The organism is Lacimicrobium alkaliphilum, assembly GCF_002591895.1.
GTDB classification, from domain to species: Bacteria; Pseudomonadota; Gammaproteobacteria; order Enterobacterales; family Alteromonadaceae; genus Lacimicrobium; species Lacimicrobium alkaliphilum.
Genome location: NZ_NISX01000011.1, coordinates 115343 through 155729, shown reverse-complemented (window position 1 = coordinate 155729; position 40387 = coordinate 115343). Strand labels below are relative to the sequence as shown.

Annotated in this window: 37 protein-coding genes (1 of these 37 only partly in view); 14 read left to right on the top strand and 23 right to left on the bottom strand. The window is 48.4% G+C overall.

Features of this window, described 5'->3' with window-relative positions; genetic code table 11:
- Positions 1 to 339: 339 nt before the first annotated feature.
- The 7 genes from CDA54_RS12160 to CDA54_RS12130 all read right to left on the bottom strand — a co-directional run bounded on the left by CDA54_RS12160 (position 340) and on the right by CDA54_RS12130 (position 6806).
- On the bottom strand, positions 340 to 1149 hold the full coding sequence (locus CDA54_RS12160; RefSeq protein ID WP_099035286.1) for a hypothetical protein: 810 nt from the start codon (positions 1147 to 1149) through the stop codon (positions 340 to 342).
- A gap of 477 nt (positions 1150 to 1626) precedes the next feature.
- Positions 1627 to 2130 carry a hypothetical protein gene (locus CDA54_RS12155; RefSeq protein ID WP_099035285.1) on the bottom strand — a complete coding sequence of 168 codons (504 nt, stop codon included), beginning with the start codon at positions 2128 to 2130 and terminating at the stop codon, positions 1627 to 1629.
- A complete protein-coding gene (locus CDA54_RS12150) occupies positions 2127 to 3149 on the bottom strand; it encodes an ATP-binding protein (RefSeq protein WP_099035284.1) in 1023 nt (340 codons plus the stop codon). The genes CDA54_RS12155 and CDA54_RS12150 overlap by 4 nt, the downstream gene beginning before the upstream one ends.
- Positions 3150 to 3451: 302 nt before the next feature.
- Positions 3452 to 5296, bottom strand: a complete 1845-nt coding sequence (locus CDA54_RS12145) for a hypothetical protein (RefSeq protein WP_099035283.1) — start codon at positions 5294 to 5296, stop codon at positions 3452 to 3454.
- A gap of 198 nt (positions 5297 to 5494) precedes the next feature.
- A complete protein-coding gene (locus CDA54_RS12140) occupies positions 5495 to 6034 on the bottom strand; it encodes a hypothetical protein (RefSeq protein ID WP_099035282.1) in 540 nt (179 codons plus the stop codon).
- 209 nt (positions 6035 to 6243) lie between these two features.
- Positions 6244 to 6558 (bottom strand): type II toxin-antitoxin system RelE/ParE family toxin, encoded by a 315-nt coding sequence (locus tag CDA54_RS12135; RefSeq protein ID WP_099035281.1) that lies wholly within the window; start codon positions 6556 to 6558, stop codon positions 6244 to 6246.
- A complete protein-coding gene (locus tag CDA54_RS12130; protein ID WP_099035280.1) occupies positions 6558 to 6806 on the bottom strand; it encodes a type II toxin-antitoxin system ParD family antitoxin in 249 nt (82 codons plus the stop codon). The genes CDA54_RS12135 and CDA54_RS12130 overlap by 1 nt, the downstream gene beginning before the upstream one ends.
- A gap of 215 nt (positions 6807 to 7021) precedes the next feature.
- Between CDA54_RS12130 and CDA54_RS12125 the strand changes: the two genes are divergently transcribed.
- The 3 genes from CDA54_RS12125 to CDA54_RS12115 are packed head-to-tail and all read left to right on the top strand — an operon-like array spanning position 7022 to position 8617.
- On the top strand, positions 7022 to 7552 hold the full coding sequence (locus tag CDA54_RS12125; protein ID WP_099035279.1) for a helix-turn-helix domain-containing protein: 531 nt from the start codon (positions 7022 to 7024) through the stop codon (positions 7550 to 7552).
- Complete coding sequence (locus tag CDA54_RS12120) at positions 7549 to 8274, top strand: AzlC family ABC transporter permease (RefSeq protein WP_099035278.1); 726 nt, start codon at positions 7549 to 7551, stop codon at positions 8272 to 8274. Before CDA54_RS12125 ends, CDA54_RS12120 begins: the two co-directional genes overlap by 4 nt.
- Positions 8267 to 8617, top strand: a complete 351-nt coding sequence (locus CDA54_RS12115) for an AzlD domain-containing protein (protein ID WP_099035277.1) — start codon at positions 8267 to 8269, stop codon at positions 8615 to 8617. Before CDA54_RS12120 ends, CDA54_RS12115 begins: the two co-directional genes overlap by 8 nt.
- 151 nt (positions 8618 to 8768) lie before the next feature.
- On the opposite strand, the gene CDA54_RS12110 is transcribed toward CDA54_RS12115, so the two are convergent.
- The 10 genes from CDA54_RS12110 to CDA54_RS12070 form a co-directional block, all read right to left on the bottom strand.
- Positions 8769 to 9020, bottom strand: coding sequence for an alpha/beta hydrolase family protein (locus tag CDA54_RS12110; protein WP_180237204.1), 252 nt, complete (start codon positions 9018 to 9020; stop codon positions 8769 to 8771).
- Positions 9021 to 9098: 78 nt separating this feature from the next.
- Positions 9099 to 11438 carry a hypothetical protein gene (locus CDA54_RS19610; RefSeq protein WP_099035275.1) on the bottom strand — a complete coding sequence of 780 codons (2340 nt, stop codon included), beginning with the start codon at positions 11436 to 11438 and terminating at the stop codon, positions 9099 to 9101.
- 67 nt (positions 11439 to 11505) lie between these two features.
- Positions 11506 to 13008, bottom strand: a complete 1503-nt coding sequence (locus tag CDA54_RS12100) for a CoA-acylating methylmalonate-semialdehyde dehydrogenase (RefSeq protein WP_099035274.1) — start codon at positions 13006 to 13008, stop codon at positions 11506 to 11508.
- Positions 13009 to 13195: 187 nt separating this feature from the next.
- Positions 13196 to 14557, bottom strand: a complete 1362-nt coding sequence (locus CDA54_RS12095) for a phytase (protein ID WP_099035273.1) — start codon at positions 14555 to 14557, stop codon at positions 13196 to 13198.
- A 135-nt stretch (positions 14558 to 14692) separates the two neighbouring features.
- A complete protein-coding gene (gene iolE, locus CDA54_RS12090) occupies positions 14693 to 15592 on the bottom strand; it encodes a myo-inosose-2 dehydratase (RefSeq protein ID WP_099035272.1) in 900 nt (299 codons plus the stop codon).
- A gap of 42 nt (positions 15593 to 15634) precedes the next feature.
- On the bottom strand, positions 15635 to 17479 hold the full coding sequence (iolD, locus tag CDA54_RS12085) for a 3D-(3,5/4)-trihydroxycyclohexane-1,2-dione acylhydrolase (decyclizing) (RefSeq protein WP_099035271.1): 1845 nt from the start codon (positions 17477 to 17479) through the stop codon (positions 15635 to 15637).
- A complete protein-coding gene (locus CDA54_RS12080; RefSeq protein ID WP_099035270.1) occupies positions 17479 to 19404 on the bottom strand; it encodes a bifunctional 5-dehydro-2-deoxygluconokinase/5-dehydro-2-deoxyphosphogluconate aldolase in 1926 nt (641 codons plus the stop codon). The genes iolD and CDA54_RS12080 overlap by 1 nt, the downstream gene beginning before the upstream one ends.
- 197 nt (positions 19405 to 19601) lie before the next feature.
- A complete protein-coding gene (locus CDA54_RS19730; RefSeq protein ID WP_218962404.1) occupies positions 19602 to 20291 on the bottom strand; it encodes a Gfo/Idh/MocA family protein in 690 nt (229 codons plus the stop codon).
- Complete coding sequence (locus tag CDA54_RS19725; RefSeq protein WP_218962403.1) at positions 20270 to 20551, bottom strand: Gfo/Idh/MocA family oxidoreductase; 282 nt, start codon at positions 20549 to 20551, stop codon at positions 20270 to 20272. The genes CDA54_RS19730 and CDA54_RS19725 overlap by 22 nt, the downstream gene beginning before the upstream one ends.
- Positions 20552 to 20596: 45 nt before the next feature.
- Positions 20597 to 20845: a hypothetical protein gene (locus CDA54_RS12070; protein ID WP_099035269.1), complete on the bottom strand. Its 249-nt coding sequence runs from the start codon at positions 20843 to 20845 to the stop codon at positions 20597 to 20599.
- Positions 20846 to 21301: 456 nt separating this feature from the next.
- On the opposite strand from CDA54_RS12070, the gene CDA54_RS12065 reads away from it, so the two are divergent.
- From CDA54_RS12065 to CDA54_RS12030, 8 genes are all read left to right on the top strand, one after another.
- The gene (locus CDA54_RS12065) at positions 21302 to 21553 is read left to right on the top strand and encodes a type 1 periplasmic-binding domain-containing protein (protein ID WP_099035268.1); all 252 of its coding nucleotides are present in this window, start codon (positions 21302 to 21304) and stop codon (positions 21551 to 21553) included.
- A 131-nt stretch (positions 21554 to 21684) separates the two neighbouring features.
- The gene (locus CDA54_RS12060) at positions 21685 to 22503 is read left to right on the top strand and encodes a MurR/RpiR family transcriptional regulator (protein ID WP_099035267.1); all 819 of its coding nucleotides are present in this window, start codon (positions 21685 to 21687) and stop codon (positions 22501 to 22503) included.
- Between the two features lie 33 nt (positions 22504 to 22536).
- Positions 22537 to 23346 carry a 5-deoxy-glucuronate isomerase gene (gene iolB / locus CDA54_RS12055; RefSeq protein ID WP_099035266.1) on the top strand — a complete coding sequence of 270 codons (810 nt, stop codon included), beginning with the start codon at positions 22537 to 22539 and terminating at the stop codon, positions 23344 to 23346.
- A gap of 20 nt (positions 23347 to 23366) precedes the next feature.
- Positions 23367 to 23690, top strand: a complete 324-nt coding sequence (locus CDA54_RS12050) for a Gfo/Idh/MocA family oxidoreductase (protein WP_099035298.1) — start codon at positions 23367 to 23369, stop codon at positions 23688 to 23690.
- Positions 23635 to 23877: an inositol monophosphatase family protein gene (locus CDA54_RS12045; protein WP_099035265.1), complete on the top strand. Its 243-nt coding sequence runs from the start codon at positions 23635 to 23637 to the stop codon at positions 23875 to 23877. Before CDA54_RS12050 ends, CDA54_RS12045 begins: the two co-directional genes overlap by 56 nt.
- Before the next feature lie 87 nt (positions 23878 to 23964).
- Positions 23965 to 24513: a PepSY domain-containing protein gene (locus CDA54_RS12040; RefSeq protein WP_099035264.1), complete on the top strand. Its 549-nt coding sequence runs from the start codon at positions 23965 to 23967 to the stop codon at positions 24511 to 24513.
- Positions 24514 to 24520: 7 nt separating this feature from the next.
- A complete protein-coding gene (locus CDA54_RS12035; RefSeq protein WP_099035263.1) occupies positions 24521 to 25210 on the top strand; it encodes a response regulator transcription factor in 690 nt (229 codons plus the stop codon).
- Positions 25191 to 26588: a sensor histidine kinase gene (locus CDA54_RS12030; RefSeq protein WP_099035262.1), complete on the top strand. Its 1398-nt coding sequence runs from the start codon at positions 25191 to 25193 to the stop codon at positions 26586 to 26588. Before CDA54_RS12035 ends, CDA54_RS12030 begins: the two co-directional genes overlap by 20 nt.
- Positions 26589 to 26728: 140 nt before the next feature.
- Here CDA54_RS12030 and CDA54_RS12025 read toward each other — a convergent pair whose 3' ends face one another.
- The 5 genes from CDA54_RS12025 to CDA54_RS12000 all read right to left on the bottom strand — a co-directional run bounded on the left by CDA54_RS12025 (position 26729) and on the right by CDA54_RS12000 (position 32326).
- On the bottom strand, positions 26729 to 27139 hold the full coding sequence (locus CDA54_RS12025; RefSeq protein ID WP_099035261.1) for a methyl-accepting chemotaxis protein: 411 nt from the start codon (positions 27137 to 27139) through the stop codon (positions 26729 to 26731).
- The gene (locus CDA54_RS12020; RefSeq protein WP_143452288.1) at positions 27136 to 27636 is read right to left on the bottom strand and encodes a hypothetical protein; all 501 of its coding nucleotides are present in this window, start codon (positions 27634 to 27636) and stop codon (positions 27136 to 27138) included. Before CDA54_RS12020 ends, CDA54_RS12025 begins: the two co-directional genes overlap by 4 nt.
- 325 nt (positions 27637 to 27961) lie before the next feature.
- Positions 27962 to 28705, bottom strand: a complete 744-nt coding sequence (locus CDA54_RS12010) for a substrate-binding periplasmic protein (protein ID WP_229748146.1) — start codon at positions 28703 to 28705, stop codon at positions 27962 to 27964.
- 181 nt (positions 28706 to 28886) lie between these two features.
- The gene (locus tag CDA54_RS12005; protein ID WP_180237203.1) at positions 28887 to 30872 is read right to left on the bottom strand and encodes a M60 family metallopeptidase; all 1986 of its coding nucleotides are present in this window, start codon (positions 30870 to 30872) and stop codon (positions 28887 to 28889) included.
- A 113-nt stretch (positions 30873 to 30985) separates the two neighbouring features.
- Positions 30986 to 32326 carry a sugar MFS transporter gene (locus CDA54_RS12000; protein WP_099035257.1) on the bottom strand — a complete coding sequence of 447 codons (1341 nt, stop codon included), beginning with the start codon at positions 32324 to 32326 and terminating at the stop codon, positions 30986 to 30988.
- Between the two features lie 512 nt (positions 32327 to 32838).
- On the opposite strand from CDA54_RS12000, the gene CDA54_RS11995 reads away from it, so the two are divergent.
- The 3 genes from CDA54_RS11995 to CDA54_RS11985 all read left to right on the top strand — a co-directional run bounded on the left by CDA54_RS11995 (position 32839) and on the right by CDA54_RS11985 (position 40133).
- Entirely contained in the window at positions 32839 to 35706 is a 2868-nt protein-coding gene (locus CDA54_RS11995) for a TonB-dependent receptor (RefSeq protein WP_099035256.1), read from the top strand.
- Positions 35707 to 35792: 86 nt separating this feature from the next.
- Entirely contained in the window at positions 35793 to 38732 is a 2940-nt protein-coding gene (locus CDA54_RS11990; RefSeq protein WP_099035255.1) for a discoidin domain-containing protein, read from the top strand.
- Positions 38733 to 38822: 90 nt separating this feature from the next.
- Positions 38823 to 40133, top strand: coding sequence for a DUF3472 domain-containing protein (locus CDA54_RS11985; RefSeq protein WP_099035254.1), 1311 nt, complete (start codon positions 38823 to 38825; stop codon positions 40131 to 40133).
- Between the two features lie 100 nt (positions 40134 to 40233).
- Here CDA54_RS11985 and CDA54_RS11980 read toward each other — a convergent pair whose 3' ends face one another.
- A protein-coding gene (locus CDA54_RS11980; RefSeq protein ID WP_099035253.1) for a Gfo/Idh/MocA family oxidoreductase crosses the window boundary here: on the bottom strand, positions 40234 to 40387 show its end. 1304 nt of this gene lie beyond the right edge of the window; the window shows 154 of its 1458 coding nt (coding positions 1305-1458); its start codon lies off the right edge, out of view — the gene reads right to left on this strand; its stop codon occupies positions 40234 to 40236.

Here is a 40387-nt window from a genome sequence, read left to right as displayed (position 1 = left end):
TTGACACGGCTGATTAATGGGTGGCCCCTTGATCGGATCAACGTCTCTGCCCCCGTTGATTTTGATACCGGAAACATACTGGCAAACTCCTGTAATTCTCAGAAGATGCCAGTTTGGTTGTCCAGCTGATTGAAATGAAGGTGGGGTTGCCCGGATGCTTACGGTAAATGTCGTAATAATAAAAACCCGCTAGCTAAGGCTAGCGGGTTTTTATTAATAAAGTCTGGTTATTATATAGGGTTTTCGTATATCAACAACGCTGGCTTCTTTATCCGAATTAAGCTCATATACGAGATTGCATAATTAAACTTAACCAAATTGGCAGTTGGATGTGATTATTTAGGATAGGCGTCGGCGTATAGTGACAAAACCAAGGAGTGTGATTAAAGAAATAAATATCGAAGAGGGTTCGCTCACTTGCACAAGCGTCGAGTTTCCGTAGGAATTGCCCAAATAGTTTTGATCTAAAAATGGCTCCTGACATGATGTGTCACAGTACTGAAAATTGCTTACGCTCGCGCTCCAACGAATAAAGCTGCCATTAATATAACCCAACACTTCATTTAAACTTAGTTGACTATAAGTATCATATTCACCTTTATTTTCAATCTTGGTTAAGAAGAGTCTTCCACTCATCCAAAGAGATTCTCGATAATGTGTGCCTGTTAACGAGTCAAACGTCTCATAGTAGAGGTTTTGTCCAAACCTAATTGACGCATTACCGCCAAAATAATTGGGATCTATGGTCTCATTAAAAAATACTGAATAGTCTAAATAAGACGAGCTCGGGGTTAAAGCACCAACATCATCTGAAATATCGTCGCTAATAAATGGACTAAATACACTCAAGAAAGGAGAAAAAATATCAAATGAATAATTGTGATAATCTGTTCTGGTTGTGTGCTGTACATAAGGCCCAGCATCTATACTTTGTACAACTGGCCCTGTTGCTGAGCCTAAATCAATTTCCAAGTTACTTACAAAGTTTTCAGAAGTAACGTTGACGTATTCTTGGTTAATTATAGTAGAACTTTCATCTCTTTCAGTAAATTGGTAATAAGTATCCGAGTTTAAATCTAGTTCAATAATAATAGCATGTGAAAGTGTGGGTAGCATGCAGAAAAACATTGCGGTTAATCGGAGTAACATCTTTTTATCCTTATAATTAAAGGTACATTTCAAGCAATTGTTAAGCCAGTATGTAACTGATTGTTTTATTAGGATTTTAACGATAGCTTCTTAAGTTTTGTAAAGTAATCTGACACACAACCTTCGGGAAACCATTCGAATCAAAGAGGGCAGTGTTGAACTGAAGATAGTGAGCGCATAGCTGCAGCCGCAACACCGCCGCCTATCCGGTAGGCTTTGTGGGCAAGAGTAAATTCTGGCCCACGGTAAACCGCATCGATGATGTGTACGGCGACAGAAACCTGATCTGCTCCTGCCCTAGTGTGGAGAGTTATCGGTAGGCGAAGCAACTCTCCGGTTGCGGCTCCCAGGCAAATTGAGTAAAACTAAAAACCCGCTATCCACGGATAGCGGTTTTTTTTATCCTTGAGTTCACGCGGATAAGGTTGGTGGATGGATATTATATTTCAAGTATCCTGTGTATGAACTCAGTCATACTTAAGTTCTTAATAGCCCTTCCTTCGATGCTATTTCTCGATTAATCACTCTCAGATTAAGTGTAGAGATATTAAACGAAGACAAAAAATGTTTCATTTCTCTACGCAGAGCATCGGTAATTGGTCCCAACCACTCTTTTCTAAATTCTGGAACAACCAATCTGAAATGAATATCAATTCTGCTCCAGTCTATCTGATGAAATTTATCAGGAAGGTCTCTATGTAGGTCGGCATGTCGACCTATTTTTGAAGTGGACAATAAGATTAAGCTGTCTAGCATTTTTATATATACATTCTGTAAATTTTTTGAAAAATCGTTAACGTTACCGGGACTCGAAAAAGAGGATTTGGCTTCTACAAATAGCAATTTCTTATCTTCTGGAGTAATCCAAATGAATTCCACAGATTTAACATTTCTCGGAAGAAAGTCAGATTTTTCAACTTGATACAAGTCCTGGGGCTGGAAAGGACCAAAGGTCATGCCTGATTCTACTATTTCAATCATCTGAAACTACCCTCGAACTCTTCCTCGAAAAGCCGTATCGACTCATTAATAATTTCATTTTCAGGTAAGCCATCTTTCAATAAGCAACTCTGACTCCATTCTCCTTGATCGTTAGCAATAAATGTTGGAACTTCTAATGAGTTTTTATTTGCAATTAGTGCTAGCTTCTTTATTACATAATAGGAATGAGTTGCAAGAAAAAATTGAATTCCAGCTTGCGCCAGTACTGTAATTATATCCAACAGCTCAACAATTGCGATCGGATGTAGAGCTGACTCTGGCTCATCAATAAATACAATCGAGCCTTTATCAAGAAAGCGGTTGCCTAGGAGCGTATCCAAAATGGCAACCTTTTTCACACCTTCGGCAGTAATCATCATAGAGAACTTACTGTTGCCTTTTTTATAAATCCAACTATTACTCTTATTATCAAACTCTACCTTCCCAGAAAACATCTTCTCTAGTTTCTTTCGAGAATCAGCAAAAGCGTCTAAATTTCGTCCCTTTTGAGTTGGTATTTTAAGGGCTGTAACAAGGTCGACGTAAGTCGCGTCAAATCCAAATAGTTTGTCAACTACGGCTGACTTGTAAATAACATCAATTAAAGATAATACCTCTTTAGGTGGTAGGAAGATTGAGTTAGACTCACGCTTCTGTAGGTTATTGTGTGTAGGAGTAACTTTTTTTGTAGTATCTCTTCCGAAACTAAATACTAATGAGCTGTTGTCATCTAAAGAAATAGATGCATTAAGTTTGTTGCCTTCACCTCTAGTAACAATTTCGCCGATTTTCTCCGTCTGGAATGTCCAGTAGAGTTTGTCACTTAGTACTTCAGAAAAATCTTCATTGCTGTTACCTTTGTTAGCTTCCTCATGACTTCTTATTGCACTATATAGAGCCTTTAATAAAAATGTCTTTCCTGTGCTGTTAGCTCCTAGAATGAGATTTATCTTCCCTAAATTATTGCCGCAGGCATTAGTTATTGGACCGTAATTTTTAAAATTGAATTCTTTAATCATCTTCTCGCCTAATAATGATTTAAGGTGTAAAGTTCAGCGCATACCCTATAGGGTTTGATCGTTGTATAACTGCTGGTTGCACTATATAAATCTAGAAATTCTGGATGTTTCAATTCGGCTCATTGTCGGAACAATTAGATCGGCATCCGCATCTATCAAAATTCCCATACTCCATGATATTGATCCACGCCAAAGTAATTTGTTAGCAACCCAAAGTTCTAATTTTATACACCAAATTTATGTCAATTATTATACATAAACCTCACTAAGGCTACAGCCTGCCAATTAATGGGTGCGGCTTATCAAATATTCTTCGCAATCAGCTCTGCTTTCAGCAGTCCGCCCTTGGTAAATAATTTGGGTGAAAATTTGGGATTGCGTCTGGATTTATACGCATCCAATATCAGTTTCAGGCCTCTGGCTTCGAGCAGGGAAATATTCACTTCGGTGTCCATTTCTGCCGACTCAACAAAGTCTTTGGAGAAGGTGGGGGCGACGATCAGTACCTGGGCCACACGCTTGCCCTGGTTTTCACAGCGGGTGGCGTAGGCTTTAACCTGCCTTGAAGTGGTCGAGTACTTGGCGAAGTCGCCGTTTTTGCAGGTTTTGGCTTCACCGATAATCACATCATCTTCACTGATAGAAATAATGATGTCGGCCTGATCCTTGGTGGTATTGATACTTTTACGCAGTTCTTCGTCTACCAGCAGGTCCAGTTGTTCGAAAATGGCTTTGGTGACTTCTTCGAACCTGATACCGACTTCCGATTCCTGGATCTCTACGCCTGCTTCTTTAAGCGCGGCGAGATCGCGGCGGGCCAGTGCATCGTAATTTTCAATCAGTTTGTCATTGGCGCTGGCGAAGCTTTCGAGGATCACAAAACGGGGATTGCCACGCTTTGACAGGCCAAGTTTGTCTCTGACGGCCCTGATATCATCATTGGGTAACAGAAACAGGATATCCAACGGTGTGATACTTAAAGCTCTGAGTTTGTCGGTATCGATTTCGTCCCGCTCTTCCAGTTCGTATTCCCTTTTCAGCTGTTTATCCAGTGAGGGAATATGTTGCAGCAAAGTGGTACACATATCCTTGAAGCCACTGGCACTGAGGGTATTAAATTCCTGCTCGGTGGCACCTTTGAGTGATTGAATAATGACATCGATACGTTCATCCAGAGTCGTGCCGATTTTATCGACGTTGATACCGAGATCGGTGATCAGTGTTTTGAGCCTTTCTTTACGTTCATTCTGGTTTTGTTCGGCGGCGAAGATATCTCTGGATAAGATATGACGAATGCCGATGCCGGAGTGAATAATTTGGCTGATCTTATCGGCCCGGTCTACTCCTCTGATCTTTTTCCCATAGCGTTTAAGAATATTCGACAGTTCTGCATCTGAGAGGGTTCGTAAGATCCGCAGTACATGTTTGTCAGACAGCTCTTTGTGCTGAATATCATTGAGAATATTCACCACCTCATCGGCAACCAGCACTTCTGAGCGTTTGCGATTGATAAACAGCACGCCCATTTCCCGCAGGGTATTAAGCCCGTCTATGACTTTGGTTTTAGGTATGGGATTGGAGAGATGTTCGATGGCCGCCGCTTCATCTATGGAAATCTCCAGCCGGTCAGCCAGCACGTTGAGGATGCTGCGCTCATCATCAGTGATCTTTGCTTCACGATTGGCCTTTTCATCGTTGAAATAGGCAGTATCCAGGCAATCGCGGTAAATCCTCAGCCTATTTGCCCGACTGAACGGCTCGGTTTCTTCGGCGTTTTTTATTTCCTGCAACAGCTCTTTTGCCAGGGCCGACAGGGCATTCCATTCTTTAGTGTAGAGGGTTTCAATCCAGGATGTTCTGGCAATGCTGTTGCCGTCCCGGGAGAGAATATTAATCAGCAGCGCTATTTGCGCGTCAGCCATGGCCAGTTGTTCTTTCACCGAAGCTTTGAAATGTTGGGAAACAGCGTTAAAAAGTTGGGTAATCTCACTGCCTGAGGCGTTCTTAATCTGGCCGTCGATACGTTCAATGCTTTTGGCCAGTACCTTGTCTGTTTCGGCTGCTGTAGTACAGAGCTTATCAAGACAGCTAATAAACTCAGATTTTTCAATCTGGTTGATGCTGGAGAGCACCTGGCTGAGTTTCATAAAACGTCCTAGTCTGCTGTGGCAGACACTTTGGCCAAGAAGTAACCACCATACAAAATAAATTTATTTATATCAAAGTTTTAGTGAGTGTGGTCGGTGGGGAGCTTTCAACGACTTCGCCGTTGCGGTGAAAATCAGTGGAATGTCAGGCGGACTGGAGTGCCGCCTGCCTTGATCTTCTAACCTTTTATATCCGGATTATAAACTGCTGTAGCAACGGTAGGGTTCAGGGGCTTTGTCGGGTGAAATGATCTGAATATTGTCGTGTTCGACGCCTTCGGTTAACGGCTTCATCTGCTGTTCGAATTCATTCGCCACGGCGGATATTTTTTCACCCTGTTGTTCCAGTGCATCAAAATCCGCCTGATGTTGCGCTACCAGTTGTTCAATTTGGTGAGCAATTTGTTCCTGTTGTCTGAGATGCTTTTTGTTGATGTGTATGGTTTCGTCTGTTTCCTGGATCGCCAGTTCAGAAACTTTCTCAATCTGATCGGTCAGTTTCTCCATTTGGGGCTCGATGGCTTTTATTGGATTTTTAAGTTTGTGCATGGCCTGCTCATGCTGCATCAGGCGCTGGTACACCGCTATTTGCTGTGCCGTCATCTTGTGTTCGCTCACCAGCTGACAATGGTTATAGATTCTGACTTTGTATTCGTCATGCCTTTCTTTGGCGGGTGCTGCCTGGGCAACAGTGGCAGACAATAAGATAAGGGCAGAGATTTTAATGAGTTGGTGCATGTTTACTTTTCCTGATTTCGCTTTGGTTTTTTATTCAGTCGAACCTCAGGGCTAAAAAGTTTAAACACACGTCTATTTTTTATGAGCAGGGGGATCCACAGGAGCAAGGCCTTGCACTATGCACAGTCTCAGCAATTCACGTCAAAAACGTACGTTGGGTTAATTAAATCGTCAGAAAAATTTTAGTGTTGAAGCTTTCTGCTTTGGACTCAGATATGCGGGAAGTAACTGATGATGTCCATTTCTTTGTGGGGAACACCGATGATATCAATAGAGTGCGGGCCAATCAGGTAGAACACCACGTGCAGGCCTTCGGGAAAGCTGTAGTAGCCTTGGCAAATATCTGCCCGGTATTTTCCTGCTAACGGGTTTTGGGCAAGCCAATGAAAGCGCGCTTCAATACGCTTTAAGTAATGGTTTCGTTGAGTTTTGCTCCATATTTGCTGTGTGTATCGGCCGATATTCTTTAAGTCTTCCCTGGCGCGAGGGGTCACTCTGACCTTCTTAGCCGGGCTTTTCGCCATCAGGATTCTGCATCCAAATCGTTGATTAATGAGTCCATAGAAAAGTTATCAATAGCCTCTCCGTTTTTAGCCTGGGTAGCACCTTCAGACAGGTGTGAACGCAAGGCTTCCAGTTTGCTCTTACGTTCTTCCATCGCGCGCAGGGCATCACGCACGACTTCGCTTGCGGAGCCGTAACGACCGCTGGCTATTTCATTTTTGATGAACACCTCCCAGTGCTCACCCAGGCTTAAGCTGGTAGTGGCCATAGTTCGCCTCAACTATTCATATTTGTTAAATATGAATATATCTCAAGGGGGTGGGCAAGACAATATCCGAACAACCGGTTAAAGGGGCAGGGTTGTAAGTCTCTATCCGCAAGTTGTACAAAGCCGATCAAGGCAGCTAATAAACTCAGGCTATGGTTGACAACCGGCTGTTCCTTATATAGAACGTTCCATATAAGGAACAGCCGGAGTCTTTGGTGGATAAGCACACACTCGCTACGTTAGGCAGGCATTTGCAAAGTTTGCGCCTTGCCAGCGGTTTGTCGTTATCGCAGCTGGCCGCAGATGCCGGCATTGCCAAGTCTAACCTGTCTCGCCTGGAGCAGGGGCAGGGGAATCCGACGCTGGACACCATCTGGCGGCTTGCCGTAAGGTTAAATGTGCCTTTTGGTAATCTGGTGTCCCCCATCAGTGTGCCCCTGGGGGACGAAAACGTTCAGGTGCGTCTGATTGACCAGGGCAAAGATAATCCTCAGGTTGATGCCTACTGGATGTCTTTGGCTCCCCATACGTTGCGACACTCAGAAGCCCATTCAGCCGGTACCTCGGAGTTTATCACCGTGATCAGCGGCCAGCTCAGTGTGGGCACACCTGACAATACCAAACTGCTTACTGCCGGGAAGAGCTATCACTTTGCGGCCGATCAGCCGCACAGTTACCAGACTACCGACACCCGGGCCACGGCGCAGTTAACCATTGTTTATGCCACCACAGAGGCGCAGCTATGAGCCTGGTAACTGACAAAGGGGCTGCCTGGCTTAGCGGGGTACGTGAAGCCTTACCCTTACTGGGTGGTTACATACCGGTGGCGATTTCTTTTGGTATGGTGGCGGTACAGGCGGGCTTCAGTGTCTGGCAAACCGTTCTTATCTCAATTTTTATCTATGCCGGTGCCTCGCAGTTTTTGTTTGTGGCTATGGTCGCTTCGGGGGCGCCCTGGTGGCTGGTGGTGCTGATGACCCTGCTGATTAATGCCCGTCATGTGGTCTACGGGCCAAGCCTGGCCCCTTTTTTGCCAAAAAGCCGCTGGTCGCCTTTACTCTGCCACGGTTTAACCGATCAGATTTTTGCATTGGCATTGATGCGGCTGCCGAAGTTAGCGGTTTCTGAACGTATTGGCTGGTACAGCGGCGCCATGCTGCTGGCCTGGTTTAGCTGGATTGCCGGCACCGCCTTAGGGGCGGTGGCAGGTGAAGAGCTCACCCGGCTTTGGCCTTTACTGGGGGAGATTATGCCTTTTGCGTTGCCGGCGCTGTTTCTGGTGCTGTTAGCCCCACGTTTCAGCTCCGTGATCTGGTGCATCGCACTGGGCTGCACCATCATGGTCGCCATGCTGCTTACCCTTTACGGCTTTACCAATACCGCGATCCCCCTGGCGGCTGTATCCGGTGCCTTATGTTTTTATCTGGTCAGAGCCAGCACAAGAGCAGGAGGTAACCAAAGTGGATAATAACTGGTGGTTAACCCTGTTGCTGGCAAGTACAGGAACCTTACTGATGCGTTTATTGCCACTTTTGTGGATGCAGCGCCATTTGCTGAAGCAGCAGAGCAAAGAAGGGCTCGCGGCGATCCCTGACTGGCAGAGCGTGCTTGGCCCGTTAATGATTGCCGCCATGCTGGGGGTGTCTCTGGTGCCGGGTACGCCCGGTATCGCGGAATGGCTGGCCACAGCGCTGGGCGCTATGGCGGCACTGATGGCCTGGCTGTGGACTAAATCCTTAGGCTGGCCAGTGGTGGCAGGCGTGACGTTGTACGGCCTGGTGATTGTTGTGGCAAGAATGGCCTTGGTTTAGTGATGTCACTTTATTTGATACGGCCATAAGACTAGTCACCACAGGTAACACGTTGAGACTTTTTGCTGTTTGACGCAGTAGTGCAGTTGGGTGAGTTTTATATAGTGTGCCTGCTTAAGCAGGCACATTAAGGCCAGCTCTGACTCAGGTTTTATACGCCAATATGCTCGCCTAAAAATGCCAGCAGGCCCTCGTAAAGCTCGGACCGGCTGGTTTCGTCATAAACGCCATGGCCACTTTGACGAAAACGCAGATAAACAGGGGCATTACCCGCTTGTTTGAGTTTATCCTGGAGTTTCTGCGCACTCACTTCAGGGGTGCGTTTATCCTGAGCACCATGAATTAACATCACTCTGGCTTTGATTTTATCCACATGGTTAATCGGAGAGTATTGTTTAAGCACGTCGGTGTCTTCACCCAGCACCTTTTTCAGGATCAGGATGAAGGTGCAGAAGCTCGTCCCTGAGCATTCTTAATGCAACTAATCTGAGGCAGGTAAGACGACTTCGCTGTACTTGTTCATACCCGAACCACCATAAGAACCAGCGTCGTAAACGTAACCGTAGACGGCGCCACTGTTGGTACGTTTAATGATTTGTCCGCGAACCCACAATGCATTGACACCTTCTACTTGAAGCTCAGGCTGGTGCCAGTTACCGCTATCGTCCCGATAGGTGTAATAGATGCGGCCGCTTGCCTGTTCGATATAAAGTACATGCACATCTGAACCGAAGCCAACCGCATCGGCGCCCACCTGTTCTGAGTCGGCCGCGTTAGTGACAACGGCATGTGACGTTACCTGTCTGGCGTCCGACAATTCCCCCGCACTGTTGGCTGTGCGCTCCCACAGCTCACCATTTGACAGGCGATAAACCATGGTTACGGTGTCTGATTGCGGCAGGTATACCAGTGGCAGTATTGCACCATTGGTTTCTACGTCGGTGCCGGTATCGGAGGCAACCTTCTGACGTTGGCTGAGCGTTCCGTCAGGCAGAATCCGGCGATACCACGCCGTTCCGTCAGTGCCGGTGTAGGCGAAGTGAACCACATCGTCTTTGCCCAGAACCACCATCGGTCCTGAGAGTGCCGGGTTAAGATCCGCATCTACAATGCTTTGTTTACCCCAGGTGCCGTCCGGCGTACGGATTTTATACAGCAGCTTTTCCAGTGTAGCGTATACACCCACTACGCTGCCGTCTGAACGAACCGCCAGATCAGACATTTGCGTCGGCGGTTCTACGGGTGACGCAAGCTGTTCATCGGTTATCGCCCAGGTGTCTGGTTTTTCAGGGTGGTCCGAGGTACGGAACAAGTGGTAAAAAACATGCTCTGAAGTCTGATGAAGTGTATGGATACGGTTGCCCGATTTTGTCTGCGCAACCCCTTCCAGATCACCGGTTTGTGGACGATTGTCACCATCGGCTTCAAACCAGGACTTGCCGCCATCTTCAGATTTAACCATCATCATCATATTGTCGGTTTCCGACGGCTCCATCAGTACATAAAGATCGCCGTTGCTGGCCTCCCATGGCCCTATCCGAACAGGTGTCTCAACAAATGTGCCACCAATATGCCCATCGGGAACGTTAGCCGTAATGGTGGGGGTTGCAGCGCCAGTAAGTGGCTCGCCCGAAGCATCCGTTAACCGGAAAGCGAACGTATCGCCTGTCAGGTTGCGATTGGCACCGTCTGAAAAGTAGCGGATCACAATGGGAAATTCCCACTCTCCGTGTTCTTTTGATGCCGACCAGCCGGGTGTGGTATCACCATAGCTGATACCACTTCCTTCACGGAAAGGTAATGCAGAGTTGTCGATCAGATCCTCAGTCGGGTCGCCATAATCAAAGTGCTGGCTGGCGATAATACTTACTCTGGGTGAGGCCGTTTGCCCTTCGACCTCAAACGTCTCAATGTCAGCGCTATTTCCCGCAGGCAAATACAGCCCCATTCTGGAGTCGGGAATTTGCTCAGCAGTATCTGTGCTGAATGAAAGGCCCTGAACAATATCATCCCATTCATACTCCACTTCAACATTGCTGCCCTGGCGAGCAATTTTTATCTGGATCCATTGACCAGTCTTAACCGCGAAGGGTTGTGACGATATGACTGACTCGGCACCGCCGGCAACTTTAACCAGATTAATGTCACCGCCGGCGCTGGCGTCTACGCGCAGGTAATTCTGCGCGTCGTGATAACCAAACACGACACCGGCTGTGTTGCCTTCAGAAAGGCGTAACAGCGCACCGTACTCTACCGCTTCCCAGCGTGTATCGTAGCGGCCTAATGCCAGCAACGGCTGGTCTGCGGCTTTGACCTTCAGATAATGGCTGTTGTCTTCGGAATCAGGGATGAAGTCTGCGTTATCGCCGTTGATGATGTTAAATCTGTTGCGGGCGTCAGCAGCATTACTGTCTGAGAATTCCAGTGCATAATCTTTGATGGGGTAGGGAAAGTCCTCAGCAAGCAAAGGTTGCCATAAACCATCGTTATATTTGTATTCCAGGCTAAACGCGTGTTGCTGTTGGGCTTCAGATACAGACTCCACTTCGAAACGAACCCGGAACGGGCTGTCTACGTCAATTGTGGCATTCTGGTTTGTGGCGGCAGCCCACCCAGAGTCGGAATTGAGCGCTGCATCAGCATCGGCGCGTATGCGAAAGGCTGTTTGCCTGACTTCGGTGCCAATACTGGTCGAATCCGCGTTGCTTTGCTCATTGCGCGAACAACCACTGCTTATGGTCGCGATAGCGGCGAGGGCCAGCGCTAAGCGAACAGAGGGCTGTGAGAGGCCACTAATGGGTTTGATATTCTTTTTAATCATCGTTTTATTCTCTCGATTTTCGGTATGATCCAGGACAAAAACCAGCAGATTTTTTTGATCTGCTTCGCTATTTCATCGTGGGCATGGAGAAGCTGCTGCTAACCAGGCCACCTTTGGGCCATCTGGCTGTAACAGTCTTCATCTTGGTATAAAACCTGACACCATCGTTTCCGTGCATGTTCAGGGGGCCAAAAACAGATCTTTTCCAGCCGCCAAAGCTGTGAAACGCCATCGGTACCGGTATTGGGATATTGACCCCAACCATTCCCACCTGAATGTGTTCGCAAAACTGTCTGGCACTTTCACCGTTTTGAGTGAATATCGAGGTGCCGTTGCCATATTCATGGGCATTGATTAAATCAACGGCTTCCTGATAGGTCTCAACCCTGACCACTGAAAGTACCGGGCCAAATATTTCTTCCTGGTAAATACGCATGCCCGGTTTCACATCATCAAACAGGGTAGGGCCCACGAAGTAACCTTTTTCATGTTGCTCTACGGTAAAGGTTCTGCCATCAACCAACAGGCTGGCGCCCTCTTCAACACCGCTATCAATGTAGGCACGTACCTTCTGCGCATGTTCTTTACTGATCAGCGGTCCCATATCGGGTTCTTCATCAGCGCCCAGGCCGGGCCCTACGCGCATCGACGCGATTTCTGACTTTATCGCTTTGATTAAAGCGTCTGCTGTCTGGTCGCCCACACATACCGCCACCGATATGGCCATACATCGCTCACCTGCTGAGCCATAGGCTGCCCCCATCAAGGCCGACACCGCTTGCTCGGGCTGTGCATCGGGCATCACCAGCATATGGTTCTTCGCTCCGCCCAGCGCCTGAACCCGTTTGCCGTTTGCGCAACCCGTTTTATAAATGTATTCAGCAATGGGCGTGGAGCCCACAAAGCTGACGGCCTGCACTCTGGGATCATGCAACAGGGTATCGACAGATTCTTTGTTGCCGTTTATCACATTAAACACACCATCTGGCAGGCCCGCTTCACTCAGCAACCGGGCGATCTCCATCAATACACTGGGATCTTTTTCTGAGGGTTTCATTACGAAGGTGTTGCCACATGCCAGGGCAATGGGAAACATCCACAATGGCACCATTGCAGGGAAGTTAAAAGGAGATATTCCGGCACACACTCCCACTGGCTGCATCAGAGAAAAACTGTCCACACCGCGGCCAACATTTAGAGAGTGCTCGCCTTTCAGTAAGTGTGGAATACCACAGGCAAACTCAACAACTTCAATGCCGCGGGTCAGCTCGCCCCTGGCATCAGAGAGAACTTTTCCGTGCTCCTGAGTAATGAGCCTGGCTAAATGATCCAGGTTTTGTTCCAACAAGGCTTTAAAGCGAAACATAATACGGGCCCTGTTTAGCGGTGTTGTTGCACTCCACGCCGGAAGCGCTTGTTCCGCAGCAGTGATGGCCGTTTCGGTTTCTTCAGCCGTCGATAAAACGACTTCAAGGCTCGGTTCACCGGTTGCAGGGTCGAAAACCTGACCGACATTCCTGCTTTCGCTTGTTACCTGTTTTCCATTGATGTAGTTGCCTAGTCTTTTCATGCATTACCTCTGTGTATAGTCAGATTTGTCTGGGTTCTGATTCATTGTTCCTGAGGCAATATCAGCCTCAATATTGGAAAATATATTCTACAATATACAAAAATAGAAAAAATAAATCAATTCGTAACATGAAGGCGCCATAGACAGACATCTATGGCGCCTGAATGGTTATCTGGCAGTGGGAGGTTTAGTGGCGCGTCATATCTTTGGTACTGACGTTCAGATTCAGCTTTTCTGCCACATCTTTCCAGGATACATACTTAAAGTTGGAGCTTTCGCGCTCAGCGCCTTTCTGAGCCTGGTTGTAGATGTTTTGCCCGTCCTGCATCACCAGCAAGCCCTGAGGGTATTTTGCGCCCAGATTAACATTCACCACCATCAGCCCGTCAGTCTCCTCAACTGCGTCGATATCGCCACCCGCCACGGTAAATGAATCAACGAAGTCGTTCTGGTCCTCTCTGTCGTAAAGCGCGAAGGTGTTGTTGCCCTGACTGGATGCCAGAATATAACCTTTGCCGTCTCCGGCGTTATACAGGGTCAGACCTTCTACATCCTCCCAGAGATTGTGACGCTGTTGCTCCTTACCTTTGCTGAAGTTAAAGTCGCATGCGTATTCTTCTTCCCCGGGTAGCCAGGTCCGGGAGTAGGGAACGCCGAACTTTCTTACCCGGGCAAACAGATTCCAGCTGGATTGTTGTGTGGGGTTATCCAGCTTAACCCGCCAAATGCCCACGTCTTCCTGAGCCAGGTAGAGCGCATTGTGTTCAGGGTCTGCGACCATGCCCTCAAAATGAGGACGTTCACCATCATCGTCCGAGCACGGTGTCCACTCACTGCCGTCATCCATCGGGAAAGTGTGTGGGAAGGTCATGGTGGCCATTTTCCGGTAGCCAATGTGGCCGTTGTCGGTATCAAACAGCTCCACTTGCTCTACGCGGGTCGTTGCGTTTTGCGTGACAAATGCCATAGGTTTGTCAGTCTGTATGGCGGTCAGCCCGTAGGCGGTACTGCCCTCGTTAACCTCTTTCTGATTGCGGGTAAACAATAAGGGAACGTCAGTGTCGGTGACATCGTTTAATACCGCCTGGCCATCGGCGCTGATATCAATTGTATAGATTGCCAGTTTATCCAGCCCTCTGTCGGATGCGATGGCAATATCCGTTTTTTTACCATTCAGATCAAAGTCATAGATGATATCGACATTGTTGAATCGTCCGCCTTTGTTGTTACAGTCAAATGATCCTGGTTCGCAGCCCGGGGCCGGGGCGGGTTTGATAAATTGCATCAGGTTGCCATCCAGATCGTATATATCTAATCCACCTTGTTTCAGCGTGGTGATCACCAGACTATTCGCTTTTGTAGTGGGGTGGATCCAGATAGCAGGATCGTCAACGTCGGTATATTTACCTTTGAGGTCATCGAAGTGGTCGCGGGTTTCAACAACCGGGGTGACTTCGGCTATTTCATTGCGGGTATCGGCGTAAACCGTGGCGGGTAATAGGCAGCTGATGGCTAAAATGGAATGTGATACGGATTTTAATGTAAACATAATGGCTCTCTTTTTTGATGTAGTGCGCTTAGCTTACCCCGGTGCTGGTAAACTCCCCGTTGACAGAAAATTAAACAAAGTTAATCTTTGATGGGGCACGGATAAAAAAGAAATAACTCCACTTTAAACAGTGCCTTAGAATTCAATCGAGAGGCCAGTCTGGCGCGCGGTGTTAACCAGGTTTTTGAAACCGAGCGTTGCATAAGTAAGAGGATGAGCAATGGACGGATCCTGTTCGGCTTCAACGACAATCCAGCCCTGATACTCACATTCTTTGAGTGCGTTAAAAATCGCCGTGTAATCGATACAACCATCGCCTGGTACAGTAAACACGCCGTTTAACACGGCATCAAGGAAACTCAGCTGACGGTTTCTGGCATCGTCCAATATGTTCTTTCTGATATCTTTAGCATGAACATGATTGATTCTGTTAGCGTATTTTTTTATCAGATTCACCGGATTGCCGCCCGCATAGGTAATGTGGCCGCTGTCCAGTAACAACCCCAGAGCAGGGCCGGTATGCTTCATCAGCAGATCAACATCTGACTCGCTTTGGACCACTGTTCCCATATGATGATGGTAAGCCAGCTGCACACCCTGCGACAGACAGTAATCAGCGACTTGTGTCAGCCGCTGTCCAAAAGACGACCACTGTTCTGGCTTTAGTTTTGGCCTGCGGCTGACTGGGATATCCTGGCGACCATGAATACAGTCGGTTACTTCACAGTAAACCATAACGTTGGCGCCGCCCTGCCTGAGTAACTGTAAATGTGCTTCGATATCGGCTAATTCCTGCTCAACCGATTGTGAAAGCAGTTTGCCGCTGTACCAGCCAGACACAAGCTGTAACTCATGTTCTGCTAATACCGCATTGAGGGCTTCGCTTTCTCTGGGAAATTTGTTTCCCAGCTCGAATCCGGCGTAGCCCGCCTGTTTTCCTTCTCGCAGACAGGTGGACAAGGGCGTTTCGGCACCCAGAGAAGGTAAGTCATCGTTTGTCCAGGTAAGAGGGTTTATTCCAATTTTTATCGTCATCAGGCGTTTTCCGTTAAATTATATTCAGGGCCATATCGGGTATTAGTACGGTTGCTTGCTTTTAGCTTGCAGGTACATTTTCTGCGCACTCTTCACTTCGTTAACGTCGGACACCTGCGGAATCGCGACATCCCACCAGGCGTCGCCATTTGGTGTGGAGATGTCCGGGTCGGTGTCGATGGCAATCAAATAGCTGTTAGTGGCTTTTCTGGCCCGGACTATTGCCTGTTCCAGCTCGTCGATGGTGGAGACTTTTTCAGAATCGGCACCCATTGATCTGGCATGGGCAGCGAAATCGATAGCGGGTGCGCCCTGTTGTGAAAGACAGTCGTTAAACAGGTTATTAAAGGGCTTGTTACCGGTGGCTTTCTGGAGACGGTTGATACAACCAAACCCGCGATTGTCCAACAAAATAACAATGACTTTTGCGCCCAGCATGACAGAGGTTGCCAGTTCAGAATTCATCATCATGTACGAACCGTCTCCTACAACGACGAAGACTTCTCTGTGTCTGTCGGCCAGTTTGACCCCGAGGCCTCCGGCAACTTCATAGCCCATACAGGAAAACCCGTACTCCACGTGATAGCTGCTGATGTCATCACAACGCCACAACTTATGCAGCTCGCCAGGGAGACCACCGGCAGCACAGACGATAACATCGGTGGGTTCTGTTCGACGTTTAAGTGCGCCCAGCACCTGTGCATCACTCGGCAGACCTTTTTCGGGCGGGCGGGTAACCTCATCATATGTCCCATGCCATTGCTGGTTTAAAGTGGCGATCCTGTCTGTCCAGCCAGAGTTAACGTCCCTTTTGCTGCACAGCGCAGCATGCAAAGATTCAATCGCCGTCTTCGCATCTCCGTGAAAAGGGTGGGCGCCGTGCTTAACCGCGTCGCTGTGCCCCACATTTATCTGGATAATCGGCTTGGTTGCGTCAATGAACGTTCGTGACTGTGTGGTGAAGTCCTGCAGCCGGGAGCCAATGGCCAGAATAAGATCCGCTTCTCTGGCCAACTGATTTGCCGCTGTCGTGCCTGTAACACCAATTGCCCCTACTGACATGGGGTGGTTCCAGGGTAGGCTACCTTTACCCGCCTGGGTTTCCGCCACCGGAATGCCAAAGGATTCGGCGAATTCACTGAGTACGTCTGTGGCGCGGGAATACTGTACACCTCCACCTGCAATGATCAGCGGGCGTTGTGATTTACTCAGCAATTCAAGCGTATGAGCTAACTCTGCTGCCTCTATTCCGGGCCGGCGAATCTTATGTACGGTTTCAGCAAACAGGCTGACAGGAAAGTCATAGGCCTCTGCCTGTACATCCTGTGGAAACGCCAGTGTAACCGGGCCACAGTTTGCAGGATCCAACAGGGTCTGAATGGCCATCGGTAAGCTGGTTATTAGCTGTTCAGGGCGGACAAAACGATCGAAGTAGCGGCTTACAGGCTTGAAGCAGTCGTTTACCGATATAGTGGGATCGCCGAAGCACTCGATTTGCTGCAGGACCGGATCCGGTGTTCTGTTGGCAAAGGTATCTCCAACCACAAACAGAACCGGCAACCGGTTGGCGTGAGCAAGACCGGCCGCGGTTACCATATTGAGCGCACCGGGACCAATAGACGTGGTACACATCATCATGCGCTGGCGTTTCTGTTGTTTGGCAAATGCTATTGCGCTATGAGCCATGCCCTGTTCATTATGAGCCCTGTAAGTGGGGAATTCGTCTTTGTGCTTATACAACGCCTCGCCAACACCGGCGACATTGCCATGACCAAAGATGGCAAATGCACCGCCGAAAAGCGGAGTCTGCTGACCATCGATGTCGATAAATTGCTGCGCCAGATAGCGGATAAGTGCCTGAGAAGCGGTTAAACGTATTGTTTCCATTAGGCTACCTCTGTAGATTTTCTGTTGTGCCAGGATCTGACAAGCTGCAGATAATTTTCCTCGACGCGCTGCACCAGCTCGCTGTCGCTGATTTCGTTTCTGAACCAGGCACGGCTGGGCTCACTGAAGATACTCCTTCCCACTGCAAAACCTTTACACAGGTCGAAACCTGCGCTGGCCCGAAAGGCCGCTTCAAGATCGCGTAATGGCGCGTCTAAGCCAAGTAGAATAACACCCCGGCAATGAGGGGCCCGGTTTTTGACAAGTGCGGATATTTTTTCCCAGGCAGTTTTACCTGGCGCGGGAAGTTTCCACCAGTCCGGGCGGATCCCCAGGTTATACAGCCGCTCTATAACGCGAACCAGATTGTCTTCGTTGGTCGCCATATCAGCAGGAGGAATGATTTCAAGCAGAAATTCATGGCCACTGGCGCAGCAGGAGTGGTACAGGGCACGGATGGTTTTTTCCTGTTCCAGTCTTAATCCGGCTTCATCTTCGGGATGAAAGAACACCAGACACTTAACGATATGCTCTGTGGGCCAGCTGACAAGCCTGGAACCAATTGATGCGTCTCCTTCCAGAGTCAGCGGTCTGGAGGAAGGCAGTTCAACCGGTCGTCCAATCCACCAACCTTTGCCTGTAATGTGGTTAAGCGCATCCTGACCGTATGTGTCATCTATCAGAACGCCCGGTTGATAGGTGAAACAGGGGTTATTTGCGGCACTCTCGGCCGCCTTTAATAACAACAGTTTCAGCTCGGGAATACGGGTCGGGTCGGCGCCATTCTCTGTAGCCATATCATAAAGTTGTTTGCGGTGATCGAAGGCAAAAATGCACAGTTCATCCCAGTTCTGCACAGAGCGTGTGGTTACCCTGTGCAGATGTGTTATTTCCTCATCCAGATCAGGGCGCAGTACCTCATTTCTGCGGCAAAGATAGTTGTTCAGTTCTTCAACAGTAGGTACCGCCGGAGCGCATGACAGCCTCGATACCACCAGAGCGCCACAGGCATTGGCATAGTCACAACAGTTCGCGTAGCTTTCATCGCGCAGCCAGCCTTTTAAGAATCCGCTGATAAAGGCGTCACCCGCGCCCAGAACATTTAAAACCTCTATCTCTACGCCATACCGGGTAAAGCCCAGATCAAGATTATCGGGGATCTCGCCGTCAAATACCGAGCAGCCCAGTGCCCCTCTTTTTACGACGATCTCGGCGTTGGTTATCTGCCGGATGGTTCTGAGTGATGCAATGGTATCTGTGCTGCCACCGGCAATGTGAATCTCTTCTTCGGTACCGACAATCAGGTCGAACAGGGGCAGAATCTCAAGCAGATGCTGGGTCACATTGTCATCAGAAACAAACCGGTTCTCACCTGCGTCTAATCCAGTCAGCCCCCACAATACCGGGCGATAATCGATGTCCAGTACTACCTTTGTGCCGGCGCTTCTTGCGTATTCGATGGCTTTCAGGCTGGTTGCTTTGGTGTGTTCCGTTGAAAAATGCGTACCTGTGATGAGCAATGCTTTGCCCGATGCAATGTAGTCATAATCAAAGTCTGACGAGTCCAGTGCCATGTCGGCACAGTCCTGACGGTAAAAAAGCAGCGGAAAGCTTTGTTTGTCTTTTATAGACAGAAGTACCAGCCCTGTGAGTCTGTTGGGATCTGATTTTACGTGGCTGACATCGCAACCGACTTTTTCCAGCTCCTCGGTGAGAAAGCGGCCCATATGGTCATCGCCGACACGCGTAAGCATAGAGGACTTTAAACCTAAACGAGCGGTGCCGTACGCAATATTGCAGGAAGAGCCGCCGAGTGACTTTTTAAAAGAAGAAACATCTTCTAATCTGCTACCAATTTGCTCCCCATATAAATCTACGCCGGCGCGTCCTAAACAAATTACATCAAATTTATGCGTCGTGCTCATGTTAGTTTTTCTCCTTTCCATGCTCCAGATGGAGTAATCGGGACCGCGTTTGTGCATCCACTTCTGATATGTGAACCCACTGTCCCAGACGATATGATTCTTCGATTGCATCAATAATCAAGGCGACTTCGTATCCCGCGCGGAAATCGGGCCAGGTAGCCTGACCGCGGGAGATACCTTCTATAAGATCTCTTACTTCAATAATTTTTTGGTCGTTGTAGCCCACGCCGTGGCCTGCGGATGCGCAAAAAATGCTGATAATCCGGATGTTCCGGGCCAATCAGAATACGTTTAAACCCCTGGCGGGATGTTTGTTGGTCAGACGTGTAGAGTTGCAATTCGGCGAGGCGTTCCTGGTCGAAAACAATGCTGCCTTTTGTGCCGGTCACTTCATAGGTGAGCCCCATCTTTCGTCCCCATGCCACACGACTGGCTTCAATGGTGCCGATAGCACCGCTGTCAAAGCGGAGCATCGAATGGGCCTGGTCGTCATTTTCTACGGGTTCTTTATCAGTGACTGAAGCGGCTGTGCTGCGTTCTTTTGTCACCGTGCTCAGATCTCCGTTTACTGCCAAAATCGGGCCCACCAGAAATTGCGAGATATTGATAATATGTGCGCCGAGATCCGCCAGAGCCCCGGCTCCTGCGGTGGCGCGTTTCAACCGCCAGTTTATGGGAACACCGGTGTCAGCCAGATAATCTTCATTGTGGGTTCCGCGAAAGTGGACAATATCGCCAATTTCTCCGCTATCGATAATCTGCTTTGCCAGTTGCGTCGCCGGGTTTTTAATATAGTTAAACCCCACCATTGTTTTTACCCCTGCCTGTTCAGCAGACTGCACCATTTGTAAAGAATCTAAGGCGTTTAATGCCAGGGTTTTTCGCAATAAACATGTTTGCCAGACGCAATTGCGGCAAGCGCAATGTCTTTATGCAGACCGTTAGGGGCGCATATATCAACAACATCAATATCCACGTCATTGACTAATTCATGCCAGTTTCCTGTAGCACGGCTAAACCCCATTTCTTTTGCCTTCGCCGCGGCCTGTTGCGCAGTAATATCTGCCAGCATCTCACATTTAACCAGGGCGCTGAGTGGAAAAACGGCAGAAACAGAATGCAATGCGATTGCATGAGATTTGCCCATGTACCCTGTTCCTATTAAGCCAAACTTTAGTGTTCGCATGTGTTTTCAGTACCTTGTTTCATTGTGCAGGCAGACTGCATTATGCTGCGTCGGTGCCCGACAGTTCAGCTTCCAGTTCAGCACTCCATCGATCGCAAACATGCCGGTATCAGAGGCGACAAAAGAGAACAGGATAAACACGAATACAACACCGGCCAGTGCAGCAAAATCAGGACGCGCAAACAGCGCCTGCAATTTTGATACGCTATGGCTCTGCGCTGGCACGTTATTGGTGGCGTTTTCCATCTTTGTCATTCTCAACTTCCCATACCGGGTTGCGGTTTAGCTTCGTGACGACCCGGAATGTTCAAAATATAATTTCTAATGCGACATAATTTAGAATAAAAATTCCAAATAGACAATAACTGAAACAGGAATTTTTTGGAATGGCCGTTGGAAAACCGTTAGTGAAGCATTGATGACAAGGAATTACGTGCGCTTCTGATGTCACAACAGAGCCTTCGTAAGGTACAGCTGAGGTTACTTTTAGCGTTAATGGGCAACCGGATCCCGGGAATGGTTCAGGCGGTGATAAGGAAGGTCAGTACGCAGTTTTCATCAGGCCGCTAACACAGGCAAAAAAATATCATTGCAAAATGCAAACTTCCCGATTACATTGAAAATAGAAATTATATTCCATAATAGTGAAATTCGAATGAAATTTTCATTAACCGCATATCGGCGTCGCCTACGATCAGAGTGGTTGAGAAGATGAGACTGGGGGGAAAAGTTCACTTTTCCACCTTTGATGTGAGCGACGATATTGCGCAGAACATCAACACCGGTGTCATTGCATTTGCGCTTGATCAGCAACCTTATTTGCAGGGCTTTATGGCTGTCACCAGTATGACGCTGTACGTGAGATATGGATTGTCACCGAGGAATAATATGCACACCGGCCCTGCGTTTATCACCAGAGATAACTTAGAAACGATTAAGCAATTGTCGGGAACGGTGCGCTAGATGTGCTTTTGTCGGGAACGGTGCGCTAGATGTGCTTTTGTCGGGTTGCTGCGGGTTAGCTGTAGAATGTTTGTTTTATTCACTCTAGTATTGTTCCAATTTATTTTATCGAGTGTTAGAGATTATCTGTTATGAGCATTAAAGCGGCGAAGGATCTGGAACAGTTAAATGCGGCAATTACGCGTCAATTCGGTGACCTGAGTAAAAGACTGCAACAGGTTGCGAAGTATGTATTGGAAAAACCCAACGGCATTGCTTTTGGAACGGTAGTCATGGTCGCCAATGAGGCCAAAGTACACCCTTCTACGCTGATCCGGTTTGCCAATGCTTTTGGATTCAGCGGCTTCAGCGATATGCAGAAGTTGTTTCAGCACAAATTGCTCAAGGAGTCTTCTAATTATGAAGACAGAATAAAACTACTCCAGGATGATAATTCTCTGGACACAGATTTTGTTGGTCTGCAGGTGTTGAAGCAGTTTAGCCAGGCCAATGGCAAGGCACTTGAGTATCTGACGCAGAATATCAATGCAAGTGAGCTCGAAAAAGCCCGGGAAATTCTCAAAGGTGCTGACACGGTTCATGTGAAGGCTGTAAGGCGGTCTTTCCCTATTGCCAGTTACCTGGCATACCTGCTGAATCACATTAACTTACGTTGCTATCTTCATGATGGGGTAGGAGGATTGCATAAAGAGCAGGAACACCTTATTCGTTCAAACGACGCAATTATTGTTATCAGCTTCCATCCATACGCGAATGAAACACAATCCGCTGCTGAGGCCGCCGTTGCATCCGGTACTCCTCTTATTCTGTTTACTGACAGCCCGCTGAGTCCGTTAAAGGAGCTGGCAACGGTGTGTTTTACGGTGAAAGAAGCCGAAGTGCATTCATTCCGATCACTGACATCTACCATGTGTCTGGTGCAATCACTGGCGATTAGCCTGGCACACTGATTTAATTTTTATACGTTAAAGCCAAGGAGATACATGTCTTATTTACACAGCAAGCCAACTAAACGAGGTGAATCAGGTTGTATTCAGAACATCACCCCAGAAACCGCAAACTGGCAGTATGTATCCTTTGCAGTCTATGACATGTTACCCGGCGAGATGAACCGGTTTTACAGTGATGATCAGGAAACCTGTCTGGTTATCATCAGCGGTCTGGCATCCGCCAGTGCCGGAGAACAAAGCTGGGAAAACATTGGCGATCGCATGTCCGTTTTTGAAAAGAAAGCGCCTTACAGTGTCTATGCACCACCGGGCGAGGCCATCGAGATTACTGCAAACTCAGCGTTGCAAGTAGCCATATGCCGTGCGCCTGCAAAGGGAAAATTTCCGGTGAGATTAATCCGCCCGGAAAATTGTACCTATGAACAGCGCGGTTCCGGAACAAACACCCGTCATGTTTGCAACATATTGTTCGCCAACATAGAGGCAGAAAAGCTATTGGTCGTAGAAGTGATCACGCCGAATGGGCACTGGTCCAGCTATCCTCCCCATAAACATGACAGTGATAACATCCCACAGGAAAGTGCACTGGAAGAGACCTACTTTCATAAGATTGATCCTCCTCAGGGATTCGCATTCCAGCGGGTTTACACCGACGATCGCAGTATCGATGAAACGATTACCTGTGAAGATAACAGCGTTGTAATGGTGCCCAGGGGATATCACCCGGTGGGAGCGGCCCATGGTTATGATCTCTACTACCTGAATGTGATGGCCGGTCCATCCAGAGAGTGGGTGTTTAAAAATGACCCTGATCATGAATGGATGATCAACAAAGCCAACTGATTTTGTATTCGGAGTTCACCATGATTAATATCGCACTGTTCGGGGCCGGAAGAATCGGTAAGATGCATGCCGGTCTGATAGCCGGTTCTGCTGATGCCAGGCTTCGCTATGTTTATGATACGCACCGTCCTTCAGCTGAAGCCATGGCAAATCAGTTCGAATGTGGAATTGCCGATACAGTTGAAGTTGTTTTAGACGACGATCAGGTTGACGCAGTTCTTATCGCAACCTCAACCGACACACATGTTGATCTGATAGCAAAAAGCGCGCCTTTTGGCTGCAAATGGCATGTTTCACCGAAGCGGAAGCGGGGCGCTAAGCCTGGCTTATGTGGCAGCCGGTAGATTGATTGGGTATTTTGAACCCCATATGAACGTATGGGATTGTGCGGCCGGTATGTTGTTGATTGAAGAAGCCGGAGGTCGCGCAATTAACTTTTTTGCTAATCAGGATTATCTGCGAAACGGGGGGCTGGTTGTCGGAGCGACGAAGGGCGTATACCCTGCTTTGATGGCAATCATTGAAGGTTAAGATAAATTATCGTTAATCTTCCGCTAACCGTACTTTTAATTTAGCTGCGATAGACTGCCATCACCAATTCAAATAAGGCTAAATTATATGAGAAATTTACTGTTACTCCTCATCACTACGGTTGGCGTAAGTCAGTTTTGCTGGGCGGATTATGATAAGTCTGAGGTCGACGCTATTGTGGAAATTGTAAACGCAAGCGGAATGCCGGCGACTCAGGCGATGAGAAAGGTGATGTCTGACTATCAGGGGCACCTGGTTGAATACGAGCTCGAAGACGAAGACGGTGTGCTGTTCCACGAACTCAAGCTGATTGACCTGGATGAAGACGTAGAGCGCAAGGTTGTTATCTCAGTACATGATGGCAATGTTGTTTCTGAAAAAAAGGAAAAGCTGTGGTCATGGTTTACAGAGGATGATGACGTCAAAGCGGTGAAAAAGCTTGTTGCTAACCAGTACTCCATGCTTGATGCGATCGACAAGCTCGAACTGGCCAGGGAAGATTTACTGTTGGATATTGAGTTAGAAGATAAACAAGGTGTGGTTTATTTTGAAATCGAAGTGTTTTCCGATGATGAAGAACGCGAGCTTTTGGTGGATAGTAAAACTAAATCTATTATTCCTGTATTTAAGCGGTAGTTGACCAATGAAAATACTTGTTGTTGAGGATGACACATCAACACGAGAGTATATCCAGAAAGGCTTTCAGGAAGCCGGTGCAATTGTAGACACCGCCCAGGATGGACCTGACGGCCTGTTTATGGCAACCACTAACGAGTATGACGTTATTGTGCTGGACAGGATGTTGCCCAAAATGCAGGGGCTGGCAGTGCTGTCTGCACTGCGTGCCGCATCGATAACAACGCCGGTGATCATTCTCAGTGCACTGGGGCATGTAGATGAACGTATTAAAGGGCTTAAGTCAGGCGGAGACGATTACCTGGCCAAACCCTTCTCTTTTCAGGAATTGCAGGTCAGGGCCGTGATTCTCGCAGAAAGGCGAAAACAGACAGCAACCCCCGGGGCAGGGCCAGTCACGAAATTAGCACTGGGTGACTTAAGCATGGATTTGATCGGCCACAAAGTGACCCGTAATGGCAGTGAAATCAAGTTGCAACCGAAAGAGTTTCAACTGCTGAAGTATTTGCTGGAGCATCCCGGCCAGGTGATTTCCCGTACACTTCTGTTCGAGCAGGTCTGGGATTATCATTTTGATCCAAAAACCAATGTTATTGATGTGCACATCGCGAAGCTGCGTAAGAAGCTGGAAGCGAACGACCAGTCTCAATTGATCCATACCATCAGAGGTGCTGGTTATGTCCTTGGGCCAGCCTAATCAAAAACTGCGTACCTCTGTCTGGCGCTTTACTCTGTTGTTTACCCTGTTGGTGCTTTTAATTACCAGCAGTCTGCTGGTGTTGGTGTACCACTTTACGATAGGAGAACAGGAACGCCAGAAAGCACGGCAAGTGGAAATGACAATGCAGTCTTTGATTGATCTTGCCCAAACGCCGCAGATGAATGAAAACGGATTTATCGGCGTTATTGAAAGCCGGATCGATAAAAGCGCGTCAGCGGTTCTTGCGCTGGAGGTCGATGGTGAGTATGTCGGTAACCTGGGCAGAGTACCGGATAATCTCAGCACTTTTCCGGATTTAAGCTACTTTCCCATTGCCGTGGTTGACCCTGGCGGACAAACCTCTGTTGCGATGGTTTTGGGAGCAGAGCTATCGAGCCCCTTTGGTAACCTGGTGGTTGGGGTGATTGATGAAAACTATATGACACGTGATATCGCATTTTTTACAGTCAGCGGTGTTGGCCTGTTAGCCTGTTTACTGATCACAACCGTCACCGGTTTTTTGTTTAATCGCTCAGTGTTGTCCAGGGTCAGGCAAATTGCACAGCTCAGCATGGATGTTCAGGCGGGGCACCGTGAGGCCAGGCTACCGCTAAGTAAAAGAAACGATGAATTCAATGCTATTGCCTATCAAATCAATAGCATGCTGGATGAAATTGATGATTTGATTGATTCAGTGGCGCAGGTTACTGACAATATCGCACATGATCTTCGCACCCCGCTAACCCGGATTCGTATTTCACTGGAAGATAACCTGAAAGATACCGAAAACGATACAGCCCAGCGGAAATGCAAAGATGAATTAATCGACAGCCTGGACGATGTTATCGCGACATTTAATGCGATGCTGGAGCTATCCCGTTTAGAAAAAGGCGTGGAGCAGGGGCAATTTAAGCCGACGGATATGACACAAATCTGTGCCGATGCGATTGAGCTGGCCAGCGCTTTAGCTGAGGATAAAAATCAGCAATTGACCTGTCATTTTTGTGAAAATGAAGACCGCCCGATAGTTCAGGGTGAGCGCAGTCTGCTTTTCCGGGCAGTGTTTAACGTGTTGGAGAATGCGATAAAATATTCACCACAACACAGCACTATCACCCTGCGTATTGAAAAGCATGAAAAAGCCTGTGAAATTGTTATTGAAGATAATGGCCCGGGGATCCCTGCAGAGCTTCATGAGCAGGTGTTTCAACGCTTATATCGGGTAGATAACAGCCGACACTACAAAGGGTACGGACTTGGCCTGTCAATAGTCAAAGCAGTACTCGAACTGCACAAAGGCCATGTCAGCCTGGATTCTGGAGAGCAGGGGCAGGGATTGACGGTAAGGCTGTTCCTCCCCAGATCAGACGCATAAGATGATATATTTGCGCGCCTGGATTGTTCCAGCCATTTACCGGCTCGCTTTCGCAGCCTGTTCACAGTTTGTGTCCGGGCCGGTCAGTGTTTGCTGTTCGACTACAGACCTTCTTCAGCCAGGTGGGCATAACCTCCGGGCTATGCCCGTACCTGGCTAATCTTAAATTGTTGCACAACACTTTGTAGTTCAGTTGAATCATGGCTTCTCGACGCCAGCGTGCGCACTTCATCAGCCACCACCGCAAATCCACGCCCCTGCTCACCGGCTCTGGCCGCTTCAATAGCAGCATTTAACGCCAACAGGTTGGTTTGCTCGGCGATTTCGCTGATAACCTGCAGCACGGTTGATATATTTGCCGCTTCTTCCTGAAGCACGTTGATTTCCTGCTCCGTTTTTACCACCTGCTGCGCCAGTTCACGGATACCCTCCACCGCGTCATTGACCAGTTGCCGGCCTTTTGCTGATTCGTTATCTGCTTGTTTCGATGCATTGGCCGCTTCTGAGGCCGAGTGGGATACTTCCTGAACCGTGGTTGTCATCTGATTCATCGCTGCCGCCACAGACTCGGTTTCATGTTGCTGCCGGTTAACCCCGTCTCTGGTACTGGCGGTGATTGAATTGAGCTCATCAGCATATCTGCTTTGAGGGCGTCATTCTCAGCCGTGTCTACCTGTTCTTCAACGTTATGCACGGCGCTCCTTAGCGCTCCATAATAACCAGACTCTGGTGTCAGCCCCACTTCCACACTCTGTTGTATCAGTGCGTCAAACTTGTCTTTGTATTCTCTTAAAATCTCAATAAGCCTTTGTGCTTTTTGCTCAGGAAGCCCTGCTGCAGCTAATTCAGACCTGAGTAAACTTGTCGTGGCCTGCAATGTGTTGTAGTTGGTATTGAATTTGTCCTGGTAGCTGATATCTCCCCTTAGTAAAAAGTCCTTTTCGTTGCGTCGTAAGGTGAGCATGCCGCTGTTCACCTGGTTCGTCGCGACTTCGATTCTGCTGAGCCTGTCCATGTTGCTGCTGGTTATACTTTGCAGTAACGACATTCCAGCCATACCTGCTAAGACCAGGATACTGATCAATATGAGCTTATTTCGGATACTGGATAAACTGAACATAAGACCTCTCAGGGTAGGGGCTAGGCTGCATGACCCGCGCACAAAGGCTTTCCAGTCTCTGGTATAAAGGAAAGCGCGCGCTCACTTAGCTGAAAGTGAAAAAACATCCGATTGATCATCGTGTTAAATGTACTTTGATTCATGCTCACTACAGTGTAGGCGCCATTTTTGAGCTGTGCGACCTTGCGCTGGCTAACGTCCAACGTGCGCGGGAGAGCCATGGCGGAATCCGGCTTGCAATAAAAAAGACTATTCATCGGGAGTAGATGGTCGTGCCTTGCTCAATCACCTGTTTCTCAGCCGCGGCAATCATTTTTTCCAGCTCGCCACTGGCCAGACTCTGAGCGATAACAGCGTCGATACGGGGCACTAAATCCTTGTGGTCCTGATGGATATAATGAAAAAGATCCAGCCTGTCTAAAGCTTTGCCAGAAGGGACGACCGTCTCGATCTGAAATCCTTCAATCACCAGTAAGCCGCCCAGTGTATTGGTCAAAGCCACGTCAACAAAGCCCTGTGCTACCATTCTCATGATCTCGGCAGGAGAATCGAAGTTATGCACGTTGGTCATTCCGGCCGTTATATTATTGGTGTGTTTTACCCCTCTGACTTTTGCAATACTCAGAGGTCGCAAATCGTCTCTGTCCAGAATGCGCAGATTACGGCTTTTGAGTACAAAGGGCATGGTTTCAAGATAGTAGTACGCAGTGGGGACCCGAATCATGGCAGGGTTTTCTTCACCATAGGAATAAATGCGCATGATCTCGCCATCGAGTTGGCCACTCACGGCCGTGTATTCTGCGCGTTTGCCGGGGAAAGGGCTTATGCTAATGTTGATGTTGAGCTTCTTATAAAGCTCAGGCAGGACAATTCTGCCCACTTCCTGCTCTGCGAGCAGATTAATCGAGGCAAAATGATACGACTCGGCGGCCGCAACTCCCGTACTAAGACTTAACCCAATCAATAACCACTTTGTCAGCATTAAGTAAATCTGCATATGCGACAGCGCATACTCCTGCGTCTGCCGCTTCTTAGTCTTTAAATGTTCTGTGCCCGGCCATGGTGTGACAGCTCAGTGCGTTTATTATAGTCACAGAGTTGACGCAAGCTGTAACAATGAGCGCAAAGATGTTTATTGCGCTCATATGAGTTTCATTATATTGCCCGGGTCTGTGACATCAGTTGGCGGGGTTAACGCTTGATATATCAATCGGCGGCTGCGGTAACGCCATGTCTGCAACCTTCTTATAGCTCTGTTCAGACACATCTACACCCCATGTTTGAAAGTGCTGAGTCAGGTCGTAGCCGGTAATTTCGCTGAGTAATTCAAAGGTTTTGTCGAAGCTTGCTTGATCCGTTGCACAGATCGCTTGTTGTTGCTGCGTGTCCAGCTCTCTGAAACGCCGGTTCAACTGACGAAACATATCCCAGCCTGTATCCGTAAGGGCATGTTTAATCTGCATAAGAAAGACCAGTTTGTCCCAGACATTTGCATCGGTGGCGAAAGAGAAGTTGTCATTTAACCTGCTGATCGCGCTCGCATATCGGTTTTCTTCGATGATACGAGAGGTCTGCCCGATGGTTTCCTGAACGTAAAGAGAAAACAAATTGACTGACGACTCTGTGCCAAAAGGACGACTCCACAGGCAAAACTGCTGGTAATTATGCCCGGTTTCATGCCAGTTACCCCAGCCATTGTTTTTGGCCGTGTCTACGGAAAACAGATTCCAGCCAGGTCCTGTCATAACAGGGTAACCGGCGTGGGCAAAGCCTGCGGTAATCTGTACATCAGAGACGAAACGCTCTTTTAATGTGGGCATTTTGTGCACTCCGGTAGCGCCTTCCTCAAAGCCCGCCAGGTCACGTACCAGTTCAACAGTGTGATCGAAGGTTTTTAACAGTTCCTCCGGATCTTCAATTTTCTGTAGTTCCTCTTTCGATAAATCGAGATAAACGTGCTCGCCTTCCAGCACGCCCCAGGGCGCACTCTTTTCGCGCATGGCAAGCCAGTCAACGTATTTGTCACGCCCCAGCTTAAAGTGTGTTGTTTCAACAGCGTTAGCAATGCTTAGTGTGACATCAACATCTTCTGAGCGCTCGGAAGCAATAACAATCTGCCCTCCATATTGGCTGCGCAGTTTATTGTTACCGTTTTGCAGGCGTACCTTCTTAGAAACGCCGGGGTAGCGCTTAACGAGCTCAGAGCTTGTCACATTAGCAGAGCTCAGCGCCAGAACATCAGTGTGTACATTAATAATGGCAAATAGCTCTTCTACATCATGCTCAGCGGTAACATCGATTTCGATGATTTCTCCCGCCGGTGCATAGGTTCCGGTACTAATCCAGTGTTTGCGCTTGAGGGTGTCGAGCGTTGGATCTTCATGGAAGTAACGGTTGAACGTTATTTGTTTCGACACTCTGGCTTGGGAATCCCCGACCTCGCCCGGAAATTCACTGACGTCACGTGGAAAAGGAAGATCCTCTTCAATCGGCGTTCTGCGGTTGATAACGTCCATGGCCTGTTCTGTTTCATAGGTATTGGTATCCCAGCTTGGAAATGGGAATTCACTTACATAGTCTTCACTGATGCTTTCCCTGGCCAGAGAGGGCACTATCCATTGCTGATTTGCACCGCCATGGGTCTGGTAGACGATCAAGGTCATCTGGGACACGTTTATGTCAAACGACGCACCGTTCTGAGAAAAAATATTATCGCTGAAACTCCAGGCCTGAGGCGCGCTGTCATCACATTCCTGCAGTACCAACTGGCTGTTTGACCGGGCAATACATTTATCGGATTGCACATGACTAAGCGCGCTGGCGGATTTGTTGTAGCTCCATCGTTGTGAGCTGTCACTATTGTTACAATCGACCAACGCAACGTCTTCATTATTGGCGCTGCCGATGCAAAGGTTAGGGTCAACGGCGCTGACCAGCAGCTGGTTTTCGAAAACCAGCTCGGGCGACGTTGGGGTTTCCGTGTCAGTACCTGTATCATCGCCAGTATCAGTCCCTGTGCCAGTACCGGTCCCATCATCACCTTCGGTGTCAGTCACCGCCTGGGGTTCAGTGTCCTTGCCGTCGCTGCCGCCGCCGCAACCGTACAAACTGCTCAGAAGTGTAAGTACGCCAATAATGCACACTTTTTGTGTTTTTGTTTTCATTTTACTCTCCATTGCTTTCAGATGATTTTTAAAGTGTTGTAAAGCCAATAACTGAACAAATTCCTTTGACGTTGCCCGGGCAGTGATTCGTTTCAGACCCCGGATAATACGGATTACCAGCTGGCCTTTTTGTGGCCCCAGCGCGCGTAGTAGAGGATGAAGCCATAACATGGCAACAACATCAGATAAGATATCTGCGGGTTATGCGTTGCTTCTACCAGAGCTCCGTAAGCTACCGGAAGTAGCGCGCCTCCTGAAATGCCCATAATTAACAGCGCGGAACCTTCGGCTGTGCGGCTACCCAGACCTTTTAAGGCCATGGGCCAGACTGCCGGCCAGACCAGGGCATTGGAGAACCCCAGCAATGCAACAAACAGAACCGTATTGGGAATGGCAGTAACCCCGGTCCAGCTGAAGAAGGTAACCCAAAGGTAGGCGTTCTCTTGAGAGCTGATAACGATAGCGAAAACGAAAGTCAGGCCCAGCACTGCCGAGATCTCCAGCGCTCTTTCCTGAGACAGCCATCTGGGAATAACAGCCATACCGAGGATGTATGCCAGGACCATAAATGCCATGGTGTAAGAAGTCAGGTGAGCAAAATTACTCAGACCGAGGTCTTTGCCGTATACACCAATGGTGTCACCCGCTATGACCTCCACGCCTATGTAGAAAAACAGGGTGAAAACGCCGAGTACGAGCTGGGGAAATGCCAGCAGACTCTTTTTGTCACAAGCCTGAGTTTCTTTCGCCGCCGTATCGTCAGCCAGATCAATATCAGGCAGGGGTGAGCAATACATGAAAAGTGATAAAGCAGCCAGCATCAGAGCCATGATCAGGTAGGGAGTAATCAGCCTTTCTGATAGCGTCCTCAATGCGGCCTGATATTCAATGTCACTCAGACTTGCCAGGTACTCATCGCTGTACTGGGACATATCTGAGAAGACCAGCGCGGTGAATATAAGTGGCGCCAGCACGCCGGCACTTTTATTCAGAATTCCCATAAGGCTTATCCGCACAGCGGCAGATTCACGAGGGCCTATGGCGACAATATAAGGGTTTGCTGCCGTCTGCAGGATGGTAAGCCCTGTTCCCAGCATAAACAGGGCGACCAGAAATACTGAAAATAAACCACTCATTGCCGCGGGGATAAAACACAAAGCGCCCAGGGTCATCACCCCCAGGCCCGCCACCATTCCGTTCTTATAACCGATTCTGACCAATACCCTGGCGGACGGCAGCGCCATTACCGTGTACGCAATATAGAACACCAACGTCACAAAATAGGCTTGCATGTGATTGAGTTCACAAGTGATCTGCAAAAAAGGAATCAGCGAGCCGTTGAGCCAGGTAACAAAACCGAACATGAAGAACAGCCCACCGATAATGGCGATAGACGTGAGACTTCCTGATGCCGTTGGTCTCTTTATATTCAATGTATCTGATTGTGCCGTCATTTCTATCTGCCCTTTTTTGATTTGTGAAATCCAACGGTTGATTTCACAGTGTTTCGATAAATGTGTTTTTAACACAGCAAGAAAACAAAATGAAAGCTTTTGTTTGGTTTGAGTATCATATTGCTATCCCGGCTGAACGGGTTAAATGTTCATTCAGCTGATCCACCAATGACTCAGGAAAAAACCCGGAGCCCCCGATTTAACTGTTTCCTGCACTAGTGAAAAGTGCTGTCCAGGGGTTGTCTGATTGACAGAGTGGCTGAAATTGGTCGGAGCAGACCTGTGTATTGCTCAAAAGGTGTTTGCTATGTCTTTGTATTATCGGGGATTTTGACTTTTTTTTGGTCTGTTTTTATGAGCCTTAATGCAGCCCATTTGTCACTGGTATGAAAATGAAGTGAAAGTTTTTTTAAGTTTTTGTTGATTTTAGCCTTTCGTATGGTTTACGTTTATCGATATTGGCTATTGAATAAACTTTCACTTGATAACAATAAAAGCGAGGGAAACACAGTATGGCGGGTTTTAATAAGAGTTACCTTGGTCTTTTGATCAGCTCATTGTTGGTCGTATCGTCCCAGACGGCCGTCGCACAGGATGCTGATGCAGATACAGAAAGCGAGGCTGAGACGGCCTCTGAAAATGTGGAGAAGATTGAAGTTCGCGGGATGAGAAGCAGTATCAAAGAATCACTGCATATTAAACAAAACTCAGTGCAAGTGGTTGATGCGATTGTTGCTGAGGATATTGGCAAGTTTCCGGATCAGAACGTTGCCGAGGCGCTGCAGCGTATTACCGGTATCACCATTACGCGTAATGCCGGTGAAGGTCAGAACGTGACTGTCAGGGGATTGGGTGGCGATTACAACGTGACAACAATCAACGGACGTCGAATGGCGTCAGAACACAGTAGCCGTGACTTTAACTTTGACCTGATTGCCTCTGAGCTGCTTGGTGGCGTTGAAGTATACAAATCACCGGTGGCGAAAACACAAGAAGGCGGGATTGGATCTGTTATCAATATCAAAACCCGTCGTCCTCTAGATTTTGACGGATTGACGTTCTCTGCCTCTGCGGAAGGAATTTATGAAGATCGTACTAAAGAAGTGACGCCACAAGCGTCATTCCTCGTTAGTAATACATTTCTGGATGGCACTGTCGGCGCTTTATTTACCGCTGTATATTCAGAGAGAACGCTCAGAATTGACAGCTACGAAGGGCAGGGGTTCTACAATGCGAATACGGAAGATGCCGACTTAACCATCCGTCAGGATGTCGATGGTAATGGCGAATTTGATCCCTACGTTGACAATGAATGGGGCTCTATCATTCCGGGCTATGTGAGATACGGAAACAAACAAGACACCCGTGAGCGTATCGGCGGAAGTCTGGCACTCCAATGGCTTCCTGGCAACGACCTGGAAGTTAACTTCGACAGCATCTTCTCATCGTACGAAACCAATGGGACGGAGTCTCAGATTTCGTTTGTAACCTATGACGAGAGTTGGACACCGGGTATACCTGGTGTCAAAGATGTCGGGTTTGCCGAGGAAGGCATTGTTGACAGCATTGTGCTTTACGATGGCGGAGCCATGGCTGAGCTATTGAATGTATCGAGACCCCGTATAACCGAAACGTATCAGGTTGGGATCAATGCCAACTGGTACGCCACTGATGAGTTATCACTGAGTTTCGATGTATCCCATTCCAGTGCCAAGAATGAAAACAATGGTCACAATCGCTATATTGTTGCGCGAGGCTTTGTGGATGAAATTTCTATCGATGCATCCACGGATAACTTACTGCCCGATGTATCAGTTACACCAACACTTGGCCGCGAAACACCTTTCGGTGCGCATTACAGCTACAACAGCGGAACCGGGATTAAAGATGAGGTCAATGAATTTCGTATCGATGGTCGCTGGCAACCCCTGGCATCGGACTGGATAAGCTCAGTCGAGTTCGGCGTTAACATCGGTGAGCAGACCAAAACCACCTCGGCCAATGCCTCAAGAAATCCCAGTGCGTTCAGCAATGCGGGTTCTCAGTTGTCGTCTGATGAATACAGTGACTTTTCTGTAGACTATTCGGCGGCCGAGGAAATTAACGGGTTTGATTTATTCCGCTTGCCCGGCTCGGTCATCGTCGACAGTGATTTTTCTAACTTTCTGGATGGCGAGCCCGGCCAGCATCCCTCACCCTGGCCCCGATTTGATTACGACCAGTTATTTTCCTTTTACCAATCTATCAGTCCTGAAGCCGCGAATCAGCTGATTAAGGCGACCCCTCGCCCGAGGGATTCGTATGATGTATCTGAGCAAACCAGCGCTGTTTATGCTTCCGTCAATATTGAGAATCAAATTATGGATTTCCCCTTTGTTCTCAATATCGGCGTGCGGGCAATTGAAACCGATGTGGGCAGTCGCGGCTTTTCACTTAATCCTGATTTAGTGCGCTTTGTTGCCGCCGACCCTGAAGAGCCTGAGATCATCCAGTTCCTCGAAGAAGTTGAAAACTATCAGGAACAAGTGGAGTTTGAAGACTCTTATACCGACGTGTTACCGAGCATCAACTTTAAACTGAACCTTACCGATGAACTCTTGTTCCGGGCTACTGCATCTAAAGTTATCACCCGCCCAGGCATTGGTAATTTACGAGCCTGGAGCTATCTGAACATTGCGGAGCGGGAATATCATGCATCTAACCCGGGGCTTGAGCCATTAAGAGCGAATCAGGGCGATCTCACCCTGGAGTGGTATTTCTCTGACTATGGCGCGTTAACCGCAGCGCTGTACTTTAAGGATATTGAAACCTTCTCTACCCAGGGACGCAACGGAACCACCACTATTGATGGTGAGGAGTTTGAGATTCAGTCTTATATCAACAGTGATGCCGGAGGTGAGATCAGAGGTATTGAGGTTGCCTATCAACAGTCGTTCAACGACATCCTGCCGGAACCCTTTGATGGTCTTGGCGTGCAGCTGAATTATACCTATGTGGACTCTGGTTATGACGAAGTCGATGAATCGCACGAGGAGTATGATTTCCGTGTTCGCGACCTGCCATTCAGAGGCATGTCCAAACGTTCTTACAACGCGGTGCTGTATTACGAGAAAGACAGAATACAAGCGCGTCTGGCCTACAACTGGAGAGATAAATACCTGACTAATGAAGACGATTGGGGCGGAGTTCGCTGGCAAGCGGCTTATGGCCAGTTGGATTTCAGTGCCAGCTATGACGTCACAGAGCAGGTGAATGTGAGCCTGTCGGCTACAAACCTCACCAATGAACGCGGTTATGCGTATATCGAAAATGAAGATCAGATTACCTATTTGTATCGGGCAGGACGGCTGATCAATTTAGGGGCGAGCTATCGATTCTGAGCCGGAATAACAATATCGGCGTGCTCAGGCAATGAACTGGTCGTTGCCTGAGCTTTCAAAAGATTACAGTTAAAAGTGAGTAGATTATGAACTCAAAATACAAACTAAAAATACTTATTTCTCTTATTCTGTCTGGCGCTTTAGCCGCCTGTGGTGGTAGCGATGACGAGCTGTCCAATGATAACAACACATCAACGCCAACCCCGCCGGTCTCTATTGAGCCAGGGGAAACGGACAGGGCGGCATCAACATGGCTGAGATTTGGTGATAGCTTTAATGGTGACATCATCATGCAGGATGTGTTTGTTCCCGAGCGTGGCCTCACACCCTATACCTATTACTCCGTATTGAACTGGAATGCGGGAATGGATGGTGGTGGCTACGCTGGTATTCAGGACCACCCCGATGGACGTAATTTCATATTTTCGTTGTGGGATCCATCTAATGGTGAAGAGATTACTGCCGAATTTCAGGGGGAAGGGACCCAGGTTGAAACATTTGGTGGAGAGGGAACCGGTCTCAAATCAATGAATTTTGACTTAGGCTGGGAAGCCAATAAGTGGTACACCCTCGCCGCCCGCGTGTGGCATACCCGCGAGGACGGTCATTCGCATTTTGCATTCTGGTCTCAGGATAAGGCGACTGGCGAATGGACCCACCTTGTGACCATGAATTACCCCATGCCCTATATCGTTTTTAGCAGTGAGACAGGTTCTTTCGTTGAAGACTGGCTGGGTACCGGGAATCACGAGCGTACTGCGATATTTAATAATGGGCGCAAGCGACATATGGATGGCACCTGGGAAGCGTTTACCAGTGCTGATTACGAAGTCGTGCAGGAAGAGGCGACCACTGAATATAATGAGAATTACAGCTTCGAATCAAATTACGATTACTATCGTATGACTACCGGAGGTACATCTGGTGTTGAAAATGGCGATGATCCCCAAGAACCAACAGGGGAACTTGCACGGCCGTATTCAAAGGTTTCACCGGTATATCCGTCAAGCTCTGTCAGTCTGTCGTTTGCAACATCCTCAAGCCTGGAATGGACAGTCGATGACAGTGAGGTCCCACAATTCTCATATAAGGTTGTATCCGGCGGCAAGGTACTGGCCGAGGGCGTCGATCCACAAACCCACAGTGTGACCTTTGATGCTATCGATGCTGAAGCAGAAATTGAGCTTCATATTGAAAATATACTGGGTAAAACCAGCGTATATAAAGTGCTGCCGGGAGCAGAACAGTTCACCCAGGAAGATTCGGTTAATGTGGCTACTGAAGCGGAGCTGCTTGAGCGGAATGAAGCGGTGACCATTGAGTCTATCGCTGCCGGTGAATCTAAGCTGTATCAGGTGATGGCGCTGGATGCATCGAGAATTATGGAGGTGGCGCTTACCGGAGACGAGGGAGATGCTGACATCTACGTGATGGAGGATGCCCAGCCGACGCCAGACCAGTATGACTGCGTTGGACTTTCCGGGGTTGCCAATGAGACCTGCCGGTTGCCGGTTAGTGTTCGTGAACCGACCCCATTCAACATTCTGGTCACGGCACGCACTGATGTACAGTGCCTGACGTTGTCGACGACGCAGGATGGTGAACCAGGGTGGATCCCGGGGTCGAATTATATCTATAACTCTGATTCGGAAACCGCAGATGGCAATGGATTAGGCAATGCCTTTGATGGCGATAATGACACTATCTGGCATACGATCTGGGGTGATGGTGCACCCACATACCCTCACACCGTTACCATTGACCTGCGTGAATCGTATGAAATTAATCGGATGCGTTATCTGCCGCGTCAGGACGGTGGTGTAAATGGCACGATTGTGGGGTATGAGTTGTACTTCTCAGATGATCCGGACAGCTATCCATCTGAGCCTCAGATAGTCGGTACCTGGGAAGACAATCAGGACGAAAAGCTCGAGCGCTTTGAGCCCATCAGTGCCCGGTTTATCAAGTTCGTTGCCACAGAAGAACGAGGTGGTAACGTTTGGGCGTCTGCCGCTGAGATTAAGTTCGGTTTTGATGATGGCACAGTGGTAGATGAGGACTCCGATACGGGGAATGACGATGAACAGGAAACCGGGGGCATCTGTTCGCCCGATAGCGGCCAGGATGGTGGCGATGGGCACCAGAACGTCGATGTGGTGACCACACTGCTGGACAATAGTACTCTGGACTATTCCACAACCTCTGGTTCGCAGGCGGGGCATGAGCTGTTCTTCGCTTTCGACGGTCAGACAGGTGATGCCGGGCACTGGCATACTCCATGGAGTGGCATACCGGCCTATCCCCATGACGTGGTGATTGACTTAGGTCAGACCTATGATGTGAATCGCTTCGATTACACGCCAAGAACCGGAGGAGGCAATGGCACCATTGTCGAATACGAGCTCTACGTGAGTGATAACCAGGATGATTTTGGTGAACCTGTCGCACAAGGTGCCTGGGAAGGCACGCCAGATGTGAAATCGGTAACGTTCAGAGATAAGCCTGGTCAGTTTGTCAAGTTCGTTGCTCTTGCTGAGCGCAGTGGAGGTGAGTGGGCTGCTGCTTCTGAATTCAACGTGGGTGTGAATATGTCTGTGAAAGTAGACAACAGCACCGTATCGTACTCGACCACTTCGGGTTCTCAGGAAGGCTATGAATTGTTATATGCTTTTGATGGCATTACCGGAGGCGACGGACACTGGCATACACCCTGGAATGGCTTGCCATCCTATCCCCATGAAGTTGTTGTTGATCTGGGCAGTTCAGAACAGGTTGTCGGCTTTGAGTATACTCCCCGTCCTGGTGCAGGAAACGGCACTGTTGTGGAGTACGAAGTCTATGTCAGCGATGATGACAGCGATTTTGGAGAGGCGGTGAGAATTGGCACCTGGGCCGCCAATGACGATACTAAAACTGCCGCATTCGAACCAAAAGCCGGACGTTATATTAAGTTTATAGCAACGCGCGAGCAGGGCGACGGTGCATGGGCATCTGCGTCTGAATTCGGTATTCGCATTAATCCATAGTCGTAGTAATGACTCAAATGGGAGAGAGAGCAGAGCATCTCTCTCCCATTTTTTTTGTCCGCGGAAAAGGACGACAAGAGAGTAAATCCAATGAAAAAAATAATACATGCTATTGCTTGTGTCTGTGTGTACATGGTTGTCGGTCTGGGTCGCGTAAGTGCCGCAGAGCAGTCAGTTGAGAAGCTGGGGTTATCAACCCCGGTGCCCGTCGCAGGCAATAGCTGGGTTAAAGGTAGTATTGAGCAATCTCATGCTCTGATCACAGAAAATGGAGTGGTGGGTTGGCAAGACACAGATCACAAACTGGTTACTTTTGTTTATTTTAATGACACAGGCCGTTTGAATCTGGGGCTCACCGCGAGGTTAGAACAGGGGCAATCCTCTGTTGCGGTGTCCATTGGTGATCGCGTTCATGAGGTGAGTATTGCCAACAGGCAGTTTAAGACCCTTCCTGTGGGCACCTTTGATATCAAAAAAATTGGCTATCATGCCATTGTCATCAAAGGCCTGCCGGCTTCACAAAACGCTCTGCCTGATATTACCGATATTGTTATCGGCGGAGAGGCCACTGACACAGCTCCTTATTTCGTCAAAGATGATTTTTACTGGGGCCGGCGCGGACCCTCTGTACACCTGCAGTATCAGTTGCCTGACAGCAAAGAGGACTACGAGTGGTTTTATAGTGAAGTGACGGTGCCAGATGGGGCGGATACAATGGGCTCCTACTATATGGCTAACGGCTTCGATGGTGGTTACTTTGGAATACAGGTTAATTCTGAAACTGAGCGCAGAGTATTGTTTTCGATCTGGAGTCCGTACACAACGGATGATCCTGAGCAGATCCCGCAACAATATCGTGTAGAACTGCTCAATAAAGGGCAGGGTGTGCAGACCGGAAAGTTTGGCAACGAGGGCTCAGGCGGGCAGAGCTATCTGACCTATCCCTGGAAGACCGGCACAACGTACAAGTTTCTGACGCGCTACGAGCCCGATATGACCAAGGGGAAAACGGTATTCAGCGCGTATTTTTTTGCGCCAGAGGAAAAAAAATGGCGTTTGATCGCACGCTTCAGGCGTCCTCAGACCAAAACATACCTGCAGGGGCCATACTCTTTTCTGGAAAACTTTATTACCGGTGCAGGTCAGTTTGAGAGAACTGCAACCTATTCGAATCAATGGGTGCGAACCGCGTCAGGGCAGTGGCAGGAGATGCGTAATGCCAGATTTACGTATGATAATACCGCCAGAAAAAAATCCCGTCTGGACTATCAGGGGGGCGTTAACGAAATCGGCTTTTACCTGAAAAATACAGGCTTTTTCTCGAACCCGACACAATACAACACAACGTTACATCGCACAGCCGGTGTGAAACCGGATATCGAACTCAGTGAGCTGCCCTGAGCAACGCTCTGTGCGAAACTAAAGGGTTGAGTTTAACGGATTAAAAAAGCCGATAGAGATTCTATCGGCTTTTTTGTGTATGGCTATTGTCGGCAGGTTGTCAGGTGACAATACCCAGTGGCTTACCGGTTTTCCAGGCACCCCGGGTAAAATCGGGAATGTTTTTGCTATTGCTGCGATCGGCCACCGACTCAGCGCTTAGCGGAAAGATGGATGACCAGGCAGCGCCGTCGTAAACGTCCTGGTCAAGTGGT

Excerpts from the sequence above, each read along its gene's own strand:
- CDA54_RS12160 (WP_099035286.1), bottom strand. The coding sequence starts at position 1,149 with ATGTTACTCCGATTAACCGCAATGTTTTTCTGCATGCTACCCACACTT.
- CDA54_RS12155 (WP_099035285.1), bottom strand. The coding sequence starts at position 2,130 with ATGATTGAAATAGTAGAATCAGGCATGACCTTTGGTCCTTTCCAGCCC.
- CDA54_RS12150 (WP_099035284.1), bottom strand. The coding sequence starts at position 3,149 with ATGATTAAAGAATTCAATTTTAAAAATTACGGTCCAATAACTAATGCC.
- CDA54_RS12145 (WP_099035283.1), bottom strand. The coding sequence starts at position 5,296 with ATGAAACTCAGCCAGGTGCTCTCCAGCATCAACCAGATTGAAAAATCT.
- CDA54_RS12140 (WP_099035282.1), bottom strand. The coding sequence starts at position 6,034 with ATGCACCAACTCATTAAAATCTCTGCCCTTATCTTATTGTCTGCCACT.
- CDA54_RS12135 (WP_099035281.1), bottom strand. The coding sequence starts at position 6,558 with ATGGCGAAAAGCCCGGCTAAGAAGGTCAGAGTGACCCCTCGCGCCAGG.
- CDA54_RS12130 (WP_099035280.1), bottom strand. The coding sequence starts at position 6,806 with ATGGCCACTACCAGCTTAAGCCTGGGTGAGCACTGGGAGGTGTTCATC.
- CDA54_RS12120 (WP_099035278.1), top strand. The coding sequence starts at position 7,549 with ATGAGCCTGGTAACTGACAAAGGGGCTGCCTGGCTTAGCGGGGTACGT.
- CDA54_RS19610 (WP_099035275.1), bottom strand. The coding sequence starts at position 11,438 with ATGATTAAAAAGAATATCAAACCCATTAGTGGCCTCTCACAGCCCTCT.
- CDA54_RS12100 (WP_099035274.1), bottom strand. The coding sequence starts at position 13,008 with ATGAAAAGACTAGGCAACTACATCAATGGAAAACAGGTAACAAGCGAA.
- CDA54_RS12095 (WP_099035273.1), bottom strand. The coding sequence starts at position 14,557 with ATGTTTACATTAAAATCCGTATCACATTCCATTTTAGCCATCAGCTGC.
- iolE (WP_099035272.1), bottom strand. The coding sequence starts at position 15,592 with ATGACGATAAAAATTGGAATAAACCCTCTTACCTGGACAAACGATGAC.
- iolD (WP_099035271.1), bottom strand. The coding sequence starts at position 17,479 with ATGGAAACAATACGTTTAACCGCTTCTCAGGCACTTATCCGCTATCTG.
- CDA54_RS12080 (WP_099035270.1), bottom strand. The coding sequence starts at position 19,404 with ATGAGCACGACGCATAAATTTGATGTAATTTGTTTAGGACGCGCCGGC.
- CDA54_RS19725 (WP_218962403.1), bottom strand. The coding sequence starts at position 20,551 with ATGGGCAAATCTCATGCAATCGCATTGCATTCTGTTTCTGCCGTTTTT.
- CDA54_RS12070 (WP_099035269.1), bottom strand. The coding sequence starts at position 20,845 with ATGACAAAGATGGAAAACGCCACCAATAACGTGCCAGCGCAGAGCCAT.
- CDA54_RS12065 (WP_099035268.1), top strand. The coding sequence starts at position 21,302 with ATGAGACTGGGGGGAAAAGTTCACTTTTCCACCTTTGATGTGAGCGAC.
- CDA54_RS12060 (WP_099035267.1), top strand. The coding sequence starts at position 21,685 with ATGAGCATTAAAGCGGCGAAGGATCTGGAACAGTTAAATGCGGCAATT.
- iolB (WP_099035266.1), top strand. The coding sequence starts at position 22,537 with ATGTCTTATTTACACAGCAAGCCAACTAAACGAGGTGAATCAGGTTGT.
- CDA54_RS12050 (WP_099035298.1), top strand. The coding sequence starts at position 23,367 with ATGATTAATATCGCACTGTTCGGGGCCGGAAGAATCGGTAAGATGCAT.
- CDA54_RS12045 (WP_099035265.1), top strand. The coding sequence starts at position 23,635 with ATGTTTCACCGAAGCGGAAGCGGGGCGCTAAGCCTGGCTTATGTGGCA.
- CDA54_RS12040 (WP_099035264.1), top strand. The coding sequence starts at position 23,965 with ATGAGAAATTTACTGTTACTCCTCATCACTACGGTTGGCGTAAGTCAG.
- CDA54_RS12035 (WP_099035263.1), top strand. The coding sequence starts at position 24,521 with ATGAAAATACTTGTTGTTGAGGATGACACATCAACACGAGAGTATATC.
- CDA54_RS12030 (WP_099035262.1), top strand. The coding sequence starts at position 25,191 with ATGTCCTTGGGCCAGCCTAATCAAAAACTGCGTACCTCTGTCTGGCGC.
- CDA54_RS12025 (WP_099035261.1), bottom strand. The coding sequence starts at position 27,139 with ATGAATCAGATGACAACCACGGTTCAGGAAGTATCCCACTCGGCCTCA.
- CDA54_RS12020 (WP_143452288.1), bottom strand. The coding sequence starts at position 27,636 with ATGTCGTTACTGCAAAGTATAACCAGCAGCAACATGGACAGGCTCAGC.
- CDA54_RS12010 (WP_229748146.1), bottom strand. The coding sequence starts at position 28,705 with ATGCAGATTTACTTAATGCTGACAAAGTGGTTATTGATTGGGTTAAGT.
- CDA54_RS12005 (WP_180237203.1), bottom strand. The coding sequence starts at position 30,872 with ATGAAAACAAAAACACAAAAAGTGTGCATTATTGGCGTACTTACACTT.
- CDA54_RS12000 (WP_099035257.1), bottom strand. The coding sequence starts at position 32,326 with ATGACGGCACAATCAGATACATTGAATATAAAGAGACCAACGGCATCA.
- CDA54_RS11995 (WP_099035256.1), top strand. The coding sequence starts at position 32,839 with ATGGCGGGTTTTAATAAGAGTTACCTTGGTCTTTTGATCAGCTCATTG.
- CDA54_RS11990 (WP_099035255.1), top strand. The coding sequence starts at position 35,793 with ATGAACTCAAAATACAAACTAAAAATACTTATTTCTCTTATTCTGTCT.
- CDA54_RS11985 (WP_099035254.1), top strand. The coding sequence starts at position 38,823 with ATGAAAAAAATAATACATGCTATTGCTTGTGTCTGTGTGTACATGGTT.